This window comes from Lentzea cavernae (assembly GCF_014653695.1).
GTDB lineage: Bacteria > Actinomycetota > Actinomycetes > Mycobacteriales > Pseudonocardiaceae > Lentzea > Lentzea cavernae.
The window spans coordinates 171854-226989 of sequence record NZ_BNAR01000003.1; the positions used below are offsets into that span (position 1 = coordinate 171854).

General features: G+C 68.8%; 58 protein-coding genes, 1 tRNA gene and 1 pseudogene (2 of these 60 running past the window's edge). 38 read left to right on the forward strand and 22 right to left on the reverse strand.

From position 1 onward, the window contains the following. Positions 1-1539 carry the 3' portion of a P-loop NTPase fold protein gene (locus tag IE307_RS10840; protein ID WP_191297776.1) on the forward strand. The gene continues 522 nt to the left of window position 1, outside the view, so 1539 of the gene's 2061 nt are visible here — the last part of the coding sequence; the start codon falls outside the window, past its left edge; its stop codon occupies positions 1537-1539. Here IE307_RS10840 and IE307_RS10845 read toward each other — a convergent pair. After that, positions 1490-2908 carry a M20/M25/M40 family metallo-hydrolase gene (locus IE307_RS10845; RefSeq protein ID WP_191297777.1) on the reverse strand — a complete coding sequence of 473 codons (1419 nt, stop codon included), beginning with the start codon at positions 2906-2908 and terminating at the stop codon, positions 1490-1492. The genes IE307_RS10840 and IE307_RS10845 overlap by 50 nt on opposite strands. A 355-nt stretch (positions 2909-3263) precedes the next feature. On the opposite strand from IE307_RS10845, the gene pdhA reads away from it, so the two are divergent. The 3 genes from pdhA to IE307_RS10860 are packed head-to-tail and all read left to right on the forward strand — an operon-like array spanning position 3264 to position 6879. Next, on the forward strand, positions 3264-4460 hold the full coding sequence (pdhA, locus tag IE307_RS10850; RefSeq protein WP_191297778.1) for a pyruvate dehydrogenase (acetyl-transferring) E1 component subunit alpha: 1197 nt from the start codon (positions 3264-3266) through the stop codon (positions 4458-4460). Then, positions 4460-5482, forward strand: coding sequence for an alpha-ketoacid dehydrogenase subunit beta (locus IE307_RS10855; RefSeq protein ID WP_191297779.1), 1023 nt, complete (start codon positions 4460-4462; stop codon positions 5480-5482). The genes pdhA and IE307_RS10855 overlap by 1 nt, the downstream gene beginning before the upstream one ends. A 14-nt stretch (positions 5483-5496) precedes the next feature. Continuing rightward, the gene (locus tag IE307_RS10860; RefSeq protein ID WP_191297780.1) at positions 5497-6879 is read left to right on the forward strand and encodes a dihydrolipoamide acetyltransferase family protein; all 1383 of its coding nucleotides are present in this window, start codon (positions 5497-5499) and stop codon (positions 6877-6879) included. Between the two features lie 52 nt (positions 6880-6931). Here IE307_RS10860 and IE307_RS10865 read toward each other — a convergent pair whose 3' ends face one another. Further along, the gene (locus IE307_RS10865) at positions 6932-7549 is read right to left on the reverse strand and encodes a hypothetical protein (RefSeq protein WP_191297781.1); all 618 of its coding nucleotides are present in this window, start codon (positions 7547-7549) and stop codon (positions 6932-6934) included. Positions 7550-7799: 250 nt separating this feature from the next. Between IE307_RS10865 and IE307_RS10870 the strand changes: the two genes are divergently transcribed. Both IE307_RS10870 and IE307_RS10875 read left to right on the forward strand, forming a co-directional pair. Then, positions 7800-8687, forward strand: coding sequence for a helix-turn-helix domain-containing protein (locus IE307_RS10870; protein WP_444543458.1), 888 nt, complete (start codon positions 7800-7802; stop codon positions 8685-8687). A 64-nt stretch (positions 8688-8751) separates the two neighbouring features. Further along, on the forward strand, positions 8752-9078 hold the full coding sequence (locus IE307_RS10875; protein ID WP_191297783.1) for a hypothetical protein: 327 nt from the start codon (positions 8752-8754) through the stop codon (positions 9076-9078). A 3-nt stretch (positions 9079-9081) separates the two neighbouring features. Here the strand turns inward: IE307_RS10875 and IE307_RS10880 are convergent, their stop codons facing one another. The 3 genes from IE307_RS10880 to IE307_RS10890 all read right to left on the reverse strand — a co-directional run bounded on the left by IE307_RS10880 (position 9082) and on the right by IE307_RS10890 (position 11432). Further along, positions 9082-9465 (reverse strand): hypothetical protein, encoded by a 384-nt coding sequence (locus IE307_RS10880; RefSeq protein WP_191297784.1) that lies wholly within the window; start codon positions 9463-9465, stop codon positions 9082-9084. A gap of 112 nt (positions 9466-9577) precedes the next feature. Further along, positions 9578-10792 (reverse strand): acyl-CoA dehydrogenase family protein, encoded by a 1215-nt coding sequence (locus tag IE307_RS10885; protein WP_191297785.1) that lies wholly within the window; start codon positions 10790-10792, stop codon positions 9578-9580. 10 nt (positions 10793-10802) lie between these two features. Then, a complete protein-coding gene (locus tag IE307_RS10890) occupies positions 10803-11432 on the reverse strand; it encodes an SCP2 sterol-binding domain-containing protein (protein ID WP_191297786.1) in 630 nt (209 codons plus the stop codon). A 103-nt stretch (positions 11433-11535) separates the two neighbouring features. Between IE307_RS10890 and IE307_RS10895 the strand changes: the two genes are divergently transcribed. Continuing rightward, positions 11536-12171 carry a TetR/AcrR family transcriptional regulator gene (locus IE307_RS10895; RefSeq protein WP_191297787.1) on the forward strand — a complete coding sequence of 212 codons (636 nt, stop codon included), beginning with the start codon at positions 11536-11538 and terminating at the stop codon, positions 12169-12171. On the opposite strand, the gene IE307_RS10900 is transcribed toward IE307_RS10895, so the two are convergent. Both IE307_RS10900 and IE307_RS10905 read right to left on the reverse strand, forming a co-directional pair. Further along, on the reverse strand, positions 12160-12921 hold the full coding sequence (locus IE307_RS10900; RefSeq protein ID WP_191297788.1) for a MaoC family dehydratase: 762 nt from the start codon (positions 12919-12921) through the stop codon (positions 12160-12162). The genes IE307_RS10895 and IE307_RS10900 overlap by 12 nt on opposite strands. Next, positions 12921-14162, reverse strand: a complete 1242-nt coding sequence (locus IE307_RS10905; RefSeq protein ID WP_229904607.1) for a 3-oxoacyl-ACP reductase — start codon at positions 14160-14162, stop codon at positions 12921-12923. Before IE307_RS10905 ends, IE307_RS10900 begins: the two co-directional genes overlap by 1 nt. 47 nt (positions 14163-14209) lie before the next feature. Between IE307_RS10905 and IE307_RS10910 the strand changes: the two genes are divergently transcribed. Continuing rightward, entirely contained in the window at positions 14210-15415 is a 1206-nt protein-coding gene (locus tag IE307_RS10910; RefSeq protein WP_191297790.1) for an acetyl-CoA C-acetyltransferase, read from the forward strand. An 80-nt stretch (positions 15416-15495) separates the two neighbouring features. Next, entirely contained in the window at positions 15496-15756 is a 261-nt protein-coding gene (locus IE307_RS10915) for a hypothetical protein (protein ID WP_191297791.1), read from the forward strand. Between the two features lie 12 nt (positions 15757-15768). Here IE307_RS10915 and IE307_RS10920 read toward each other — a convergent pair whose 3' ends face one another. Together IE307_RS10920 and IE307_RS10925 are read right to left on the reverse strand one after the other, a co-directional pair. Then, positions 15769-15948, reverse strand: coding sequence for a hypothetical protein (locus tag IE307_RS10920; RefSeq protein WP_191297792.1), 180 nt, complete (start codon positions 15946-15948; stop codon positions 15769-15771). Beyond that, a complete protein-coding gene (locus IE307_RS10925; RefSeq protein WP_229904608.1) occupies positions 15948-16550 on the reverse strand; it encodes an SIMPL domain-containing protein in 603 nt (200 codons plus the stop codon). The genes IE307_RS10920 and IE307_RS10925 overlap by 1 nt, the downstream gene beginning before the upstream one ends. A gap of 166 nt (positions 16551-16716) precedes the next feature. On the opposite strand from IE307_RS10925, the gene IE307_RS10930 reads away from it, so the two are divergent. From IE307_RS10930 to IE307_RS10950, 5 genes are all read left to right on the forward strand, one after another. Further along, the gene (locus IE307_RS10930) at positions 16717-17910 is read left to right on the forward strand and encodes an ATP-binding protein (RefSeq protein ID WP_191297794.1); all 1194 of its coding nucleotides are present in this window, start codon (positions 16717-16719) and stop codon (positions 17908-17910) included. Between the two features lie 159 nt (positions 17911-18069). Then, entirely contained in the window at positions 18070-18216 is a 147-nt protein-coding gene (locus IE307_RS10935; RefSeq protein WP_169746017.1) for a hypothetical protein, read from the forward strand. Between the two features lie 228 nt (positions 18217-18444). Continuing rightward, entirely contained in the window at positions 18445-19296 is an 852-nt protein-coding gene (locus tag IE307_RS10940) for an NAD(P)-dependent oxidoreductase (protein ID WP_229904609.1), read from the forward strand. Positions 19297-19348: 52 nt separating this feature from the next. Continuing rightward, positions 19349-20716: a S28 family serine protease gene (locus IE307_RS10945; RefSeq protein WP_229904610.1), complete on the forward strand. Its 1368-nt coding sequence runs from the start codon at positions 19349-19351 to the stop codon at positions 20714-20716. A 14-nt stretch (positions 20717-20730) separates the two neighbouring features. After that, entirely contained in the window at positions 20731-21075 is a 345-nt protein-coding gene (locus IE307_RS10950) for an NYN domain-containing protein (RefSeq protein WP_191297796.1), read from the forward strand. Here IE307_RS10950 and IE307_RS10955 read toward each other — a convergent pair. Beyond that, on the reverse strand, positions 21065-21838 hold the full coding sequence (locus tag IE307_RS10955; protein WP_229904611.1) for an HAD family hydrolase: 774 nt from the start codon (positions 21836-21838) through the stop codon (positions 21065-21067). The two genes, IE307_RS10950 and IE307_RS10955, sit on opposite strands and share 11 nt — an antisense overlap. A 7-nt stretch (positions 21839-21845) precedes the next feature. Further along, complete coding sequence (locus IE307_RS10960) at positions 21846-22514, reverse strand: TetR/AcrR family transcriptional regulator (RefSeq protein ID WP_191297797.1); 669 nt, start codon at positions 22512-22514, stop codon at positions 21846-21848. A 97-nt stretch (positions 22515-22611) separates the two neighbouring features. Between IE307_RS10960 and IE307_RS10965 the strand changes: the two genes are divergently transcribed. Then, on the forward strand, positions 22612-23529 hold the full coding sequence (locus tag IE307_RS10965; protein ID WP_191297798.1) for an SDR family oxidoreductase: 918 nt from the start codon (positions 22612-22614) through the stop codon (positions 23527-23529). A gap of 26 nt (positions 23530-23555) precedes the next feature. Continuing rightward, positions 23556-24224, forward strand: coding sequence for a dienelactone hydrolase family protein (locus IE307_RS10970; protein WP_191297799.1), 669 nt, complete (start codon positions 23556-23558; stop codon positions 24222-24224). On the opposite strand, the gene IE307_RS10975 is transcribed toward IE307_RS10970, so the two are convergent. Continuing rightward, positions 24221-25237 carry an NAD(P)-binding domain-containing protein gene (locus IE307_RS10975; protein ID WP_229904612.1) on the reverse strand — a complete coding sequence of 339 codons (1017 nt, stop codon included), beginning with the start codon at positions 25235-25237 and terminating at the stop codon, positions 24221-24223. The two genes, IE307_RS10970 and IE307_RS10975, sit on opposite strands and share 4 nt — an antisense overlap. A gap of 152 nt (positions 25238-25389) precedes the next feature. Between IE307_RS10975 and IE307_RS10980 the strand changes: the two genes are divergently transcribed. The 3 genes from IE307_RS10980 to IE307_RS10990 are packed head-to-tail and all read left to right on the forward strand — an operon-like array spanning position 25390 to position 27263. Continuing rightward, entirely contained in the window at positions 25390-25905 is a 516-nt protein-coding gene (locus tag IE307_RS10980; protein ID WP_191297801.1) for a YdgH/BhsA/McbA family protein, read from the forward strand. A gap of 22 nt (positions 25906-25927) precedes the next feature. Then, complete coding sequence (locus IE307_RS10985; protein WP_191297802.1) at positions 25928-26821, forward strand: pentapeptide repeat-containing protein; 894 nt, start codon at positions 25928-25930, stop codon at positions 26819-26821. Positions 26822-26831: 10 nt separating this feature from the next. Beyond that, positions 26832-27263 (forward strand): DUF4259 domain-containing protein, encoded by a 432-nt coding sequence (locus IE307_RS10990; RefSeq protein WP_229904613.1) that lies wholly within the window; start codon positions 26832-26834, stop codon positions 27261-27263. Between the two features lie 11 nt (positions 27264-27274). On the opposite strand, the gene IE307_RS10995 is transcribed toward IE307_RS10990, so the two are convergent. Both IE307_RS10995 and IE307_RS11000 read right to left on the reverse strand, forming a co-directional pair. After that, on the reverse strand, positions 27275-27847 hold the full coding sequence (locus IE307_RS10995; RefSeq protein WP_191297804.1) for a PIN domain-containing protein: 573 nt from the start codon (positions 27845-27847) through the stop codon (positions 27275-27277). Positions 27848-27850: 3 nt separating this feature from the next. Continuing rightward, the gene (locus IE307_RS11000; RefSeq protein ID WP_191297805.1) at positions 27851-28342 is read right to left on the reverse strand and encodes a helix-turn-helix domain-containing protein; all 492 of its coding nucleotides are present in this window, start codon (positions 28340-28342) and stop codon (positions 27851-27853) included. Positions 28343-28388: 46 nt separating this feature from the next. Between IE307_RS11000 and IE307_RS11005 the strand changes: the two genes are divergently transcribed. The 4 genes from IE307_RS11005 (at position 28389) to IE307_RS11020 (ending at position 33491) form a co-directional block, all read left to right on the forward strand. Then, complete coding sequence (locus IE307_RS11005; RefSeq protein ID WP_191297806.1) at positions 28389-30248, forward strand: NHL domain-containing thioredoxin family protein; 1860 nt, start codon at positions 28389-28391, stop codon at positions 30246-30248. A 36-nt stretch (positions 30249-30284) separates the two neighbouring features. Continuing rightward, positions 30285-30578, forward strand: coding sequence for a GroES family chaperonin (locus tag IE307_RS11010; protein WP_084401587.1), 294 nt, complete (start codon positions 30285-30287; stop codon positions 30576-30578). A 77-nt stretch (positions 30579-30655) separates the two neighbouring features. Continuing rightward, positions 30656-32653, forward strand: a complete 1998-nt coding sequence (locus IE307_RS11015; RefSeq protein WP_229904614.1) for a VanW family protein — start codon at positions 30656-30658, stop codon at positions 32651-32653. A gap of 46 nt (positions 32654-32699) precedes the next feature. Further along, the gene (locus tag IE307_RS11020; RefSeq protein WP_229904615.1) at positions 32700-33491 is read left to right on the forward strand and encodes a DUF1206 domain-containing protein; all 792 of its coding nucleotides are present in this window, start codon (positions 32700-32702) and stop codon (positions 33489-33491) included. Here the strand turns inward: IE307_RS11020 and IE307_RS11025 are convergent. Further along, a complete protein-coding gene (locus IE307_RS11025) occupies positions 33481-33930 on the reverse strand; it encodes a hypothetical protein (RefSeq protein ID WP_191297807.1) in 450 nt (149 codons plus the stop codon). The genes IE307_RS11020 and IE307_RS11025 overlap by 11 nt on opposite strands. Positions 33931-34102: 172 nt before the next feature. Here IE307_RS11025 and IE307_RS11030 point away from each other — a divergent pair. Continuing rightward, positions 34103-35128: pseudogene (locus IE307_RS11030) on the forward strand (Cmx/CmrA family chloramphenicol efflux MFS transporter); the annotation flags it as partial. 72 nt (positions 35129-35200) lie between these two features. Here IE307_RS11030 and IE307_RS11035 read toward each other — a convergent pair. After that, positions 35201-37036, reverse strand: a complete 1836-nt coding sequence (locus tag IE307_RS11035) for an acyl-CoA dehydrogenase (protein ID WP_191297809.1) — start codon at positions 37034-37036, stop codon at positions 35201-35203. A 151-nt stretch (positions 37037-37187) separates the two neighbouring features. Continuing rightward, a complete protein-coding gene (locus tag IE307_RS11040) occupies positions 37188-38222 on the reverse strand; it encodes an FAD-dependent oxidoreductase (RefSeq protein ID WP_191297810.1) in 1035 nt (344 codons plus the stop codon). Positions 38223-38303: 81 nt separating this feature from the next. Here IE307_RS11040 and IE307_RS11045 point away from each other — a divergent pair, with 81 nt between their 5' ends. After that, a complete protein-coding gene (locus IE307_RS11045; protein ID WP_229904616.1) occupies positions 38304-38879 on the forward strand; it encodes a TetR/AcrR family transcriptional regulator in 576 nt (191 codons plus the stop codon). Here the strand turns inward: IE307_RS11045 and IE307_RS11050 are convergent. Continuing rightward, positions 38841-39479, reverse strand: coding sequence for a response regulator transcription factor (locus IE307_RS11050; protein WP_191297812.1), 639 nt, complete (start codon positions 39477-39479; stop codon positions 38841-38843). The two genes, IE307_RS11045 and IE307_RS11050, sit on opposite strands and share 39 nt — an antisense overlap. A 266-nt stretch (positions 39480-39745) precedes the next feature. On the opposite strand from IE307_RS11050, the gene IE307_RS11055 reads away from it, so the two are divergent. Continuing rightward, positions 39746-41254, forward strand: coding sequence for a sodium:solute symporter family protein (locus IE307_RS11055; RefSeq protein WP_191297813.1), 1509 nt, complete (start codon positions 39746-39748; stop codon positions 41252-41254). Here IE307_RS11055 and IE307_RS11060 read toward each other — a convergent pair. After that, positions 41214-41576 (reverse strand): hypothetical protein, encoded by a 363-nt coding sequence (locus tag IE307_RS11060; RefSeq protein ID WP_191297814.1) that lies wholly within the window; start codon positions 41574-41576, stop codon positions 41214-41216. The genes IE307_RS11055 and IE307_RS11060 overlap by 41 nt on opposite strands. Positions 41577-41693: 117 nt before the next feature. Between IE307_RS11060 and IE307_RS11065 the strand changes: the two genes are divergently transcribed. After that, positions 41694-42110, forward strand: coding sequence for a hypothetical protein (locus IE307_RS11065; protein ID WP_191297815.1), 417 nt, complete (start codon positions 41694-41696; stop codon positions 42108-42110). Positions 42111-42385: 275 nt separating this feature from the next. On the opposite strand, the gene IE307_RS11070 is transcribed toward IE307_RS11065, so the two are convergent. Then, positions 42386-42459 (reverse strand) — tRNA-Gly (locus tag IE307_RS11070). A 94-nt stretch (positions 42460-42553) separates the two neighbouring features. Between IE307_RS11070 and dcd the strand changes: the two genes are divergently transcribed. Beyond that, complete coding sequence (dcd, locus tag IE307_RS11075; protein WP_191297816.1) at positions 42554-43135, forward strand: dCTP deaminase; 582 nt, start codon at positions 42554-42556, stop codon at positions 43133-43135. Here the strand turns inward: dcd and IE307_RS11080 are convergent. Then, the gene (locus IE307_RS11080; protein WP_191297817.1) at positions 43132-44112 is read right to left on the reverse strand and encodes a cation diffusion facilitator family transporter; all 981 of its coding nucleotides are present in this window, start codon (positions 44110-44112) and stop codon (positions 43132-43134) included. The genes dcd and IE307_RS11080 overlap by 4 nt on opposite strands. A 232-nt stretch (positions 44113-44344) precedes the next feature. On the opposite strand from IE307_RS11080, the gene IE307_RS11085 reads away from it, so the two are divergent. The 3 genes from IE307_RS11085 (at position 44345) to IE307_RS11095 (ending at position 46742) form a co-directional block, all read left to right on the forward strand. Continuing rightward, positions 44345-44896 (forward strand): MarR family winged helix-turn-helix transcriptional regulator, encoded by a 552-nt coding sequence (locus tag IE307_RS11085; RefSeq protein WP_191297818.1) that lies wholly within the window; start codon positions 44345-44347, stop codon positions 44894-44896. A 158-nt stretch (positions 44897-45054) separates the two neighbouring features. Further along, positions 45055-46329: a hypothetical protein gene (locus IE307_RS11090; RefSeq protein ID WP_191297819.1), complete on the forward strand. Its 1275-nt coding sequence runs from the start codon at positions 45055-45057 to the stop codon at positions 46327-46329. A gap of 32 nt (positions 46330-46361) precedes the next feature. Further along, positions 46362-46742 carry a phage holin family protein gene (locus tag IE307_RS11095; RefSeq protein WP_191297820.1) on the forward strand — a complete coding sequence of 127 codons (381 nt, stop codon included), beginning with the start codon at positions 46362-46364 and terminating at the stop codon, positions 46740-46742. A gap of 58 nt (positions 46743-46800) precedes the next feature. Here IE307_RS11095 and IE307_RS11100 read toward each other — a convergent pair whose 3' ends face one another. Further along, positions 46801-49062 carry a (Fe-S)-binding protein gene (locus IE307_RS11100; protein ID WP_191297821.1) on the reverse strand — a complete coding sequence of 754 codons (2262 nt, stop codon included), beginning with the start codon at positions 49060-49062 and terminating at the stop codon, positions 46801-46803. Between the two features lie 145 nt (positions 49063-49207). Between IE307_RS11100 and IE307_RS11105 the strand changes: the two genes are divergently transcribed. From IE307_RS11105 to dnaJ, 7 genes are all read left to right on the forward strand, one after another. Then, positions 49208-49531: a DMT family transporter gene (locus IE307_RS11105; protein ID WP_191297822.1), complete on the forward strand. Its 324-nt coding sequence runs from the start codon at positions 49208-49210 to the stop codon at positions 49529-49531. Positions 49532-49539: 8 nt separating this feature from the next. After that, positions 49540-50115 carry a TetR/AcrR family transcriptional regulator gene (locus tag IE307_RS11110; RefSeq protein WP_191297823.1) on the forward strand — a complete coding sequence of 192 codons (576 nt, stop codon included), beginning with the start codon at positions 49540-49542 and terminating at the stop codon, positions 50113-50115. 4 nt (positions 50116-50119) lie between these two features. After that, complete coding sequence (locus IE307_RS11115) at positions 50120-50674, forward strand: hypothetical protein (protein WP_191297824.1); 555 nt, start codon at positions 50120-50122, stop codon at positions 50672-50674. A gap of 82 nt (positions 50675-50756) precedes the next feature. Further along, positions 50757-51599 (forward strand): DUF4097 family beta strand repeat-containing protein, encoded by an 843-nt coding sequence (locus tag IE307_RS11120; protein ID WP_191297825.1) that lies wholly within the window; start codon positions 50757-50759, stop codon positions 51597-51599. Positions 51600-51780: 181 nt separating this feature from the next. After that, a complete protein-coding gene (gene dnaK, locus IE307_RS11125; RefSeq protein WP_191297826.1) occupies positions 51781-53655 on the forward strand; it encodes a molecular chaperone DnaK in 1875 nt (624 codons plus the stop codon). Beyond that, the gene (gene grpE / locus IE307_RS11130; protein WP_191297827.1) at positions 53652-54281 is read left to right on the forward strand and encodes a nucleotide exchange factor GrpE; all 630 of its coding nucleotides are present in this window, start codon (positions 53652-53654) and stop codon (positions 54279-54281) included. The genes dnaK and grpE overlap by 4 nt, the downstream gene beginning before the upstream one ends. A 34-nt stretch (positions 54282-54315) precedes the next feature. Next, positions 54316-55136, forward strand: the 5' portion of a protein-coding gene (gene dnaJ, locus IE307_RS11135; protein ID WP_191297828.1) for a molecular chaperone DnaJ. 343 nt of this gene lie beyond the right edge of the window; the window shows 821 of its 1164 coding nt (coding positions 1-821); the start codon lies at positions 54316-54318; its stop codon lies off the right edge, out of view.

Here is a 55136-nt window from a genome sequence, read left to right on the forward strand (position 1 = left end):
CTCGTCTGGGGAGTGGGTCACCTGACCGAGGTCCTCAACGTCGTCCTGCCACCGGCGATGCTCGTCGGCAGGCTCGTCGCGGCGGACCAGGCGCTCGCGGAGTGGCGGTCGGCGATGCTCAACGACGGCGTGCTGCCCGCACTGCGAGCCGAGCTGGGCGGCACCCGCGTCGTGCCGGGCACCGCGCTGGCGTTCGGCGACGCGCGGAACCTGCACCGGGGCGGCTCGCTGATCAGCCACCAGCCGGTGCCGGCGGGCAGGGAGCTGGCCGAGCTGGTCGGCACGCTCGACGGCGGCAGCTTCGCGCTCGCCGGTCCGCGCGGTTCCGGCAAGACCAACCTGCTGAGGGCCTTCTGCCAGGGCGCCTACCGCGGGCAGGGCCAGGCCGCGGACCTGAGCGTGCTGGTCGCGGCACCGGTCGACTACGTCCCGCGGGAGTTCGTGCTGCACCTCTACGCGCGGGCCTGCCACGCGGTGCTCGCCCACCTCCGCGAGACCGAGCGCAAGGTCGTCCGGCGCCGCTGGTGGGTCCGGCACGACGACAGGCGCCGGCTGGCCAGGTCGGCGCAGCGCGGTCTCCGCGACATCGCCTACGTCCAGACCCTGACCGGTGAGACCAGCGGGAAGTTCGGCTTCCGGGGTGCGGAGCTCGCCCACAAGCGCGCGACCAGCCTGGCCGGCCGCCCGCCGACGTACCCCGAGGTGGTGGACGACTTCCGCACGTTCGTCCGCGACGTCGCCCGCACGCTGGACCCGGTGCGCGTGGTGATCGCCGTCGACGAGATCGACCGCATCGGCGCGGGCGAGCCGGCCCGCAGGTTCCTCAACGAGATCAAGGCCGTCTTCGACGTGCCCGGCTGCTACTACCTGGTGTCCGTGTCGACCGAGGCCCAGCACGACTTCGAGCTGGCGGGCATGGGGTTGCGCAGCGTCTTCGACAGCTCGTTCGACGAGGTCGTCCGCGTCGACTACCTGGACTTCCAGCTCGCCCGCGGCCTGATCAGCAGGTCGGTGGACGGCCTGCCGGAGGTGTTCGTGGCGCTCGCCTACGCGTTCTCCGGAGGCCTCGCCCGGCAGCTCACCCGCTCGGCCCGAGCGATCGTCCGGCAGCCGCGCGGGAGCCTGCTGGCGGACGTGGCCGAGAAGCTGGTCGCCGACGAACTGGACCGCGTCTGCAAGACGACGAGCGACGCGCTCACGGCGCTGGACGACCGCGACGGCGTGACGAAACTGCTGCGCGTACTCGCTGATCCCGACCCGGACCTGCACGTCCTGCGCGAACGCGTGCAGGCGTCCTACGCGAAGGAGCACACCGCGATCGGTGATCTCGCGGACAGGGCGGCGGCGCGGATCGCGTTCCTCGCCGTCGTCCGCGACCACTTCACCAACGACCTGACCGAGGTGCTCCCCGCGCAGGTCGACGCACTCGCGAGAGCGCGTCGCTACGCGGGGAGCAACCCGGCCACGGGCCTGGCCCTGCTCGAGGAGTTCAGCTCTGCTTCGCCTGCGCGTCCAGCACCAGGGCGATCGCCTCGGTGACCCGGGACGCGTGCGCGAGGTGCAACCACTCGTCGGGCACGTGCATGTTCGAGTCCGGCCCGATCACTCCCGTCACCACGAACTGCGCCTCCGGGTACGCCTCGTGCAGCAGCCCCATGAACGGGATCGAGCCGCCGAGCGACACCGTCCGCCACGGCGCGCCGAAGATCTCCTTGCCCGCCTCGTCGAGGACGGCGGAGAGCCAAGGGGCCAGCTCAGGGGCGTTCCAGCCGTCGGCCGACTCGACGCGGGAGAGCTCCACGGTCGCGTTGTAGGGCACGTCGGTGGTGAGCTTCTCGCGCACCGCCTCCAGCGCGGCCGAGGCGGAGGCCGTCGGCGGCAGGCGGAAGGACAGCACCAACGAGGTGAACGGGCGCAGCACGTTGCCCGCGTCGTCGGGCAGGGGCAGGCCCTCGGCGCCGGTGACGGACAGGGTCGGCCGCCAGCCGGAGTTCAGGGCGAGCTCGACCTCGTCGGACGACATCGGCTGCAGGTCGCCGACGCGCGGGACCGGGTCCCACAGCGCGCCCGGCGCGGCCTCGACGGCCTCGCGGACCTCGGCCAGCCGTCCGGCCGGGATCTCGACGTGCATCTCCGGCACGAGGATCTCGCCGGTCTCCGAGTCCTCGATCCGGTCCAGGAGCTGGCGGGCGATCCGGAACGACGACGGCACGATGCCCGACGCCATGCCCGAGTGCAGGCCGCCGTCGAGCACCCGCACGGTGGCCGTGACCTGCACCAGGCCGCGCAGCGACGTCGTCAGCCACATGCGGTCGTAGTCGGAGCCGCCCGAGTCCAGGCAGACGACGAGCGACACCTGGCCCAGGCGCTCGGAGAGGTGCTCCAGGTAAGCGGGCAGATCGGGCGAACCCGACTCCTCGCCGGTCTCCAGCAGCACGACGCACCGGGCGTGCGAACCGCCCGCCGCGCGCACGGCCTCGATCGCGGCGATTGCGGCATATCCGGAGTAACCGTCATCCGCCGCGCCACGGCCGTAGAGACGTCCGTCACGCAGGACAGGGGTCCACGGACCCAGTCCCTCGCCCCAGCCGCCCACCGGCGGCTGCTTGTCGAGATGGCCGTAGAGCAACACCGTGTCGTCGCCCGAGTTACCGGACGCGGGCACGTCCACCACCAGCAGCGGCGTGCGTCCCGCCAGTTGGACGACGTCGAGCCCGGCCCCCGGCAGGTTCCGCGAGGCGATCCACGCCTTCACGTGGTCGATCGCGGCCGCCAACTCTCCGTGTTCTTCCCACGCGGGGTCGAACGCGGGCGAGATCGCCGGCACGGCGACGAGCTGAGACAGGCTCGGGACGATGTCGTCGTCCCAGAGCGTCCTGACGGTGCTGGTCACAACTGAGCGGTCCACCTCTCGATCCTGTCACGACTCCGGCTCCGCTCGCGTCCGTAGCCTCTTGTGGACGGCCTCGAGCTAAGTTAACGATCGGTAACCGGGACAACGTTGTCCGATAATCGGACTACAACCGTCGGAGGACAAAAGGTCGAACTTCCGACAGTTGTCGCTGATCAGAACGTTGACTCGTGTGTTACGAAGTGGGACGGGTCTCACCAACTCGGGTGAGGCCGTGTCAGGATGTGGTCGTAAGCCACCGTCACCGTCGACGGCTGCCTCCGGCCCCACAGGGTTGGCGGCGACCGCCGACGTCGCCGCACGAGGTCGTCACGAGCGATCAGGCGGTCGGAGTAGACAGAGGAGAAGGCGCATGTCGTCCCCCGAGCAATGGACGCACCCTGAGCCGGACGCAGCGCCGGCCGCCACTGCCGCAAAACCGACAGCGGAACAGGTGATCGCAGGCTTGCGAGCGACTGACGAGGGCGGTGCCGACCTGGTGCAGCTCCTCACCCCCGAGGGTGAGCGGGTCAGCCACCCCGACTTCGACATCGACATCACGCCGGAGGAGCTGCGCGGTCTGTACCGCGACATGGTCCTGATCCGGCGGGTCGACCGCGAGGCGAACGCGTTGCAGCGCAAGGGCCAGCTCGGCATCTGGGTGCCGCTGCTCGGTCAGGAGGCGGCCCAGATCGGCGCCGGCCGCGCGATGCGCCAGACGGACATGGCCTTCCCGAGCTACCGCGAGCACGGCATCGCGTGGACGCGCGGGATCAACCCGACGGAGCTGCTCGGCATCTTCCGCGGCACCGACCAGGGCACGTGGGACCCGGTCGAGAAGCGCTTCCACCCGTACACGATCGTCATCGGCAACCAGGTCCTCAACGCGGCCGGGTACGCGATGGGCCAGAAGTTCGACGGCAAGGTCGGCGACGACGAGGGAGAAGCCACCATGTGCTTCTTCGGCGACGGCGCGACCAGCCAGGGTGACGTGCACGAGGGCTTCGTGTGGGCCGCGGTCTACGACGCGCCGCTCGTCTTCTTCTGCCAGAACAACCAGTGGGCCATCTCCGAGCCCACCGAACGCCAGTCGCGCCTGCCGCTCTACCAGCGCGCCCGCGGCTACGGCTTCCCCGGCATCCGCGTCGACGGCAACGACGTCCTCGCGACGCTCGCCGTCACGAAGTGGGCGCTGGACGAGTGCCGCCACGGCAACGGCCCGATCCTGATCGAGGCGTTCACCTACCGGATGGACGCGCACACCACCTCCGACGACCCGACGCGCTACCGGCTGTCGGACGAGCTCGAGATGTGGAAGCTCAAGGACCCGATCGAGCGCGTGAAGGTCTACCTGGTGCGCCAGCAGTGGGCCGACAGCGAGTTCTTCGACGGCGTCGAGGCCGACGCGGACAAGCTGGGCGAGGAGCTGCGGGAGTTCTGCACGAACATGCCCGACCCGCCCGCTGAACGGATCTTCAGCAACGTCTACGCCGAGGGGAACCCCAACCTCGAGGCTCAGCGCGACGAATTCCTCGACTACGTCTCGGGTTTTGCTGGAGGTGAGCACTGATGGCTGCTCCGACCATGGACCGTTCCACGGCGGCCGCCCCGGCGTCCCCGCAGACGCTCACGATCTCCAAGGCCCTGAACATGGGCTTGCGGGCGGCCATGGAGGCCAACCCCAAGGTCATCATGATGGGCGAGGACATCGGCAAGCTCGGCGGCGTCTTCCGCATCACCGACGGTCTGCAGAAGGACTTCGGTGAGCAGCGCGTGCTCGACACGCCGCTCGCGGAGTCCGGCATCATCGGCACCGCCGTCGGCCTCGCGATCCGCGGCTACCGCCCGGTGTGCGAGATCCAGTTCGACGGCTTCATCTTCCCGGGCTTCGACCAGATCGTGTCGCAGGTCGCGAAGCTGCACTACCGGACGCAGGGCAAGATCAAGATGCCCATCGTGATCCGCGTGCCCTTCGGCGGCGGCATCGGTGCGGTCGAGCACCACTCGGAGTCCCCGGAGTCGTACTTCGCGCACACCGCCGGCCTCAAGGTCGTCTCGTGCTCCAACCCGGCCGACGCGTACTGGATGATCCAGCAGGCGATCGACTGCGACGATCCGGTGCTGTTCTTCGAGCCCAAGCGCCGGTACTACGAGAAGGGCGAGGTCGACACCACGACCCAGCCCGGCAAGCTCTTCGAGTCGCGCGTGCTGCGTCAGGGCACCGACGCGACGCTGGTGGCGTACGGCCCGATGGTCCGCACGTCCCTCGACGCCGCCAACGCGGCCGCCGAGGACGGCACGTCGCTCGAGGTCATCGACCTGCGCACGCTGTCGCCGCTCGACCTGGCGCCCGTGTTCGAGTCGGTGCGCCGCACCGGCCGGCTCGTCGTCGTGTCCGAGGCGCCGTCCGAGTCCTCGATCGCCAGCGAGATTGCAGCCAAGGTCCAGCAGGAGTGCTTCTACTCCTTGCAGGCTCCGGTGCTGCGGGTGACCGGTTTCGACACCCCGTACCCGCCGTCGAAGCTCGAGGAGGAGTTCCTCCCCGACCTCGACCGGGTGCTGCACGCCGTCGACCGCTCTCTCGCCTGGTAAGGGGACAACCGGAAATGCCGCAGTACAAGCAATTCCCCCTGCCCGACACGGCAGAGGGGCTGACCGAGGCCGAGATCCTCACCTGGCACGTCAAGCCGGGTGACACCGTCACGGTCAACCAGATCATCGTCGAGATCGAGACGGCCAAGGCCGCCGTCGAGCTGCCGTGCCCGTGGGCAGGCGTCGTGACGGAACTGCTGGCCGAGCCCGGCCAGACCGTCGAGGTCGGCGTCCCGATCATCACGATCGACACCGACCCCGGCGGCGCGGCCGCACCCGCCGCTCCCGCTCCCGTTGCGGCAGAGGCGAACGGCACCTCGTCCGGCAAGATCGGCGAGGAGATGCCGGGCGGGCGCATCGCGACGCTCGTCGGCTACGGCCCGAAGTCCGGCACCGCGAAACGCCGCGCCCGCAAGGACTCCGGCGCACCCGCACCCGCCGCGGCCGTCGTGGCCCCGCCGGCTCCCGCGCCCGTTCCGGTCGCGGCGCCCGTGGTCCAGGCTCCGGCTCCGGTGGCTCCCGGCGGTTACGTGCCGCTGGCCAAGCCGCCGGTGCGCAAGCTCGCCAAGGACCTCGGCGTCGACCTGCACGCCCTGACGGGCTCCGGCCCCAACGGCGTGATCACCCGCGAGGACGTCGAAACCGCCGTCTCCACCCCGGCCGCTCCGGCGGCTGCGGTGTCCTCTGTGGACAACGGCACGCGCGAACGCCGGGTGCCCATCAAGGGCGTCCGCAAGGCGACCGCGCAGGCCATGGTCGACAGCGCGTTCACCGCCCCGCACGTCACCGAGTTCCTGACGGTCGACGTCACCCCGATGATGGAACTGCGCGCTCGCCTGAAGAACGCGCCGGAGTTCCGCGGCGTGAAGCTGACGCCACTGGCGTTCTGCGCCAAGGCGATCATCCTCGCGGCCCGTCGCACCCCGGACGTCAACGCCACCTGGGACGCAGCGGCCAACGAGATCGTCTACAAGGACTACGTCCACCTGGGCATCGCGGCGGCAACGCCACGAGGCCTCGTGGTCCCGAAGGTCCGAGACGCAGACCGCATGTCTCTCAAGGAACTCGCGGTCGCACTGGACGAACTCGCCACCGTCGCCCGCGACGGCAAGACGTCCCCCGCGGACATGATGAACGGCACCATCACGATCACCAACGTCGGCGTCTTCGGCGTCGACACCGGCACGCCGATCCTCAACCCCGGCGAGTCCGCGATCCTCGCCCTCGGCGCGATCCGCGACATGCCGTGGGTAGTGGACGGCGAGATCAAGATCCGCAAGATCTGCCAGCTCGCGCTCTCCTTCGACCACCGCGTGGTCGACGGGCAGCAGGGTTCGCAGTTCCTGGCCGACGTCGGCGCGCTGCTGGCCGAGCCGGGCATCGCGATGACGTACTGAGAACAGGTCGTGGGTGTTTCCGCCGGAAACACCCACGACCTCGCTCCACCGTCTAGTCGATCTTGCCCTCGACGGCCTCCATGCGCAGGCCCAGGCTCGCGATGCCGACGACGGTGGCCTGGCCGGCCGGCGCACACTGGTTGCCCAGCCAGCCGTAGCTCTGCATGTGGGCTTCCGCGCACGTGGTCCGGGTGCTGCTGCTGAACGAGAGCGCCTCCATCCGCAGGCCCAGGCCGACCGTGCCGATCTCCGTGTAGGTGTTGTCGTGGACGCACTTCGAAGGTTGCCAACCCTGGTTCTGAACGTGTGCCTGCACGCAGGTCACCCCACCTGTGCCCGATGGGGCGACCCGGAGCGCTTCGAGCCTGAGACCGTTGCCGGTGGTACCCGCGAAGGCCCAGTTGCCGTCGTCGTCGCACATCCAGGGCTGCCAGCCGATGTCCTGGACGTGGCCGCTGAAGCAGACAGACGGAGTGGCGCTTTCGACCACCTCGGGCGGCAGGTCCGCGATGACGCCAGCGATGATGCCGGCCTGCCGCACCGCTTCGTCCACGGTGGTCGCCGGGCCTGACGCCTCGGCGCTCGCGGCCCCGGCCCCGGCGCCGAGCAACGCGGCGACGAGCCCGATGCAGCTGATGACGGTTTTCGATGCATGCGAAACAGAACGCATTGATTCCCCCAGAACCAATCAGCAGGTCGGCGCACGTCGAACAGGACCTTCAGCGAAGGCCGTGAATCGATGATTGCCCCCCAGGCGATACCGACGCGATCCACGGTTCCACAGGTCGTGCGGCTCCGTCACTAGGGCGTTCGGTCCAACTGGGTCAGCCACCCGTTCGGTTAATCAGGTTGACCCTCCAGCAACTGGAGACTGCACAGTAGGTCCCGTGACGCGCTACCAGATCGGCGAGCTGGCCAGGATGACCGGACTCACCGTCCGCACCATCAGGTTCTACTCCGACTCGGGCCTCATCCCGCCCACGGACAGGACCACCGGCGGCTACCGCACCTACGACGCCGACGCCCTGGCGAGGCTGAAGCTCGTCCGCACCCTGAGAGACCTGGGCGTGGACCTGCCGACCGCCGGCAAGGTGCTGGCCCGCGAGGTGTCGATGACCGACGTGGCGCGTGCACACGCAGATGCGATCGACGCGCAGATGAAGACGTTGCGGCTCAGGCGGGCCGTACTGCGCGCCGTCGCCAAGGGAGGGGAGATGGAACTGATGAACGAGTTGGCACGCATGTCGGACGAGGAGCGCCAGCGCATCCTCGACGACTTCTTCGAGGAGGTGTTCGGGCCCTACGAGCTGGATCCGCAGTTCGAGCAGCACATGCGCTCCGTGCGCGTCGAGCTGCCGGACGACCCGTCGACCGAGCAGCTGGAGGCGTGGGTCGAGCTCGCGAAGCTCGTGCAGGACGAGGACTTCCGCGCCGCGGTCAAGCGGATGTCCCATCAGCACGAGGAACAGCGCCGCAGCGGCGCGGACATGGGCCCGCCCGGAGACGGGCAGATGGAGGCGTTCAACTTCGCCATCGCCCAGGCCCGCGAGGCCATCGACGCCGGGATCGCGCCGGAGTCCGAAGCGGCACAAGAGGTTGTGGCCCGCGTGAACGCCAACTGGGCGGAGGCGCTCAACCTGCCGAACGACGAGAGCCTCGTGGCGAAGCTGCGCGAGCTGTCCGACTTCGCGGACCCGCGTGCCGAGCGGTACTGGGTGCTGATCGCGAAGATCAACGGCTGGCCCGCCATGCCGGACCACTCACGTGAGCGCGCCTGGCTGCGCGAAGCCGGCCAGCCGTTCGGCTAGACCTCCACGCACGGGAACCAGCTGGGCGCCCAGCTCGTTCCTGTAGCAACGAAGGGGGTTCGTTATGTCTGCACTGTTCGAAATCCTGGGGAGCGTGTTCGGCGAAGCGTTCGGGCCGAGCGGAGAAGACCACACGCGCGGGGACGCGGACGTCTTCCTGGGCGGCGAGTGGCAGGAGGGCGAGCTGTACTTCGGACCCACCAGGCTCATCTGGGACGAGCGGATCATCTTCAGCGACGCCGAGGGCCGCGTCGAGCAGATCGTCGACCAAGACCCGCCGCACCCGAACTTCGTGGTGCTGCACTTCCGCCGCCCGCACGACACCGTGCTGCTGGCAGTGCACCGCCGCGAGCTGCCGCGAGTGCGCACGGTCCTGAGCCTGCCCCTTTAGCGGTTACATGTCGTTCCGGCGAAGCCCGGCGTACAGCAGCGTGCCGCCCGCGAACGAGAGGGCGAGCCCCGCCCACCCGCGCTGGTTCGCGACCGGGTCGTTCTGCAGCTGCTCGTTCAGCAACGGGATCGCGAAGAGCAAGGCACCACCGAAGAACGCGACCACTCCCACCGCGAACGCCCACACCGGCCGGGTCATCGTCTTGACGTCGATGGCGTTGCCGACCTTCAGCCGCGTGATCAGCATGAGCGCCACGGAGATCACCACCAGCACGATGTTCGCCGCCCTCGGCAGCGCCGGGCTGCCGATCAGGAGCCCGGTCAGGATGACGCCGGCGTTGATGAAGATCACCAGGAGCGAGGCCCACTGTAATTGAGACGGTCTCATGTTTTACGACCCTAGGACCACCAGGTCGTTCACCGGGCCATAACCGCTGAGGTTGATCCTTGTGCGAGTGGCCCGCCGGTTCAGGGGAACGGCGGGCCACATCAGCAAGGCGTCACTTGATCTGCATGCCCGAGATCATCCGCGACACCACGAGCCGCTGAATCTCCGACGTGCCTTCAAAAATGGTGAAGATCTTCGCGTCCCGGTGCATCCGCTCCACCGGGTGTTCACGGGTGTACCCGGCCCCACCCAGGATGTGGATCGCCCGCTCGGTCGCCCACACCGACACCTCGGACGCCTTGAGCTTCGACATCGACCCCTCGCCCGCGGTGAACGGAACGTTGTTGCGCCCCATCCACGCCGCGCGCCACACAAGCAGCCGGGACGCGTCGATCTCCATCCGCATGTTCGCGAGGTCGAACGCGATCGACTGGTTCTCGATGATCTTGCGCCCGAACGCCTCGCGGTCCTTCGCGTACTCCAGCGAGTAGTCGTAGGCGGCACGGGCGACACCGACGGCCATCGCGCCAACCGTCGGGCGCGTGGTCTCGAACGTCGCCATCGCGGCCTGGCCACCTGCGCGAAGACCCTCACGAGCGCGTGCGAGCCGAGCCTCCAGCCGTTCGCGACCGCCGAGCACGCAACGCCCAGGCACCCGCACGTCGTCCAGGAACACATCGGCCGTGTGTGACGCACGCATGCCGTGCTTCTTGATCTTCCCGGGGGACGACAAGCCCGGCGTGCCAGGGGGAATGATGAAACCGGCCTGGCCGCGTGAGCCCAGGGCGGGGTCCACGACGGCGGTGACGACGTGGACGTTGGCGATGCCGCCGTTGGTGGCCCACGCCTTCTGGCCGTTGAGCACCCACTCGTCAGTCGCCTCGTCGTAGCGGGCCCGCGTCCGGTAGCCCGCCACGTCGGAGCCCGCCTGGGGTTCGGAGGCGCAGAAGGCGGCGAGCTTGGGGTCCGACTCGTCGCCGAAGCACTCCGGTACCCACTCGGCCAGCTGTTCGGGCTCGCCGCCCGCGAAGATGCCGGCGACGGCCAATCCGGTGCCCATCAACGAAAGCGCGATGCCGGCGTCGCCCCAGAACAGCTCTTCCGTGGCGATCGGCAACGACAACCCGATGGGGTCGGCGAACCAGGTCGCGAGGGCTTCGAAGCCGTAGAGGCCGATCTTCGCCGCCTCCTGGATCACCGGCCACGGCGTTTCCTCGCGCTCGTCCCACTCGGAGGCCGCCGGCCTGATCACGTCGCGGGCGAAGCCGTGCACCCAGTCGCGCAGGTCCGTCTGGTCTTCGTTCAGCTCGAGCGAGAAGCCACCCACAAGAAGTCTCCTAAGCCTTCGGGATGTTGAACAGGCTCATGAACCCGGCCGCGAACCCCAGGTCGCCCTTGACCTTCAGCTTGCCCGTCATGAACAGCACGGGGGCGGAGGCGTTGCCGGTCGCGAGCTTGAGGAAGTCGGCGGGCGTCAGCGTCACGATGGCACGGGCCTCGCGCGTCACGCCCTTGTTGATCGTGCACTCGGCGTTCTCGATGATGGCCTCGTAGACGTCCTCGAGCACGTGGAAGTGCACGACGGCCTTCGTTGCGCCGGCGCGGTCCGCGCGGAAGTGGACCTCCATGCGCCGGAACACCTCGTCCAGCACGCGCACGCGCAGCGCGGGGTCGGCCACGACGGCCTCGATCTGGTCCTTCGAGGCGCGGGAGATGATGCGGGCGAAGTTGGACGGGTCCATCTTCGACAGGTCGAGGTCCGCGCCGCCGTCCGCCAGCGCGCCCAACGCCCTGAGCAGTGCCGCGAAGTCGTCCTTGCCCAGCTTCTTCGGGTCGATGCCGCGGGCGATGACGTCGATGTCGACGTCCTTCAGCGCGGGGTCGTCCGGAGAGATCTGCTCCAGCGTGCTGATCAGCTCGGCCGGGGAGAGCTTCGCGATCGCCTCGGTGGTGAGGTCGAGCGTCATGGTGGGACACCTCCTGGTACCTACTCGCGAGTAAGACTACTGATGAGTAGATAGAGCGGCAAGCCGATCGGATAATCTTGCGGATCCGAACTGAGGGGTAGAGATGCGCACAGAAGGTCGAGCCAAGCGCTTGCCACGCGCGGTGCGTGAGCGCCAGATCATGGACGCCGCCGTCGACGTGTTCTCTCGGCTCGGCTTCCACTCGGCCTCGATGGACGAGATCTCCGAGGTCGCGGGCATCTCGAAGCCGATGCTCTACGCCTACCTCGGCTCGAAGGAAGAGCTGTTCGCGACGTGCATCCGGCGCGAGGCCACCCGCATGATGGAGGCGATCGCCACGGGCGTCGAGCCCGACCAGGAACCCGACGTGCAGCTGTGGAGCGGTCTGCGGGCGTTCTTCGGGTTCGTCGGCGAGAACCGGGCGAGCTGGATGGTCCTGCACCGGCAGGCGTCGAACCAGGGCGGGCCGTTCGCGGTGGAGCTCATGGACATGCGCGCCCGCGCGGTGTCGCTGGTCGCGGCGCTGCTCACCCAGTCGACGAAGGCGCCGGCGACCAAGCTCGAGGCCGAGTCGCTGGCCGCCGCACTGGTCGGGGCTGGCGAGTCGCTCGCGGACTGGTGGCTCGACCACCCCGAGGAACCCGCCGGCGTCGTCGCGGCCCGTCTCATGAACCTCGTGTGGATGGGCTTCGGCGACCTGGTCGACGGCAACGTGTGGCATCCACCGTCACGTCGCTGAGCCCAGCAGGTGGGGTCCCTTGCCCCACACGGCGAACTCCCAGCCATCAGCGGTCTCACCGGCGGAGAACTCGACGCGACCGGGGATCAGCAGCGGCTTCTTGAACCGGACGTCGACCGTCACGGCCTCGGGAAGACGCCCCTCCAGCGCCGCCAGGCAGCGCGCCTTCGTCCACATCCCGTGCGCGATCGCGCGCGGGAAGCCGAACAGCTTGGCGCTCAACGGGTGCAGGTGGATCGGGTTCCGGTCGCCGGACGCCGCGCCGTAGCGCCGCCCGATGTCCGCCGGCACCCGCCACACCGCCGAACCGGCCGGTCGTGGCAGCTCCTCACCGGAGCCCGGAGACCCGCCGGAGCGCCGCAGGTAGGTCGACACCCCTTCCCAGGCACCGGAAACCGACGTCACCACGTCGACCTGGGTGCCCTGCGGGTGCGGCCGGAGGTCGCGCGCGGACACCGTGATCTCGAGCGGCTCGTCCCACGTCAGCGGGCGCGACTGCGTGATCCGGTTCGCGACGTGCACGAGACCCGGCAGCGGGAAGGGGAACCCGGCGCCGGACATGAGCCTCATCTGCAGCGGGAAGCCCAGCACGTGCGGGTAGGTCAACGGCAGCGCGTCGCGCAGCCCGAAGCCGCACACGTCGTTGTAGGCCGCCAGGTGCTTCAACGAGACCTCGACGGCGACCGAAACCGGTGGGGCGGCAAGCGTGTCCCCGCGCCGGAACGACGTGAGGGCGGCGCGCAGCAACATCAGGCCCCCAGCAGCATCTGGCCGCACACCCGCACGACGTTGCCGTTCACGCCACCGGAACCCGGCGACGCGAACCACGCCACGGTCTCCGCGACGTCGACCGGCAACCCGCCCTGCGACAGGCTGTTCATCCGCCGCCCGACCTCGCGCGTCGCGAACGGCACCGCGGCGGTCATCTTCGTCTCGATGAAACCGGGCGCCACGGCGTTGAACGTGGACCCGCGCGCGGCCAGCACCGGAGCCAGGGTGTTCACCATCCCGATCACGCCCGCCTTCGACGTGGCGTAGTTGGTCTGGCCGACGTTGCCCGCGATCCCGGCGATGGACGACACCCCGACGATCCGCCCGCCGCCGCGCAGCACGCCGCCGTGGATCAGCGCGTCGTTGATCCGCTCCTGGCAGGCGAGGTTGACCTCCAGCACCGAGTCCCACTGAGAGGAGTCCATGCGCGCCAACGTCTTGTCGCGCGTGATGCCCGCGTTGTGCACGACGACGTCGACGCCGCCGTGCCGTTCCAGCAGGTAGGAGGTCAGCCGTGCGGGATCGCCGGTGATGTCGAGCTGCAACGCCGAACCGCTGATGGAGTTCGCGACCTTAGAGAGCTCGTCACCCGCTGCGGGCACGTCGAGGCAGACGACATGGGCGCCGTCGCGGGCGAGAGTGGTCGCGATGGCTTCGCCGATGCCCCGCGAGGCACCCGTGACCAGCGCGACCTTGCCCTGCAACGTGCCGGCGGGAGAGTTTCCGGAGACGTGGACGACCTGTCCGGACACGTACGCGGACTGTCCCGACAGGAGGAACCGCAGCGTCGACTCGACCCCGTCCTCGGCGCCTTCCGCGACGTACACGAGGTTCGCCGTGCCACCGCGGCGCAGCTCCTTGCCGACCGACCGCACGAAGCCCTCGAGCGCCCGTTGCGCGATGGAATCCGGCGACCGCCCGATGACGACCACCCGTCCGCACGGCCCGAGCTGCGTGATCGCCGGGTGGAAGAACTCGTGCAGCTGCCGCAGATCGCCGACCGCGGAGATCTCAGAGGCGTCGAACACGAGCGCGCCGTAGGGGGCGGGCCCTGTTTCCAGCTGCTTCAGGAAGGGCAGCCGGGTGGCGCCGCCGATCAACACCGGCGTGGCCGGTGCGGCGTCGCGGCGCAGTGGGTGGGGGTTCGGCAGGCCGAGCCTGCGCACGAGCTGGCGACCGAGCCCGGACGTCGCGAACTTCTGGTACCTGTCCACGAGCAACAACCTACTCGCTAGTAAGTCTACCCGCTAGTAGGTAGTATGGGGGCATGCGAGTAGCGATCATCGGCGGCAACCGCATCCCGTTCGCCCGCTCGAACGGCCCGTATGCCACCGCGTCGAACCAGGACATGTTCACGGCGGTGCTCGACGGCCTGGTCAGCCGCTTCGGCCTGCAGGGCGAACGCCTCGGCGAGGTGGTCGGAGGCGCCGTGCTCAAGCACTCGCGCGACTTCAACCTCGTCCGCGAGTCGGTGCTGGGCAGCAGGCTCAGCCCGGAAACGCCCGCGTACGACCTCCAGCAGGCGTGCGGCACCGGTCTGCAGGCCATCATCGCCGTCGCCAACAAGATCGCGCTCGGCCAGATCGAGTCCGGCATCGCGGGCGGTGTCGACACCACCAGCGACGCCCCGATCGGCGTGAACGAGAACTTCCGCAAGCTCCTGCTGGAGTTCAACCGCACGCGCAAGATCAGCCTGCTGACCAAGCTGCGCCCCGGTCACGTCGTCCCGCACCTCCCGCGCAACGGCGAACCGCGCACCGGCAAGTCGATGGGCGAGCACGCGGCCATCACGGCCGCCGAGTACGGCATCACGCGCGAGGACCAGGACGAGCTCACCGCGCGCAGCCACCGCAACCTCGCCCGCGCCTACGACGAGGGCTTCTTCGACGACCTCGTCACCCCGTACCTCGGCCTGACCCGCGACCAGAACCTCCGCCCGGACAGCAGCCCCGAGAAGCTCGCCAAGCTCAAGCCCGTCTTCGGCGACACGATGACCGCCGGCAACTCGACGCCACTCTCCGACGGCGCCTCCGCGGTCCTGCTCGCCACCGAGGAGTGGGCCGCCGCGCGGAACCTCCCGGTCCTCGCCCACCTGACGTTCGCCGAGACCGCCGCCGTCGACTACGTGCACGGCGACGAGGGCCTGCTCATGGCTCCCGTGCACGCCGCACCGCGCATGCTCGACAAGGCGGGCCTCACGCTGCAGGACTTCGACTTCTACGAGGTGCACGAGGCGTTCGCGTCCCAGGTCCTCGCCACCCTGAAGGCCTGGGAGAAGGAGCTCGGCGAGATCGACAGGGCGAAGCTGAACGTCAACGGCTCGTCGCTGGCGGCAGGCCACCCGTTCGCCGCCACCGGCGCCCGCATCGTCGCGACCCTGGCGAAGCTGTTGCACCAGAGGGGAAGCGGACGCGGGTTCGTGTCCATCTGCGCGGCCGGCGGCCAGGGGATCACTGCGATTCTGGAACGGTGACGCACTAAGTCTTGCCGAAGTCGAGGGTCTCTCATGCACACTCAGTGGACCGCAGCGCGGCGGTTCTGGGGGTGGGGCACATGCACGACCTGCAAGTCGATCCCGAGAGAGACCCGGTGCTGGCAAGGGCGCTCACCGGCACCATCAGGGACGAATGGCGACCGGCCGCCGACGCCATGAGGTCGGCGCGCGAGTGGGAACGCCGCGCCTACATCACGCTGACGCTGGCCGCAGCCGCCCGGCGGCGCGTCGAGTGGCTCAGGCGCTGGCTCACGGCACGTCCGGGCGACCGCGATGCCGTCGCGGTGCACAACGCGATGGAGTCGCTCAACGGCGACTAGCGATCGACGCCGTCACGTGCCGGGATGCGACGACGACGAGTTGTCGTACGTGCCGTTCGGCTTGGCGCTATAGGTGTACCGCCCCTCCAGGCGTCCCCGCCGCGCCCGCCGCCCGAGCAGCACCAGGGCCGTGAAGACCACCAGGAACAGCAGCACCACTCCACTGATGCCGAGAACCAGCGCCGTTTGCATCAGTCGAGCAACGACCACGCGGCGGTGCACGACGCCGACACGGTGATCTGCTGCGCCTTCAGGTTCAGCTGGTCGACCATCCCGGCGGGCCCGGCCATCTCGAACGACGCGGCGCCGCTCATCATCCGCGGCTGGTAGTGCGCGCCACCCTCGGTGTCACCGATGCGCAGCAACGGCCCGAGCCGCCGCCCCAGTGCGGAGGCGTACCCCTCGGCGCGTCGCAACGCATCAGCCACGGCCTCGCGCTGAGCCTCGCGGATGGCCTCGGTGTCGTCGACGAGCGTCCACGACGGGCCGTTGATCCAGGACGGTTCGGCCTGGACGAGTTCGCCGAGCAGCGCGTCGAGGCGGTCCAGGTCCTTCACCCAGATCACGTACTGCTGCGACGCGCGGCTGCCGACCCGCTGGTTGTTGTCCCAGTTGTCGTGCGCGGACAGCTGGCGCGAGCGCACCTCGAACTCCTCGAGCAGGGGCTCGATCGCGGAGATGCGCTGGTTGAGCGTGCTCACCGCCTCTGAGCGTTCGGCGCCGAGAGCCTCGAACGTCACGTCCACCTGGGCGCGGTCAGCGGTCCGCTCGACCTCGCCAGTCCCCTTCGTCACGACTTCAGCCATATCGGCCAGCCAACCGGCATGCCGGTCCATCCGCAACTATTCGGCTCTATTGCTCCATCACTAGACAGACCAATACAGCGGCATCCGGCCGCACTTCGAGGTCGGTCTGCGCGTCTCTAGGGACCCCGCTAGAAACGCGGATACGGTGCGAACCATGGACCCGGTGCGCAACCCGTTCGCTCCCGGTGCTGGCCAGCGGCCTCCTGAGCTCGCCGGCCGGGACAAAGAGGTCGGTGCGTTCGAGGTGGTGCTCGAGCGCGTGGCCCGCGGCCGTCCCGAACGCAGCCTCGTGCTGACGGGGCTGCGGGGCGTCGGCAAGACGGTGCTGCTCGGCGAGCTGCGGTCGATGGCCGTCAAGCGCGGCTGGGGCGCGGGCAAGGTCGAGGCGAGGCCCGACGCCGACCTCAGAAGGCCTTTGAGCGCCGCGCTGCACCGGGCGATCCGCGACCTCGCGGTCCGGCACCGCGCACCGGACCGGGTCGAGGCGATCCTCGGCATCCTGAAGGCGTTCGCCCTGAGAGCCGCCCCGGACGGCGCCAAGCTGCGCGACCGCTGGCAGCCCGGCATCGACGTGCCCGCCGCGTCGGGCCGCGCGGACTCCGGTGACATCGAGATCGACCTGGTGGAGCTGTTCACCGACGTCGCCGAGCTCGCGCAGGACGTCGGCACCGGGGTCGCGCTGCTCATCGACGAGATGCAGGACCTCAAGCCCGACGACATCAGCGCGTTGTGCGCGGCGTGCCACGAGCTCTCGCAGATCGGCGCACCGCTGGTGGTCGTCGGCGCGGGCCTGCCGCACCTGCCCGCGGTGCTGAGCGCCAGCAAGTCGTACTCGGAGCGCCTCTTCCGCTACGTCCGCATCGACCGGCTCAGCCGGGAGGACGCCGACCGCGCCGTGCTGGCCCCGGTCGAACGCGAGGACGCGGGCATCACCGACGAGGCGCTCGACGCGCTCTTCGACGCGTCCGGTGGCTACCCGTACTTCATCCAGGCCTACGGCAAGGCCGCCTGGGACGCCGCACCGGCCGATCCGATCACCGCGCTGGACGTCTCCGTGGCCGCTCCGGAGGCCGACGCGGAGCTGGCCGTGGGCTTCTTCGGCTCCCGATACGAGCGTGCGACGCCCGCTGAACGCGAGTATCTCCGGTCGATGGCCGAGTTGACCGACGGAAAGGATGCGGGCGTCAACACCGCCCAGGTGGCCGACCACCTGGGCCGCAAGCCCTCGTCGCTGTCGCCCGCACGGGACTCGCTCATCAAGAAAGGCCTGGTCTACAGCGCGGAGCGGGGACAGATCGCCTTCACCGTTCCCCACTTCGGGCGATTCCTGCTCGGCCGGGAGGAGTGACGGCGGCTACCCGTCGTTGTCCGGCCGTCCACGTTGTCAGCCGATGATTCATCGGCATGTGCCCCACCTCACCGGATAATCACGTGCGTTTACGCCTGGAGAGGTGCATACTTAAGTCACCAGCCCAACAGGACCTCACAGAGGGAAGTGCAGACCGAGATGAACTTCGCAGCGAAGCTCCGCGCCCGCCGTGCCGAGGCGCGCAACCGGAAGGCCGTGGCTCGCGCGATCGACATGGCGACCACCCCGTCCATGCGTCACGAGCTGATGGCCATCGCCCAGGCTCAGGTCACCACCCTCCGCTGATCTGAAGACCCGGCACTCGCGCGGCGCCCCGTCGCGAGTGCCTCCCCATCGGGAACCCCTGGAGCACCTCCCGCGCTCCAGGGGTTTCATTCTGTTAAACGTGATCCACGCCACAGTATGATGGCGTTGTAACAGCGCACGTCGGTCTTCCGATGTCACTGTTGACCTCGCGGTGCTGTCGGACCCCCGACCTGGCAGCACCGCGAGGTTTCTTGTTTGCTGGGGACCATGAAGATCGCCGTGCTCGGCACCGGCCTCATGGGTGCCCCCATCGCAGCCAACCTCGCCGCCGCCGGCCACGACGTCCGCGTCTGGAACCGCACGCGTGCCAAGGCCGAACCGCTCGCCGCGAAGGGCGCCACCGTCGCGGACACGCCCGCGGACGCCGTCGAGGGCGTCGAGGTCCTGCTGACGGTGCTCAACGACGGCCCCGCGGTCACCGCCGCCGTCGAGGCCGCCACGCCGTCGTTGCCGCACGACGCCGTGTGGATCCAGGCGTCCACGGTCGGCGTCGACGCGACCGAGGACCACATCGCGCTCGCCCGCTCACTCGGGCTCGAGTTCGTCGACGCCCCCGTGCTCGGCAGCACCAAGCCTGCGGCGGAGGGCAAACTCGTCGTGCTCGCGTCCGGTGCCGACGAGCTGCGCGACCGCGTGCAACCCGTGTTCGACGTGATCGGCGCCCGCACGATGTGGGTCGGCGAGGCCGGTGCGTCGTCGAAGCTGAAGCTGGTCGCGAACAGCTGGGTGCTCGCGCTGACCGCGGCCGTCGGTGAGGCGGTGGCGCTGGCGGAGTCGTCCGGGCTCGACCCGAAGCTGTTCCTGGAGGCCGTGTCCGGCGGCGCGATGGACTGCGCCTACCTGCAGACCAAGGGCAACGCGATCATCGAGCGGTCCTTCCCGCCCGCCTTCACCGTGCAGAACGCCCTGAAGGACGCGTCCCTGGTCAACGAAGCAGGGGTCCGTGCCAACGTGCGGCTCGACGTGGCGCAGGCGTCCGCCGCGAGGCTCAACCGCGCCGTCACCTCGGGGCACGGCGACGAGGACATGGCCGCGTCCTACTACGCCAGCTACGAATAAGCCCGACGATCGGCCGGTCCGGCGGGGCGTGCGGGCTCAATAGTTTGACCAGGTGAACAGACTCGTACGCTCCCTGCTGGCGTTCGGCCTGGCATCGGCGCAGGTCGCCGCCACCGCCGCAGTGGTGTCCGCCGCCCCCGACATCAAAGACCGCATCGCCGCCGTCCCCGGTGTGCGGATCATCAGCGAGGGGACGTCCGGCACCGCGCGGACGTTCGTCCTCGGCATCCAGCAGCCCGCCGACCACCGCAAACCGCGCGGGCTGAAGTTCGAGCAGCGCTTCTCGTTGCTGCACAAGGCTGAGTCGAAGCCGATGGTGTTGCACACCAGCGGCTACAACCTGTCCGGCCCGAGCCCGTCCGAGCCCGCGAGGCTCGTCGACGGCAACCAGATCAGCGTCGAGCAGCGGTTCTTCGCGCCCTCGCGGCCCACCCCGGCCGACTGGGACGACCTGAACATCTGGCAGGCGGCCAACGACCACCACAAGATCGTCGTCGCGTTCAAGAAGATCTACGGCGCGAAGTGGCTCTCGACGGGTGCCAGCAAGGGCGGCATGACGTCGATCTACCACCGCCGCTTCTTCCCGCGTGACGTCGACGCGACCATCGCCTACGTGGCGCCGAACGACGTGGTGAACGACCGCGACGTCTACGGCGAGTTCATCCGCAAGGTCGGCAACGACCCGACGTGCAACCGACGGCTCGAGGGCGTGCAACGGCAGATCCTGCAGCAGCGCGACGAGTTCGTGGCGCGGCTCGAAGCCAAGGGTTACACGTACAAGCAGTTCGGCAGCGCGCACAAGGCGCTGGAGATCCTGGTGCTGGACACGCCGTTCACCTTCTGGCAGTACGGGACCCAGGAGCAGTGCGCGATCGTGCCCGGTGCCGGTGCTTCGGTGGACGACCTCTGGAAGTTCATCGAAGCCACTGTGGGCTGGGACTTCTACACCGACGCGGGCGTGGCGCCCTACACGGCGTACTACTACCAGGCGGGCACGCAGCTCGGCTGGCCCGCGGCGGACGAGTCGGCCATGCGCGACCTGTTGCGCTACCCAGGATCATCGGTGCCGCGTTCCATGGTGTCGCCGGACATCAAGTTCCCGCGCTTCGACCGGTCCGCGATGCGCGACATCGACTCGTGGGTGCGTTTCCAGGGTTCGCGGCTGCTGTTCGTGAACGGTCAGAACGACCCATGGAGCGCGGAACCGTTCCGCCTCGGGTGGGGCACGCGCGACTCGCTGTCGTACACGGTTCCCGCCGGCAACCACGGTGCGAACATCGCGAAACTGCCCGAGGCGGAACGCGCTGCCGCGACGGCCGCCGTCCTGCGCTGGGCCGGCGTCTCGTCCGCTCCCGTTGGGGCACTTGCCGTGGACGAGGGTCCGGACTCGCTGGACGCGCTGCGAGCCCGCCGGGGCTGAGGCACGCTGGAGGCGTGAAGCCGTTGCTCGTGGTCGACGCAGCCAACGTCGTGGGATCGGTCCCCGACGGGTGGTGGCGCGACAGAGCGGGCGCGGCCGAACGCCTCCGCGACGCCCTGCGCGGCCGCGACGAGGAGGTCGTGCTCGTCGTGGAAGGCAAGGCGCGCAACGTTTCCTCCATCGACGACGTCCGTGTCGTCGCCGCTCCAGGAGAGGGCGACGACACGATCGTCGAGGTGGTGCGCACCGAGGGCGCCGGACGCCAGGTGACGGTCGTGACCGCCGACCGCGAGCTGCGGCAGCGGGTGACGGCACTGGGAGCCGAGGTGGCCGGACCCACCTCGGTGCCTAGATCCTGAAGAGGCTTTCGAGCACCTGAGCGACCCCGTCCTCGGTGTTCGGCGGCGCGTGGTTGGTGCAGGCCTGCTTCACGAGCGGGTGCGCGTTGCCCATCGCGTACGCCGTGCCGGCCCACCCGAGCACCGACAGGTCGTTCGGCATGTCCCCGAACGCGACGACCTCGTGCTTGCCGATTCCCCTCGTGTTGCACAGGGATTCGAGCGTGGCGGCCTTCGAGACGCCCGGCGGGCTGATCTCCAGCAACCCGAGCCCGCCCGAGTGCGTCACGGAGACGTGCTGCCCGACGGCCTCGCGCGCGATCTCCATCATGTGGTCGACCTCGGCGTCCGGCGCCCAGGCCAGCATCTGCACGACCTGCTGAGCCTCCTCGAAGACGTGCTCGAGCAGCTCCAGCGTCCTGTGTGGATTCTTCGGCCCGAACCCCTGGAAACCGGGCTCCGACAACACCTCCAACCCGGTCTCGACCGCGATGCCGACGTTCGGGATCACCTCGGCCAGCGCCTCCGACACCTTCCGCACCACGTCGAGCGGCACCGTCTGCGCGTGCGTGACCTCGCGGTTCGTGAGGTCGTAGATCATCGCGCCGTTGGAGCAGATCGCCGTGCCGGTCAGTTCGAGGTTCTGCACGAACCGCGGCGGCCGCGCCGTGACGACCACCACGTCGGCGTCGACGGCGTGGAGCGTGGCGCGGGTGCGATCGCTCAGCACCCCGCCCGGTTGCAGCAGCGTGCCGTCGAGGTCGGTCGCGATCAACCTGATCATCGACCGATTATCGGGGCTGCCGCTCGCGGGTGAGAAGACCTGCGGCGACCACTTCGGTGGTGCGGCGCACGACGTCGGTGAAGTCGACGCACATCACCGCCAGGGCCGGATCGGCGGCGTAGGCGTCGAGGACCGCCTGCGGGGGACGGCTGCCCGGCCAGGCGGCGACCGCCGTCAGCATGACGGTCTGCATGAGGGTGGCGGCGTCCTCGTCGCCCAGTTCGGGCAGGTGTCGCCCGGTGAACCGGACGAGCGTCCCCAGGTACCCGAGGACGGCGCGCTTGTGCTGCAGCGCGGTGTCGGCGGAGATGTTGCGCTCCAGCACCGTGGACTGGGCGCTGATCAGGTCGCACAGCACCGGGCGACGTGTCAGCGAGGTCGCGAGGAGATCTGCCAGCCGGTCGCCGCGTTCCGGGGCGGTGCCGGCGCCGGGCGTCGCGGACTCCAGTTCGGAGATCCAGTCGGCGATCTCCGCCTCCAGCAGCGCCAGCAGCACCGCCTCCCGCGACTCGAAGTAGCGCAGGACGTTGGCCTTCGCGAGGCAGACCCGGCGGCTGAGCGCGGTGAGGGTCAGTCCGGCGACCGGCACCTCGGTGAGCATCGCGGCCGCGGCGTCGAGGATCTGCCGCCGGCGCTCGTTGCGCTGCTCGTCGGTGCGCGCCCGCTGGAAGGTCATGTCGCACACATTACAGACCATCGGTACTTTACTAAGATACCGACGGTCCGTTATGTTGGTGACATAAGAGACCGGCAGTACTTAATGAGGGGTCGCCATGTACGAGGTTCCTGACCAGCGCGGAAAGCGCATCGTCGTCACCGGCGCGAACAGCGGCACCGGCAAGGAGGCGGCCAAGCGCCTGGCGGGAGCCGGGGCCGAGGTCGTCCTCGCGGTGCGCACCGCGGCCAAGGGCGAGCAGGCGAAGGCGGAGATCCTCGCCGCCCATCCCGGTGCCGCGCTGGAGGTCCGGCGGCTCGACCTCGCCGACCAGGCTTCCGTGAGCGCGTTCGCCGAGGAGCTGATCGCCGAGGGCAGGCCGCTGGACGTGCTGGTGAACAACGCCGGCGTGATGAACGTGCCCGCGCGGACCGAGACCGTCGACGGCTTCGAGCTCCAGTTGGCCAGCAACTTCCTCGGCCCGTTCGCGCTGACCGTCCGGTTGCTGCCGTTGTTGCTGGCGGCTCCCGCGCCCAGGGTCGTCACGATGAGCAGCGGTGCCGCGTACCGCGGGAAGATCGACTTCGACGACCTGCAGTCCCGCCGCAAGTACAGCCCCACGCTGGTCTACGCCCACTCCAAGCTGGCCGACCTGCTGATGATGGTGCACCTGGCGGACCTCGCCGAGGAGCACGGCTGGCCGTTGCTCTCGGTCGGCGCGCACCCCGGCTACACCCGCACCAACCTGATGACCTCGGGTCCGCACCTCAACGGCGGCAAGCCCGGTCTCCTCGAGTCGGTGGGCTACAAGGTGATCCCGTCGCAGGGCGTGGAGCAGGGCACCGAACCCCTCCTGCACGCGGCGGCCGATCCTGGCGCGTCCCAGGGCGCCTACTACGGGCCGCGCTGGGGGCTCGTCGGTCCGACCAGGCCCTCCTCGATGCCGCGGTCCGGGCGGGACAAGGCCGTGGCCGCTCGCCTGTGGGCCGAGGCGGAGCGCCTCACCGGGACGTCGGTGGAGGTCGTCGGCGGGTGATCGCGGTCCTCGGGCAGGATCGGGGCATGACCCATCGAGTTGACGACATGCCGTTGCCGGTCTGGCTCCCGGAGTCCGGAACCGGGCCCGGCATCGTGCTGATCCAGGAGATCTTCGGTCTGGACGGCTACCTGCGGGGCATCGCGGAGAAGCTCGCCGCGCTCGGCTACGTCGTGGCCGTGCCCGAGCTGTTCCACCGCTTCCAGCCGGGCTGGGTGGGTGAGCACGACGAGGCCGGCATCGCGAAGTCGATGAAGGTCGTCGGCAACCTCGACTTCCCACTCGCCGTGCGGGACGTCGTCGCGTCGGTGCAGTACCTGCGCGGTCTGCCCGAGGTCACGGGCGGCGTCGGTGTGCTCGGCTTCTGCCTCGGCGGCACGCTGGCCTACTCGGCCGCCGTCGCCTCCGACCCGGACACCGCCGTGTCGTTCTACGGCTCGGGCGTGCCGGAGCAGATCGGCACGCTGGACCAGGTGTCCTGCCCGGTCCTGTTCCACTTCGGCACCGAGGACTCGTTCATCACCGGCTACCAGGCGGTCGTGGACGCGGTGGAGGAGCACGAGAACGCCGAGATCCACCTGGAGCCCGCGGGCCACGCGTTCCTCAACCACCTCGGCCCCTGGTACGACCAGGCCGCCGCCGACCGCGCGTGGGACCTCACCACGCAGTTCCTCAAGCGAACCCTGCCTGCTTAGGCGATGCACGGCACCGCGAGCTGCTCCGAGAAGAACCTCTCGAGCGGCTTGCGGTGCAACCGGCGTTCGACGGCGATCAGTTCGTTGCGCCGGTAGTGCCTCACCTGGGTGCTCGTGACGACGAACCCGTTGCGTTCGGTCGTGGGCATCTCGTCGTAGAGCAGCGCGTGCTGTCCTTGTGTCACAACGACGTCCGCCAGCCCGTCCGGGATGTCGCCGGCGCGCGTCGCGATCGTCGCCGCCAGCGCGTCCGGCCGGTTGCGCAGCCTGCGGTGCGGCCACGGCACCCCGTGGTGCTCGGCCTCGAGCGACCGGTGCAACGCCCTGGCGGCGTGCCGGATCGCCTTGATCGAGTCGCCGGCGAGCACGTGCACGCCGGGCGCGTCCAGCGCGGTGTCCCTGCGGAACCCGGTGCACGCGATGACGTCGTCGTACCGCAGTTCGCCGGTGCCGTCGATCGTCGCGACGAACTCGTCTCCGTCCTTGACGATCCGCTGCACCGTCCGCCCGACGATGTGCGTGAGCCGCGTCGTGGACGCGAGGTTGTCCGCCGTCTCGAACGCGCTGTGCCCGCGCCCGACGATCAGCACCCGCCTCCCCGCGTACGCCGTCGGATCGGTGCTGGCGGTCGCGTACGTCTCGGCGTGCTCGATCCCCGGAATGCCGGGCACGTGAGGCTTTTTGCCCGTGGCGACGATGACGTGCCGTGCGTCGTAGCGGCTCAGATCGGTGACCGGGGTGTTGTAGCGGATGTTCAACGGCCGCGCGAAGTCCTCCAGATAACGCACCAGGTCGTCCGCGTCGGGGAAGGACCGCTTGCTGTAGCGCGCGAACGGCACACCGTCGAACAGCGAGTTGTCGTCCGTGGACAGGACGCGGTGCCGGGGAAACGTCCGCAGGAAACCCGCCGGCTCCGGTCCCGCCTCGACGATCAGGTAGTCGCGGCCCGCACGGTGTAGAAAGCGCCCCATCTGCAAGCCCGCCGGACCTGCACCGATCACCAGGTACTCCACCATCACGCACCTCCCGGGGTCCTTTACGCCGTTCACGGCGAAAAGGTTCAGACGGGCGGTCTGCCTCCATCATGAACGCTCCCGGCCAGTTCCGGGCGACCGTCCCGCTCTGCGGACGCGCCGGAGGAGCACCGCGCGGTTACGCTGGGTCCATGAGGCTCATCGCGGTGTCGGCACTGACGCTGCTGCTGGCCGCCTGCACCTCCCAGGCCGCGCCCATGCCCACCCCGTCCCCCGACCCGGCGGAGACCACCACCGCGCCCCCGACCCCGCCGGTGCAGGACCCGTTCGACGTCGACGCGAACGACAAGCGCGTCCGCGAGTGGAAGAACTCCCCGGACGAGATGGGGTTCGTCTACCGCGTGCAGCCCATGGACTTCACGCTGAAGCCGCGCAACACCGGCAGCACACCGCAGTCCGACGCCCGGCTCCGGTTCGTCGTCGAGGACATGGACGGCGAGGGCGACCTGACCGTCGGCGGCGACGGCTGGACGTGCGAGGGCGACCGCGACATCGCGTGCACCACCACCGGCGTGACCGAGCCCGGCGGCACGTGGGCCCCGCTCACGCTGACCATGCGGCACACCAAGGGCGGCCAGACCCGCGTAGTCGTGCACTGGGGAGACGTCACCCCCAGCGTGATCTTCCGTTACGACACCAGCACCTGACCCACGCCACTACGCTCGCGCCGTGGCTGACCGCGAACTCGGGTCGATCCGGACGCACATCACCGCGGTGGTGCTGACCGGCCTGACGGTCTTCGCCGTGGCCGCAGGCCTCCTCTGGCTGGCACTGGGCCTCCCCACCGCGCTGAACACCAGGGTCGACATCATCAAGATCGCCCTGTCGGTCGTCGCCGGAGTCGGCGGCGTGGTCGCACTGGTCGTCGCCTACCGCAAACAACGCATCAGCGAGTCCGCCGAGAAGCGCGAACACGCCAAGGTGCTCAACGAGCGCTTCGCCACCGCCTGCAACCAAATCGGCCACGACAAACCAACGGTCCGATTAGCGGGCCTCTACGCGATGGCATCCCTCGCCGACGAGTGGACCGAACAACGCCAGACGTGCATCGACGTCCTGTGCGCGTACCTCCGCATCCCGTACGAGCCCTCGCTCGACTCCGAGTGGGAGCACGACGAGGAGACCGAGGTGCGCCTCTCGGTCACCAGCCTGATCACCGCACACCTCCGCGACGGCGCCCCGGTGAGCTGGCAGGGCCACGACTTCCACCTGACCAGGGCAGTGCTGCGCGCCGCGGACTTCGCCGGCGTCCACGTCACCGGCGGCAACCTCGTGCTCAGCCTGGCGCGCTTCCCCGGCGGCTGGGTGTCGTTCGACGGCATGCAGGTGAGCGGCGGCGAGGTGTGGTTCGGCGGCGCCACCTTCTCCGGCGCACGGGTCACGTTCCACGACGCGCGCTTCACCGGCGGCCGCGTGAAGTTCGAGGGCGCGGGGTTCAACGCCGGCGAGGTGTCGTTCCGCGGTGCCCGGTTCGCGGGCGGCGAGGTGGACCTCTCGGAGGCGGTCCTCACGGTGGCACCGGTGTTCGACGAGGGCGAGAAGCCGGGCCTGAAGCTGCCCTGACCGCCTGAAAATGTCAGAGGCACCTGCCAAGATCACCGCCATGGGCACCTGGGACGTCGGACACTTCGACAACGACACCGCCGCGGACTTCTCCGGCAGACTCGACGACGCGGCGGAAGCCGAGCGCGAGACCGTCATCCGTACCGCGCTGACCAGCACGATCGAGTCAGACGAGTACCTCGACAGCTACGAGGCCTGCCACGCCGTGGCCTCGGCCGCGCTGATCGCCGCCCAGCTCCCGGGCGGCACGCCGGTCACCACGGCGTACGGTCCGAAGGAGCCGCTGCCGGTCTTCTCCGACGACCTGAAGGCGCTCGCCGCGCAGGCGCTGGACCGGGTGGTGGCGCCGGAGTCGGAGCTCGCGGAGTTGTGGGACGAGACCGAGTACGGGCCGCAGTGGCGGCAGAGCGTGGCCGACCTGAAGGCCGTCCTTCTCACCTGAACTCCGGTGGGTCAGCTTCTCCAGGTGTCGGGCGAATGGGCACTGCGGAACGCCTCGGCGAATCCGGCGCAGCGGTGGCCGTCGTTGGCCAGGACGTCGAGCAGGTCGTCAACGGAACGCGGTGCCCGTCGATAGCGGGACACCTGGCGGCGAAGTGCCGCGATCACCAGTTCGGGCGCGAGTTCGAGCTGGTCGAGCAGGAATTCGTCCTGGTGCAGCACTTCGATGCCGAAGCGACTGACAGCCGCGTCGGGGAAGTCCTTCAGGTTCTCGGTGACCAGCAGCTCGGCGCCACCCCAGACGGCTGCCGCGAGAACGTGCCGGTCCTTGGGGTCGTTCTCCATGGCGTTGACCAAGTGCTGGTAGCCGGTCACCTCGGCGTCCGGGAAGTGGCGCTGCATCTGACCGAGCCGATGAGCGACCTGGCGTTCCGACGCGCCGCGCTTGCGCAGGTTCCGGTCGAGCTCGACCAGCACGTCACCTGACCACATCGGGCGGTAGACGCCGGATTCGCTGACTGTCAGCAGCGTGTCGCACAGGTAGGGCTTGAGAAGGACGCACGTGTCGATGAAGACGGGAAGCACTGATCACCTGAGGTCGTCGTTCGCCGGCAACCGCTCGAACGGCGTGTCCAACGGAAGGTCGTAAAGCCCGCTGTCCTCACCGTCGCGGACCATCTCGTCCAGTCCTGCGCCGCGCGCCCTGCGGGAACGGTCCTGATAGGCCAGGAGGTCTGCCAGCCGGACTCGCCGATGCCTGTTGGGCTGCTCGTACGGGATCTCGCCCGCTTCGAGCAGACGCACCAGCGTGGGCCGGGAGACTCCCAGCAGATGTGCGGCTTCGCTGGTGGTGAGGATCGTGTGTTGAGGTGCGACGGTGATCGCCAAGCCCCGCGACATCGCGAACACGACGTCCCGAAGCACGTCGAAGATCTCCGGGGGAAGTGGGAGATGCGTGCCGTCGGGTGCGACGAGCGCGGCGGTTTCGGAGCCCGAACGCGTCAGCGCGGCGACCCACGGGGACAAGCTCTCCGGCCGGGCAGGGGGCAGCACCGTCCGTTCGTTCGCGCCTGCCGTCATGCGTTCATGCTAGCCCAAAACGAACAAAACGAAAGCCGTCCACATCATGGACGCCGGAACACCCCAACCGTCCACGGTGTTGGATACGGCCGTGAGCACCCCCAAGCGCCGTGCCCGCGTCCGTGCCCCCGAGCTGGTAGGACGTGGCTGGCTGAACACCGGCGACGCCACGATCACCCTCAAGGACCTTCGCGGCAAGATCGTGCTGCTCGACTTCTGGACGTTCTGCTGCATCAACTGCCTGCACGTCCTCGACGAGCTGCGGCCCCTCGAGAAGGAGTTCGAGGACGTCCTGGTCACGATCGGCGTGCACTCGCCGAAGTTCGTGCACGAGGCCGACCCGGAGGCGCTCGAGGCCGCCGTCGAGCGCTACGAGGTGCACCACCCGGTGCTGGACGACCCGGAGCTCACCACCTGGCAGAACTACGCCGTGAAGGCGTGGCCGACGCTGAACCTCGTCGACCCCGAGGGGTACGTCATGCACGTCGCCGCCGGTGAGGGGCACGTCGAGGCGCTGCGGAGCGTCATCAAGGAGCTGATCGAGGAGCACGACGAGAAGGGCACGCTGCATCGCGGCACCGGGCCGTACCAGGCGCCGGAACCGGCGAGCACCACGCTGCGCTTCCCCGCCAAGGCCATCGTCACGCCGCAGAACACGATCCTCGTCAGCGACTCCGCCCACCACAGCATCGTGGAGCTCGAAGCGGACGGCGAGACCGTCATCCGCCGCATCGGCACCGGTGAGCGCGGCCGCCAGGACGGCAAGACGCCCACCTTCTCCGAACCCGCGGGTCTCACGCTCGTCCCGGGCACCACCCAGGTCGTCGTCGCGGACACGGTCAACCACCTGCTCCGGGGCCTCGACCTCGAGACGGGTGAGGTCACGACTCTCGCGGGCACCGGGGAGCAGTGGCGTGACGGCGAGACCGACGGGCCGGCCGACAAGATCGAGCTGACGAGCCCGTGGGACGTGGCCTGGTGGAACGGTGGCGTCGCCATCGCCATGGCCGGCAACCACACGCTGAGCTTCTTCGACCCCGCGAACAACACCGTCGCGAGGCTGGCAGGCACGACCGTCGAGGGCATCAACGACGGGCCTGCGGACCAGGCGTTCTTCGCGCAGACGTCCGGGCTCGCGGCGGACGGCGACCGGCTGTGGATGGTCGACTCCGAGACGAGTGCGTTGCGCTACCTGGAGAACGGCGAGGTGCACACGGTCGTCGGCAAGGGGTTGTTCGCGTTCGGTCACAAGGACGGCGACGCGGACGAGGCCCTGCTGCAGCACCCGTTGGGCGTCACGGTCCTGGACGACCACTCGGTCGTCATCAGCGACACCTACAACAACGCGGTCCGGCGCTTCGACCCCGAGACGAACTCGCTGACCACGATCGCCACCGACATCGCCGAGCCATCGGACGCGCTCATCGTCCAGAACGAACTCGTCGTGGTCGCCAGCGCGGCGCACCGGCTCGAGCGGTTCTCGGCCTCTGCCACCAAGATCGACGGTGCGGCGCACGAGGTGAAGCGGCCCTCCACCGACATCGCGTCGGGGTCCTTCGAACTCGCTGTCGTCTTCACCCCGCCCAAAGGCACCAAACTGGACGAAAGGTACGGCCCCTCAACGCGTTTGGAGATCACCAGCTCACCCCCGGAGCTGATTCTCGAGGGCGCGGGCGTCACCACGGAACTGGTACGCGCGTTGCGGATCAACGATCAGGTCACGAACGGCGTGCTGCACGTCGTCGCGCAGGCCGCGAGTTGTAGTGACGATCCGGCCGAGGAACACCCCGTCTGCCGCCTGACCAGGCAGGACTGGGGAGTGCCCGTTCGAGTGGTTGCCGATGCACCCACCAGGCTCCCGTTGCTCATGGGCGGCATGGACGAAGAGGGTCAGCAGGGCACGTAGACTCTGCTGGTGCCTGATGTCAAGCTCGAGATCCAGATGCTGTACGACCGCGTCATGGTCCGCATCTCGCCCGAGGACGGCGAGCGGCGTTCCAGCGGAGGCATCGTGATCCCCGCTACGGCCCAGATGGCGAAGCGGTTGGCGTGGGGTGACGTGTTCGGAGTCGGTACCAGCGTGCGCCACGTGAAGGTCGGCGACCGGGTGATGTTCAACCCGGAAGATCAGCTTGAGGTCGAGGTGCACGGCACCACGTATCTCGTGATGAGGGAACGCGATCTGCACGCGGTTGCGACTGAGCTCACCGAGCACGGTACTGGTCTGTACCTATGAGCCGCCGGTTCGTGATCTGCGCCTGATAGCTACACACACATACGCCACCTCAGGAGAAACAGGCAACGGGGAGAGCTGTGCCGTACGACGCTGACAAGACGAGAGCGATGCCTCCGGTGGGTCCCGGCGGCACGTCCTCGGAGCAGACGACCAAGATCGCTCCTGTGCAGGTGGACGCCTCGACCGAGGCGTGGCCGTCCGAGGAGCCGGACTCGAACGAGCCGACCGTCAACGTGGCCGTGCCCGGTGTCGGCTTCCCCTCGGGCGACGCCGCCACCGAGTACATGAAGCCGGTGCCGCCGCCCGAGCCGCAGCCCCAGGCGCAGGACTCCGGTGTCTACGGGCCGGTGATGATCGAGCCGGGCGAGGACGAGGCGCAGCCGAAGTTCAACAGGAAGAAGGCGTTGATCGTGGCCGCGGCCGTGGTCGGCGCCTTCGGTCTGCTCTACGGCCTCGACATCCTCGTCTCGAGCGGCAACGTGCCGCGCGGCGTGACGGTGGCGGGCGTCGACGTCGGCGGCATGAGCCACGGCGAGGCCGAGAAGAAGCTGCGCGACGAGATCGGTCCGCGGCTGGGCAAGCCCGTCGCGCTCAAGGCGGGCGACGTCACCTCCGAGCTCGACCCGAAGGCAGCGGGTCTGGAGCTCGACTGGAACGGCACGATCGACCGTGCCGGCAGCCAGCCGCTCAGCCCGTTCACGCGCGTCACCTCGTTCTTCACCAGCCGCGAGGTCGGTGTCGCGACGAAGGCGGACGACGCGAAGGTCTCCGGCGCGCTCGAGGCCCTGCGCCCCAAGCTCGACCACGAGCCGATCGAGGGCACCATCAAGTTCGAGGGCGCCAACCCCGTCGCCGTCGAACCGCACGACGGTCAGAAGCTCAAGACCGAGGACGCCGTCAGCACCGTCGTCGCGAACTGGGCGTCCGGGAGCCCGGTCGAGGTCCCGATGGACTTCACCCCGGTCAAGACGACCAAGGAGGGCGTCGAGAAGGCGCTCAACGAGTTCGTGAAGACCGCGGTGTCCGGCCCCGTCGTCATCAAGGGCGAGGGCAAGGACGCGACGCTCACGGCGGAGCAGATCGGCACCACGCTGACGTTCGTGCCCGGTGAGGGTGGCGCGCTGGACGTCAAGGCGAACAAGGACAAGCTCGCCGAGATCCTGACGCCGCAGCTCAAGGACACGATCAAGCAGGGCAAGGACGCCGAGATCGTCTTCGAGGGCGGCAAGCCCACGGTCAAGCCGTCGGTGGACGGCCTCGACCTCGACTGGGACAAGAACCTCACGCCCTACTTCGACACGTTGAAGAAGACGGACGCGCGCGAGGTCAAGTTCGAGTACAAGCACACGCCCGCGAAGGTCACGACCGAGCAGGCGAACAAGATGGGCATCAAGGAGGTCATCGGCGAGTTCTCGACCGGTGGCTTCGCCCCCGCCTCGGGCGTCAACATCCGGGTCGTGGCCGAGAAGGTCAACGGCGCGATCGTGAAGCCCAAGGAGACGTTCAGCCTCAACAAGTACACGGGTCCCCGCGGCACCGCGCAGGGCTACGTCGAGGCGGGCATCATCGAGAACGGCATCCCCGGCATGGCGGTCGGCGGTGGCATCTCGCAGTTCGCGACCACGCTCTACAACGCGTACTACTACGCGGGCATGAAGGACGCGGGCCACCGGGAGCACAGCTACTGGATCACGCGGTACCCGAAGGGCCGCGAGGCCACCGTGTTCATGGACAACGCGGGCAACAGCCTGATCGACATCTCGTTCACGAACCCGGACGACACGGGCGTCGCCATCCAGACGATCTGGACCGGCTCGTCGATCACGATCAAGCTGTGGGGCACCAAGAACTACGACGTCACCGGCTCCACGAGCGGCGATTTCAACCCCACCCAGCCGCAGGAGAAGAAGGTCAACAAGGCGGGGTGCAGCCCGAGCAACGGCGCCCCCGGCTTCTCGGTGACGGACACCCGCACGATCACGGACCGCCGCAACGGCCAGGCCCGCAACGAGTCGCGCACGGTCAAGTACGACCCGCAGTTCAAGATCATCTGTGAGCCGCCGCCCGGCGGCTGAGGAAATTCCGGATTCACAGTGGCCACGCGCGGGTATTCACCCGTTCGTGGCCACTGTTGCGCATGAGGCGAGAAGACACCCCGTCGTCCAGACGCTGGGGCGCGCGGGGATGGTGTTGTACGGGGTCGTGCACGTCCTGGTGGCGTGGCTCGCGATCCAGGTCGCGTTCGGTGACTCCGAACAGGCCGACTCGAAGGGCGCGGTGAGCGACATCGCTCAGGGCGGCCCGTGGTTGCTCTGGGTGCTCGGCATCGGGCTCGTGTTCTTCGCGTTGTGGCAGCTCCTGCTCGCCTTCGTGGGGTACACCTACATCGGCAAGAAGCGGAAGCGGATCTCCAAGCGCATCGGGTCCGCCGCCCGCGCCATCACGGCGACCGGTATCGCCCTGGCGGCCTTCAAGTACGCGACGGGCTCCGGCAGCGGCGGTGACCAGAACCAGCAGCAGCAGGAGCTCACGGCGCAGGTGCTCTCCTGGCCCGGCGGCCAGTTCATCGTCGGTGCGATCGCCATCGGAATACTGGCCATCGCGGGCGTCATCATCTACAAGGGCATCAAGAAGTCCTTCGAGAAGGACCTCGACATGGGCAAGGCCCCGAAGTGGATCGAGCCCGTCGGCAGGATCGGCTGGATCGGCAAGGGTTCCGCGTACGGCGTGATCGGGGTCCTGGTCGGACTCGCCGCCATCAACGCCGACCCGCAGCAGTCCGGCGGCATGGACAAGGCGCTCAAGACGTTGGCAGCACAGCCTTACGGCATGTTCCTGCTGTCCGCAGTGGCGATCGGCATCGCCGCGTTCGGCGTGTACTGCTTCGCAGCGGCACGCGCTCTCAAGGAGTAGTGCCGCCGGCGGCCGCGAGCCTGTGCTGATGCCGGGCCGCGGCCGCCTGCGCCTCCACCGCCATCAACGACAGGACCTGGCCCGGCGCCACGTAGAAGACGTTGGGGCTGCTGGTGTCCGGCCCCCAGCCGGGGCTTCCGCGCAGCAGCAGGAGATCGCCGGGACCGGGGCTCATCCCCTCGAACCACGAGTCCTGCTCGACCCCGGTCCGCTCCCACGCGATCGCCGCCTTGGTGCCGCGCTTCGCCCGTTGGTACACCTGCGCGACCCTGGCCAGTTCGGCCTCCGGCGACGCCTCGCGCAGCTCGTCCATGTGCTGCCGGTACCCGAACCACAGCTCGTCCTGACGAGCCTTCCGGTTCTTCAGCCGTCGCAGGACGATCGTCGCGAGAGCCGCAGAACCGGCGATCGCGCACGCCATCAGCAGGTACAGGAACACCGGCCAATCTTTGATTCCGAACGAGCGGCTGTCAACTGACAACGAAATCAAGCTGCGTCACGTGACCTGGTCGCGCTAGCGTGCCGGTCATGTCGAGTCCTGAGGCATCCAGGGTCGGGTCTGCGGTCTAGCCGTCAGCCCCGAAAACCCCTCATGCCTCCGGAGCTCCTCCGTGCCTTTTTCGCTGTACCTGCTCGCTCTGGCCGTGTTCGCCATGGGCACCTCCGAGTTCATGCTCGCCGGGCTGCTGCCGTCCATCGCGGCCGAGTTCGGCGTACCGGTGGGCACCGCCGGTCTGCTCACCTCCGCGTTCGCCGCGGGCATGGCCGTCGGCGCGCCGCTGATGGCGGTGCTCGCCCGCTCCTGGTCTCCGCGCCGGAGCCTGTTCGCGTTCGTCGTCGTCTTCCTCGCCGCCCACGTCGTCGGTGCTGCTGCTCCGGATTTCGACGTGCTGCTGGCTTCCAGGGTTGTTGCCGCCCTCGCCAACGCCGGATTTCTCGCCGTGGCACTGACAACGGCCGCTGCGCTCGTACCTCCGCAACGGCCTGGACGGGCGCTCGCCGTGCTGTTGTCCGGCACCACGGTGGCGACCGTGGCCGGTGTGCCGGGAGGGTCGTTGCTCGGCACCGCGTTCGGTTGGCGCGCAACGTTCCTCGCGGTCGCCGTTCTTTGCGTGCCGGCGGCGATCGGTGTCCTCAAGGGGATTCCGGCTCAGCGGGAGCGTGTCGACCCACCCGCGTTGCGCCCGGAGCTCGCCGAACTCACGAAGCCCCGGCTGGTTCTGGTCATCGCGCTCGCCGTGCTCGTGAACGCGGTGACGTTCGGCCACTTCACGTTCCTCGCGCCGGTGGTGACGGGGACCGGTCTGAGCGAGTGGTGGGTGCCGGTCGCGCTGGTGCTGTTCGGCGCCGGGGCGTTCGCCGGTGTCACCGTCGGCGGGAGGCTGGCCGACTCGTCACCGCGCCCGGTGGTGGTGTTCGGCGGACCGCTGGTCGTCGCGGGCTGGATGAGCCTCGACGTGCTGGGCACCGAGCTGATCACGTTGCTGGCACTGGTGTTCGTGCTCGGCGCTCTGTCGTTCGCGGTCGGGAGCACGGTGATCGCGCGCGTCCTGCACCACGCGGCGGGCGCGCCCACGATGGCCGGTTCCTATGCGACCGCGGCGTTCAACGTCGGCGCCGCGATCGGTCCGATGGTGTTCTGACGCAACGAAAAACGGGCCCGTGCACCTCGGGCAGGAGGTGCACGGACCCGTCGTTCCTGAGGCGTTCTAGAAAACGCTCTCGTCGATGTCCATCAGCGCGTTGTCCGTGGACTCCGCGATCTTGCGGCGTGCGGTGAGCTCCGGCAGCACGGTCTTCGCGAAGAACGACGCCACCGCGATCTTGCCCTCGTAGAACGCCTTGTCCTTGGCCGACGGCGTGCCGCCGAGCTTCGCCAGGGCGACCTCGGCCTGGCGAAGCAGCAGCCAGCCGACGAGCACGTCACCCGCGGTCATCAGCAGGCGGACCGAGTTCTGGCCGACCTTGTAGAGGTTGCGCACGTCCTCCTGCGAGGTGGTCAGGAAGCCGACCAGCGCGCCGAGCATGCCCTGCAGGTCTTCCAGACCCTGCTTGAGCAGCGCCCGCTCCTCCTTGAGGCGACCGTTGCCGCCCTCGTTGTCGAGGAAGGACTGGATCTCGCCGTTGATGAACGCGAGCGCCTGGCCCTTGTCGCGGATGATCTTCCGGAAGAAGAAGTCCAGCGACTGGATGGCCGTGGTGCCCTCGTACAGCGAGTCGATCTTCGCGTCGCGGATGTACTGCTCGATCGGGTACTCCTGCAGGAAGCCCGAACCGCCCAGCGTCTGCAGCGACTGCGCCAGCTGCTCGTACGCGCGCTCCGAGCCGACGCCCTTGACGATCGGCAGCAGCAGGTCGTTGACCTTGGCCGCCAGCTTCGCGTCCTCGCCGCCGAGCATCACCTTGTCCTGCTGCGTCGCGGTGTACAGGTACACGGCGCGCAGGCCCTCGGCGTACGCCTTCTGCAGCATCAGGCTGCGGCGGACGTCCGGGTGGTTGGTGATGGTGACGCGGGGCGCGGTCTTGTCCGTCATGCGCGTCAGGTCGGCGCTCTGCACGCGCTCCTTGGCGTAGGACAGCGCGTTGAGGTAACCGGTCGACAGCGTCGCGATGGCCTTGGTGCCGACCATCATGCGGGCGTACTCGATGACGTCGAACATCTGCGCGATGCCGTCGTGCACCTCGCCGAGCAGCCAGCCCTTGGCGGGCACGCCGTGCTGGCCGAACGTCAGCTCGCACGTGGTGGACGCCTTGAGGCCCATCTTGTGCTCGACGTTGGTGACGAAGGCGCCGTTGCGCTCGCCCAGGTCGCCGGACTCCGGGTCGAAGTGGAACTTCGGCACCAGGAACAGCGACAGGCCCTTGGTGCCGGGCCGCGCCTCGATGCCTTCGCCCTCGGGACGCGCGAGCACCATGTGCATGATGTTCTCGGTCAGGTCCTGGTCGGCGGACGTGATGAAGCGCTTCACGCCCTCGATGTGCCAGGAACCGTCCTCCTGCTTGAAGGCCTTGGTGCGGCCGGCGCCGACGTCGGAACCGGCGTCCGGCTCGGTCAGCACCATCGTGGCGCCCCAGCCGCGCTCGATCATGAGGTTGGCCCAGTGCTTGTCGCGGTCGGTGCCGTTGTTGTAGACGACCGTCGCGAAGCTCGGACCCGCCAGGTACATGTAGACGGCCGGGTTCGCGCCGAGCAGCAGCTCGGAAGCGGCCCACGTGACCGACGGCGGCGTGCCGAAGCCACCCAGCTCGTTCGGCAGGAACAGGCGGTACCACTCGCCGTCCCACACCGCCTGGTACGACTTCTTCAACGACTCCGGCAGCGTGGCCGAGTGCGTCGCCGGGTCGAACACCGGCGGGTTGCGGTCGGCGTCGACGAAGGAGTCGCCGAGGACACCCTCCGCGAGGTTCTTGACCTCGGCCAGCACGCTGCGCGCGGTGTCCTCGTCGGACTGCTCGAACGGCCCCGTGCCGAGGTGGTCCTGCACGTTGAAGACCTCGAACAGGTTGAACTCGAGGTCCCGGACGTTGCTCTTGTAGTGGCCCATCTCGTCAGCTCACTCCTCAGGGTCGCGGCGCCTCCGCCTACTGACCGGTAACAACAGAGTATTACTCGACAGTAACCCCGGCAAGGCCGACCACCCACTGGTGGCGAACCAGACAGTCCTCCGAGTGACCTGAATCGGGCATGAGGGCCGGTCAGACGCGCGCCGGGCGCTCGCCGACCATCTCCAGGAGTGCGGGATTCGTCTGCTCCGCGCAGCTGACCGACCGCGGCAACATGACCGATTCGTAGGCCCGCACCCCGTCTCGGACACCGTGCTCGGCGATCGCGAGCGCCAGATCGGCGGCGTCCTGCATGGCGAGGTTCGCCCCGACGCCCAGAGGCGGCTGCAGGTGGGCCGCGTCGCCGAGCAGCGTCACGCCGGGCGTGTGCTCCCACGTGTGGGGGACGGGCAACGAGTACAGCGGCCGGTGGACCAGTTCGCCGGCGAGGAACGCCTGCAGCGACGGGTGCCAGTCCGCGTAGAGGTCCAGCAGTTCGGCGTTGGAAGGCCTCCAATCCTCACGCGCGCGCAAGCACGCGTACGCGCGGACGTGGTCGCCGCTGTTGCGCTGCGCCCAGAGCATCAGGCCCTCGGCGTCCGCGACCATCGTGCCCCCGCCGGTGAGCCCGAGCAGCGCCTTCTCGTCGTCGTGGCGGGTCTCGACGAACATCACCCCGGTGTAGAGCGGAGTGGCGGGCGAGACGGCGGCGCGGACCCGCGACCAGGCCCCGTCCGCGCCGATGACCAGGTCGAACGCGGAGGTGGAGCCGTCGGGGAAGGTGACCTCGCCCGGCTTGGCCGACTCGACGCCGAGGCCCCACGCGACGGTGCCGGGGGCCAGTGAGCCGAGGAGGAGCCCGCGCAGCTGACCGCGGTCGATCTCCGGTCTGAAGTCGCCCTCGGCGGGCTGGTGCTCGACCAGTTCGGCGGTGGCGTGGTCGAGCTTGCGCTGCTCCTGACCCTCGAACCGGGCGAGCGCGCGCCACTGCTCGAACAGCCCGGCGGCGCGGACCGCCTCCTGGCCGCTGTCGGCGTGCAGATCGATGGTGCCGCCCTGCTGACGGGCCTCCGGCGAGCTCTCGCGCTCGAAGACGGTGACGTCGTCGAAGCCGTGCAGTTGCAGGACGCGAGCGCAGGTCAGGCCGCCGATGCCGGCTCCCGCGATGGCGATGCGTGGTGAGGTCATGCCTCCATGAAAGCGCATCGACTACAAAAGTGCAACCACTCAACTTTTGAACTCGCTCCACTCGTGCGGTACGATCAGGAGGTGACCGAGCCCGGCCGTCGTGAGCGCAAGAAGCTGCAGACCCGTCAGTCGATCTCCGACGCGGCGACGCGGCTGTTCCTGGAGCGCGGTTTCGACGACGTGGGCGTGAAGGAGATCGCCGACACGGCGGACGTGTCGGTGACGACGTTGTTCAAGCACTTCCCGAGCAAGGAGGCACTGCTCTTCGACGAGGACGGGGAGCAGGAGGCGGCGCTGGTCGCGGTCGTGCGCAACCGCGACGGCAGGTCGATCCCGATGGCGCTGCGCGACCACTTCGTGCGGGCGGCACGCGGGCACGCGGCGGACCCGCGGTTCGAGGTGTTCCAGCGGCTGGTCCTGGAGACGCCGGCGCTGCGCGAATACGGGCACCGGATGTGGACGCGCCACCAGGGCGCTCTGGCGCGCGCCATCGCCGAGGAGACCGGCGCGCCGGCCGACGACGTGAGGTGCGCGGCGCTGGCCCGGTTCGCGCTGGACGCCAGGGACGTGATCTTCGACCACGCCGACCGCGAGAAGGCGGCCGACGAGGTGTTCGGGTTACTCGAACGCGGCTGGGCGGCCGATCAGCAGTCCTGACCGGTAGGCGAGCGACACCGCGTGCGTCCGATCGCGCGCGCTGAGCTTGCGCAGGATTCCCTTCACGTGGGTGCGCACGGTCTCCACGGACAGGACCAGTTCGTCGGCGACCTGCCGGTTCTCCAGGCCCTCCGCGATCAGCGTGAGCACCTCGTACTCGCGCTTGGTCAGCGTGGGCCGGTCGGCCGACCTCAGGTCGGGGTGCACGAAGCCGCGTGAACGGCAGGTTTCGGCTATCACCCGCACGATCTGCTCCGGCTGGGCGCTGCGCGGCACGACACCGCGGACACCCGCGTCGAGCGCGGCCGTGACGTAGTGGGCGTGCGAGTGCCCGTCGCGGGCCAGCCCGACGACGAGCAGGGCGGGGTCGCGCTCGACCAGCAGGCGGGCCAGGTGGCCGACCGGGTCGAGCACGGAGTCGATGAGCAGCACGTCCGGGCGCAGTCGTTCGTGCAGGCGAACGGCAGCGTTCAGGTCGCCGGTCGAACCGAGCCAGCGCAGGCCGGGAGTCCTTCTGACCAGGGCGGACAGGCCTTCGCGGTAGAGCGGCACGGGATCGATCAGAGCGACGCCGGGAGCAGGCCGGCTTGGCGGGAGCATCAGCACCTCCGTTCGTGCTTCCGAAGAGGTGACGCCGTTCCCCCGTCCGCGTGACGCGGAACAGGTGAGGGCCTGACAATGCGCCAAGACTGTTCATGTGTATGAACAAGGGTCACGAATGTGATTCAAGACCGGCGAAACTCTTCCGCCACGGGGCAACAGTCTCGTAAGACCTACGTCACATATCCCGTGCGGATGTGCCAGGTTCCGCCGCCATGAGGCCTGGTGCTCTCGCGGGCACACGTGTGTGCACGCAAGGAGGTTTCATGGGCACCCTCGATTGGGTCGTGGTTGTCGGCTATTTCTTCGTGATGGTCGGGATCGGACTCTGGTCGCGCGGGCGGGTCCACAACATCGCCGACTTCTTCACGGCAGGCGGCAAGATGCCGTGGTGGTTGTCCGGCATCTCGCACCACATGTCGGGCTACAGCGCGGTCATGTTCGTCGCGTTCGCCTCGGAGGCCTACCGGCTCGGACTCACCGTCTACGTGTGGTGGTCGCTGACGATCGGCATCGGCGTCGGCATCGGTGCGTTCCTGTTCGCGCCGCGGTGGAACCGGTTGCGCGCGAAGCACGACGTCAAGTCACCGCTCGAGTACCTGGCCAAGCGCTACAACGTGCCCACGCAGCAGGTCATGGCCTATGCCGGCGCGCTGCTCAAGGTCGTTGACATCGCCGCGAAGTGGGCGGCCGTCTCGATCCTGCTCCGCGGCTTCGCGGGCGTCCCGATCACCTGGGGCATCATCATCATCGGCCTGGTCACGATGGTGTACTCCGTGCTCGGCGGCCTGTGGGCCGACGCGCTCACCGACTTCGGCCAGTTCATCATCCAGGCCGCCGCGGGCTTCGCGATGCTGTTCGCCGTCGCGAGCACCCTCGGCTGGGACTTCCCCATCACGATCTGGGACAAGCTCCCGGAGAGCCACAGCGACCCGCTGGCGGGCCCGTACACGTCGACGTTCCTCATGGCGCTGTTCCTGATCAAGACGCTGGAGTACAACGGCGGCATGTGGAACCTGGCGCAGCGCTACATGGCCGCGCCGTCCGGCTTCGCGGCCAAGCGCTCCGCACTGCTCTCGTCCGCGCTGTGGCTGGTGTGGCCGCTCGTCCTGTTCTTCCCGATGTGGGCGGCGCCGCTGATCGTGCCGGGCCTCGAGGGCGCCCAGGCGGAAAACGCTTACATCGAGATGGGCAAGCAGATGCTGCCCGCGGGCATGATCGGCCTGGTTCTGGCGGGCTTCTTCTCGCACACCATGGCCATGGTGTCGTCCGACGCGAACGTCATCGCCGCCGTCATCAACCGCGACATGCTGCCCCACCTGTGGAAGAAGGTGAAGACCTTCTCCGCGGACAACCAGCTGAAGCTGGCCCGCATCACGACGTTCTCCTTCATCGGCATAAGCATGATCATCGCCATCGCCTCGGGAGGCCAGGGCTTCGTGCTCAAGGTGGTCGTCGACCTGGTCGCCGCCACGATGGGCCCGATCGCGATCCCGCTGATGCTCGGCCTGCTCCCGTGGTTCCGCAAGATCGGCTCCACGGCGGCGATCGCCTCGGTCGTCGGCGGCCTCGGCATGTGGGCGTTCCTCTACATCGAGCAGCTGAACAAGGCCGCCTGGGTCACCAAGGGCGTGCTCGTCTCGTGGCCCCTGCTGCTCTCGCTGGTGCTCTACCTGGCGATCGGCTTCCTGAAGAAGGAGCCCTCCACCGAGCGCGACGTCCTGCTGGACTCGCTCAACTCCGACGAGCCGGAACCGGAGAAGGTGAAGGCGTAAGCCTTTCGTTCCGCATGATCCTCGCGGCGGCGCACCCGAACAGGGTCGCCGCCGCGAGCCACACGTAGGGCATCGGCGTGCCGGTGTAGGTCTGGGCCGTGCCCGCCAGCACCACCGTCGCACCCGCGACCAGACCGGTCGTGTGCACCACCGGGAACTCGCTCTTCAACACCGTCACCACCGCGACGGGCACGAGCAGGAACCCGTAGGCCAGCACCCGCGTCAGCAGGTTCGCGTGATCGGCGATCTCGTACCGGAGAGCCGGCAGGGCGAGCACCGCCAGCACCACGCCCACCGCGAGCCCGATCAGAAGGCTCTTCACGCTTTGTCCTTGCCAGGAACGCGTCATGCGCTCAAGGACGCGTGTGTGGCGCATCGGTTGCCGTGGCGTGCGTCATCGTCACGAGACTCTTTCGCATCACCCATGCACAGTGGATGCATGGGTAAGTGGTCTCCCGCAGACGACGCGGAACTCGCCACCGGCTGGCGACTCTGGCTGGAGCTCAGCGACCGCGTGTGGCCGGACCCCTCCTGGGACGGCACACCGGCCGACGCCATCCGCCAGGTGCGCGCGCTGCTGTCCGTGTGCGAGGAGATCCGCCTCTCCTACCTCGACGAGACCTCACGCCCCTCCGTCGCCCTGCTGCAACTCCTGCAGTCCATGTCCTTCGTCGCCTCGTTCGCCGTCGACCTCTGGCACGACGACACACACCCGTTGGACGTGGAACGCGCCGAACTCCTACACGGCGACCTGGCCTCGTTCGCCGACCACGTGGCCGGCGTGCGCGCGGCACTCGCCCGCGGCGGCGGCTGGGCGGAGCTGGACCGCCGCCCGTGGGGCCTACCGGTCGACTGACCCCCAGCGATGGTCGTTGGCATGACTGACTACGCGATGTCAGACAACCAACTAAAGCGCGATTTTTTTTGAGGCAAGTTCACTGGAAACGTCAAGGCAGTCGTCGACGAGTGGGACGAGCCGGCCAAATGTGAACAGCCCAGCAAGTCGCAACTCCACAACGAGGAGGGGCATGCTTGCCGGCATTCCACGAGTGTCGTCGACCGCGCAAGCCGGCTCAAGAACCGTTCGGGTAGCGGAACGAAAAAGGCCCTCCGCGTGGAGGGCCTTCGTCGTGGAGCGGGTGACGGGAATCGAACCCGCCTCTACAGCTTGGGAAGCTGTCGTTCTACCAATGAACTACACCCGCAGGATCAAGCTCGTCGCCGATCATACACAGACCGGCAACGTGACGTCTCACGGTGCTGGGTGGCCAACGACGCCGACTCCGTTAGCCTGTCCGGGTGCTGCTGAGTGACCAGGATCTGCGCAAAGAGGTCGAGTCCGGCCGTCTCGCCCTCGACCCCTTCGACGTGGAGATGCTCCAGCCGTCGAGCATCGACGTCCGGCTGGACCGGTTCTTCCGGGTCTTCAACAACACGAAGTACACCCACATCGATCCCGCGCAGCAGCAGGACGACCTGACGAGCCTCATCGAGACGCCGGCGGACGAGCAGTTCGTGCTGCACCCCGGTGAGTTCGTGCTCGGGTCGACCTTCGAGATGGTGACGTTGCCGGACGACCTGGCCGGGCGGCTGGAGGGCAAGTCCAGTCTTGGGCGGCTCGGGCTGCTCACGCACTCCACGGCGGGGTTCATCGACCCCGGCTTCTCCGGGCACATCACGCTGGAGTTGTCGAACGTCGCGAACCTGCCCATCACGTTGCACCCCGGCATGAAGATCGGGCAGTTGTGCCTGTTCAAGCTGTCGAGCCCGGCGGAGCACCCCTACGGTTCGTCGCAGGCCGGCAGCCGGTACCAGGGGCAGCGCGGGCCGACGCCCAGCCGCGCGTACCTGAACTTCCACCGCACGGACACGCGCCGCTAGCTCAGGTCGCCGTAGCGCTCCAGCACCCGGCGGCGCAGTTCCGGGTCTGTGCGGGGGACGGGTTCGAGGAAGATCTCGTCCAGGTCGGTGAACTCCGCGTGCAGTTCCGCGGAGATGCGCACGCAGGCGTCTTCCAGTTGGTGTGCGGTGAGGGCGTCGTCGAAGTCGAGGCGGGCGCACAGCAGCACGCGGTCGGTGCCGATGAGCATCGTCAGCACGTCCACCACGGCGTCGACCTCGGGCAGTTCGCCGAGGCGGCGCCAGATGGCCTTCACCATCACGGGGTCCGCCTGCCGGCCGATCAACAGACCGCGGTTGGTGCGGGCCAGGACGTACGCGACCGACGCCAGCAGCAGGCCGATCGCCAGTGACGCGAGGCCGTCCCACACCGACGAGCCGGTCAGCTGGTGCAGGCCGAGGCCCGCGAACGCCAGGAGCAGGCCGATCAGGGCGGCCGAGTCCTCCAGGAACACGGTCTTGACGGTCGGGTCGTCGGAGACGCGCAGGAAGTCCCAGAACCCGCGGCCGTGCTTGGCGGACTCGGAGCGGACCTGGCGGAACGCCTGCGTCCACGAGATCGACTCGAGGACGAACGCCAGGCCCAGCACGATGTAGCCGACCAGCGGGCGGGTCTGCTCCTCCGGGTGGCCGAAGACGGTGCGGAAGCCTTCGTAGAACGCGAACATCGCGCCCGAGGCGAAGATCGAGACCGCGGCCAGCAGCGACCAGAAGTAGCGCTCCTTGCCGTAGCCGAACGGGTGGCGGCGGTCGGCGGGGCGGTCCGAGCGGCGCAGGGCGGTGAGCAGGAGCGCCTCGGTGAACGTGTCGGCGACCGAGTGCGCGGCCTCCGAGAGGATTGCCGCCGAACCGGTCAAAACGCCCGCAACGGCTTTCATGATGGCAATCGCCAGGTTCACCAGCAGGGCCAGCACGACGGTGAGAGTGCTTTCGCCGGAGGCCTGCGGCTTTTCGCTCATGGCTGATCAGCGTAGGCGTCCGGGCGCACCCACACCCGTTGTGAAAGGGGTGCGTCGGCGTTACTGCATTCGAGTGACATTCGGCGGTCAGAGCAACATCCACGAGGGCTGGGGTGTCTTAAGGCTGGGATCTGCACCGGGGGGACGCTGATCACCAGGGGGTAAGACGGAATGGCCCGCGTCCGGGAGAGACGCGGGCCGTTCTGCATGAGGGCGCAACTACCATCGTGAGATGGGCGAGCGTGGTGCGGACGACACCGACACCGAGGTCGAGTCGTGGAGGGCCGTGGTCCCGGCGATCGATCCGGTGGTCGAGGGCGTGGTCGACCGGGTGCACCAGATCAGCAAGTACCTCGACTTCCTCGCCACGGAGATCGCCGCGCCGCACGGGCTCAACCGCGCCGACTACGAGATCCTCGCCCGGCTCTTCTGGATCGGGCCGCCGCACCGGCTCACGCCCAAGCAGCTCGCGAACGGCACGCTGAGCCCGGCCACGACGATCACGAGCCGCCTCGACCGGCTCGAGAAGGCGGGGCTCGTGGTCCGCGAACTCGACCCGAGCGACCGCCGGTCGTTGCCCGCGACGCTGACCGACGCCGGTCGCGAGATCTTCCTGCGGATCGTCGCGGGCCAGGCGGAACGGGAGCGCGACCTCTTCACCGCGCTGCCCGGCGCCGACCTGGAGACCCTGCGCGACCTGTTGCGCCAGGTCATGGAGGTGCTGTCGGGCGAACTGGGGCCCGCGCACCGTCGCACCCGGCTCGCGCTCGACAGCAAGGAGTAATTGCTACGAACTCGTACTATCCGATATCGTGCTATCTGGCGCGAGAGGGAGGGGTGCGAGATGGGTGGTTATCCGCTGTCCGAGTGACCGGGATCACGCAACGCTGACCCCCGGCGATTCGATGTCCTAATTGGAGCAATCGAACGCTGGGGGAATCAGTGAAGAAGTTCTGCGCCGTCGCGATGACGGCTGCCCTCGTCCTGCCCGTCGTGGCCACGTCCGCCGCGGCACAGGACGAGACGATCACCGTCGAGGGCCTGTTCTTCCTCGACCGCAACGGCGACAACGTCTTCAACGAGGGCGAGAACGTCCGCGCCAACGGCAAGGGCGTCGCCGTCCGCGTCCAGGGCAGCACCGAGCTGGTCGGCACGTTCCCGACCGGTCCGGACGGCAGGTACAAGGCCGTCCTGCCGAAGGGGCCGAAGTACACGATCACCAACATCGACATGACCGACTACACGACCACGAAGGTGGGTCACGGCGCGTCGGAGTCCACGTCGGGCGTCGACTTCCCGTTGCGCGGCGAGTTCCTCAGCGGCTTCTCCTTCGTCGACACCAACGGTGACGGCGTGAAGCAGGCCGACGAGAAGGTCCACAGCGGCAAGGTGAAGGTGACCGGCCAGGTCCAGACCGGCGCTCAGTTCAGCGGCGAGGCGCAGGCGGGCCCGGACGGCGCCTACCGGCTCGACCTCCCGCTGGGCGCCCTGACGCTGACCGCGCCGAACCTCGCGAAGGACGGGCTCGCGCTCGCGAAGCCGAGGCAGGACCAGGACGTCGACTGGGTCACCGGCACGCGCGCCCTCGGTGCGGCCGCAGGACAGCGCGACATCCGGGTGGACGTGCGCTACGTCGAGGCCAAGGCCGACATCGCGCTCGAGTCCGCGATCTCGCCGGTCAAGGACAGCTACACCCTCGGCGAGCAGGTCGACGTGAAGCTGACGGTCTCCAACAAGGGCAACGTGCCGGTCGCACCGACGCTCGTCCTGGGGTCCTTCGCCGCGAAGCTGGTGTCGCACAGCGACAACGTGACCGTGCAGCCGGGCACCGAGGACGTCTTCACCGTCAAGGAGAAGATCCTCCCGGGGCAGCAGCTGGATGTCGTGCTCAAGATCGAGCTGGACGACCTGGAGTACCGGGAGGTGCACGCGATGGCGCGCTTCGGCTTCGACGGTCTCCCGGACACGAACCGCAAGAACAACGTCGCGGTCCTGCCGATCAAGGTCGTGGCGAAGGGCACCACCGTGCCGACGACGTCGACCACGTCGGCCACCGCCGCTCCGACGACCACGACCACGCCGGCCGTGGCCAAGGCGGGAAACCAGTCCGGCCTCGCCTCGACGGGTGCGTCCGTGTTCGGGTTCCTGGGCCTCGGTTCGCTGCTGCTCGCGGCCGGTGCCGCGGCGTTCTTCATGGCGCGCCGCCGCCGGTCCTGACCACATAGGACCCGCCACGGCTAGGCTGCGGCATGGGCATCTTGGTGCATGTGCTGCTGACTGCCGTGGCGGTCTGGGTGTCGACCGCCCTCCCCGGCATCGACCTGGGCGAGGGCTCGACCGGCTCGAGGATCCTCACGCTGATCGGCGTCGCGGTGATCTTCGGCCTGGTCAACGCGATCGTGAAGCCGGTCGTGAAGTTCTTCGGCTGCCTGTTCTACCTGCTCACGCTCGGCCTGATCGGGCTCCTGGTGAACGCGCTGCTGTTCATGCTCACCGGCTGGCTGGCCGAGCAGTTCGACCTGCCGTTCCGCGTCGACGGCTTCTGGCCCGCGTTCTGGGGTGCGATCATCGTCGCCCTGACCGGCTGGGTGTTGAACGTGGTCTACGACAAGATCACCGACAACGACTGACGAAGCAACGAAAAGGCCCTCGGTCCACAACGGACCGAGGGCCTTTCGCTTGCTGTGACTAGGCCTTCGCCTTGTCCTCGTCCGGCAACGGCGTGCCGGTCGGGACCTCGTCGGTCGGCGTGTCCGCCTTCTCGGCGCCGCGCTTCACGGACTCCAGCAGCATCTGCGCCACGTCCACGACCTCGACGTGCGCACCGGCCTGGCCGTCGGACTGACGCGCGGTCACGCCGTCGGTCAGCATCACGCGGCAGAACGGGCAGCCGGTCGCGATCTTCGACGGCGCGGTGGACAGCGCCTCGTCCACGCGGTCGACGTTGATGCGCTTGCCGATCCGCTCCTCCATCCACATGCGGGCGCCACCGGCACCACAGCACATGGAGCGCTCTTCGTGGCGCGGCATCTCGCGCAGCTTCGCGCCCGACGCCCCGATGAGTTCACGCGGTGCTTCGTAGATCTTGTTGTGACGGCCCAGGTAGCACGGGTCGTGGTACGTGACGTCCTCGGTGACCGGCGCGACCGGCACCAGGCGGCGTTCGCGCACCAGCTTGTTGAGCAGCTGCGTGTGGTGCACGACCTCGTACGTGCCACCGACCTGCGGGTACTCGTTCGCGAGCGTGTTGAAGCAGTGCGCACACGTCACGACGATCTTGCGCTGACCGGCGGGCCGGTCCTCGAACACCGAGTTGAGCACCTCGACGTTCTGCTGCGCGAGCATCTGGAACAGGAACTCGTTGCCGGCGCGGCGGGCCGGGTCACCGGTGCAGGTCTCCTCCGGGCCGAGCACCGTGTACTTCACGTCCGCGGTGTGCAGCAGCTCGGCGACGGCGCGCGTGGTCTTCTTCGCGCGGTCCTCGAACGCGCCGGCGCAGCCGACCCAGAACAGGTACTCCGCGTCGCCCAGGTCGCCGTCGAACACCGGCACCTCGAACTCGAGGCCCTCGGTCCACGCCAGGCGGTCCTTGGAGTTCTGGCCCCACGGGTTGCCCTTGTTCTCCAGGTTCTTGAACATGCCGCCGAGCTCGGTCGGGAAGTTCGACTCGATCAGCACCTGGTAGCGGCGCATGTCGACGATGTGGTCGACGTGCTCGATGTCCACCGGGCACTGCTCGACGCACGCGCCGCAGGTCGTGCAGGACCACAGCACCTCGGGGTCGATGACGCCCAGCTCGTCGGGACCGCCGACCAGCGGGCGCTCCGACTCGGCCATCGCCAGCACGTCGATCGACTCGAGGCGCTTCTTGTAGTCCTCGTACTTGTCCTCGGTCAGGCCGACCTCGTCGCCCGCCATGTCGCGCGAGCCGCCGGCCAGCAGGTACGGCGCCTTGGCGTAGGCGTGGTCGCGCAGCTGCGTGATGACGAGCTTGGGGGACAACGGCTTGGCGGTGTTCCAGGCGGGGCACTGCGACTGGCAGCGGCCGCACTCGGTGCAGGTGGAGAAGTCGAGCCAGCCCTTCCAGCTGAAGTCCTCGACCTTGCCGACGCCGAACACGTCCTTGTCCGGGTCGGCCTCCTCCAGGTCCAGCACCTTGCCGCCGGACATCATCGGCTTCAGCGCGCCCAGGGCGACGCCACCGTCGTCCTCGCGCTTGAAGTAGATGTTGAAGAACGCCGAGAACCGGTGCCAGGCGACACCCATCGTGAGGTTGCGGCCGACCACGACCAGCCAGATCATGCCGCTCAGCAGCTTGACCAGCGCCATCACCGACACCCAGATGGGCGTGGACGGCAGGATCTGCGCGAGCGGCTGGGTCACGAACGACGTCCACAGCGGCGCGGACTCGAGGCCGCTCGACTGCTTGAACGCCTTGACCATCAGGATGCCGACGCCCTCGATGACGACGACGGCCTCGACGAAGTACGCGGACTTGAAGTCCGACCCCTGGAACCGGGAGACCCGGTCGGCGCGGCGCGGGTGGTTGCGCTGGCGGATGACCGCCAGGGCCACACCACCGACGACGGTGCCGAGGCCCAGCAGCTCGACCAGCAGCAGCCAGACCGACCACGTGCCGATGATCGGCCAGTGGAAGTGCGGGTCGAACACCTCGCCGTACGCCTCGAACAGCACCGCGGAGCCGATGAGGAAGCCCCACATCACCATCCAGTGCCACGGGGCGACCGAGCGGAACTTCGCCATTCTGGTGTGCGCGACGAACTCGACGATCATCGTCTTCATGCGCGGCACGAACGGCCCGAAGCGGGTGCCGTCCGGCTGGCCGAGCCGGATGATCTTGATTTGCTTCATCACGCCGGCGACGAACACGCCCCAGGCGACGACGCTCACCGCCACGGCGACGAGTCCGAGAACCAGCTGGAGGGTCATGGCGGGAGTCTAGGCCACGTTACTGATCAGTAACCACTTGGACGTGGCCGGTGTCTCTCCACGTACCGGTCAAGTAGCCAGAAGTTGATCAAAAACTTATGGAACACTTGTTCAAGTAGTGGGCTCGAACCTCCGGAGGGTCGCCGTGTTGTACCTCTACCTCGCCGCGGCGATCGTGGCCGAGATCGCCGCCACCGTGTCGTTGAAGCTGTCCGAGGGCTTCAGCCGGCTGTGGCCGTCCGTGATCGTCGTCGTCGGATACGCCATCGCCTTCACCGCACTTTCGCGCGCGTTGAAGTTGGGTATGCCCGTGGGCGTCGCCTACGCCGTATGGTCTGCCATCGGTGTCGCTGCCGTCGCGATCATCGGCTGGAAGTTCCTCGGCGAAACCCTCAACCCCACGATGGTCGTCGGACTGGTCCTGATCATCGGAGGCGTGGTGACGCTCGAACTCGGGAGGACGCACTGACCGCGGTAGTGGAGCACCAGAAGGTCGACGGCCGCAAAGCGCGCGGCGAGAAGAAGCGGCGCGCCATCGTCGAGGCCACCCTGCGCGTGATCGAACGCGACGGCGTCGCCGGTGTGACGCACCGCAGCGTCGCCCGTGAGGCCGACGTGCCGACAACGGCACCCACCTACTACTTCGCGACGCTCGACGACCTGTTGATCGCCACGCTGCTGTGGTCGGCCGAAGAGCTGTGCAACGACATGCTGAAGGTCGTCGCGAGCGGCTCCGCGCGGGAGATCGCGCGGTGCCTGGCGGAGGCGGTCGACGAGAACCGCGGCCGCACGCTCGCCGAGTACGAGCTGTACCTGCTGGCGGGCCGCCGTCCCGAGCTGAAGCCCGCCGCGCGCCGGTGGCTCGACCTGGCCGTGGAGCTGGCGGACCCGGCGGACCCCGTCGGCTTCAGGGCGTTCCTCGCGGCCGTCGACGGGCTGCTGCTCCAGGGACTGATCGCCGACGTTGCTCCGAACGAGGCGGAACTGGAGCCAATCGTGTCCTTCTTGATCCGCGGCCGCGACGATTTCACGGCCGTCCCGCGGGAAGAATGAGGCCATGAAGTTCGCGCGAGAGGTGTCCGGCATCAGCCACGGGGTGAGCCTGGGGCTGCTCGCCGCGCTCTACGTGCGCGACTCGCTGGCGTTGTCGGTCGACGTCGAGCCGCACGTGCCGGGCCTGGACCCGTCCCTGCCGGTGCAGGTGCCGCTGGGCACCGACCGCGCCGCGGTGACCGCCGAGTGGCCGGGCTGGTGGGCCGACGCGCTCGACGCGTGCTCGCGCGGAGCCGACCCCGCGACGCCCGAGGACGCCGAGGCCCTGCTGACCCGGCCGGCCAGCCGAGCCGCCGTGCTCGCGCTGAAGCCGGGCATCGAGCAGCTGCACCGGGTGCAGAGCCCCGCCGCGCTGCCGATCGGCGACGTGCTGGGCGGCATCGAGTCGCGCATCGGCCGGTGGGCGCAGAGCGTGGAGCTGCACATCGCCGAGGTGCCGGTCGACGGCCTGCTGTGGGAACGCATCGCGCCCGCGCACGTGCTGGCGTCCACGCGCTTCCTGAACGACCCGCGGCGCACGGCCCCGGCGTTGCGCGCGGTGCTCGAAGACCTCGCCTGAGGGCCGGGTAGGGACAGCCCCACCCCGCCTTCGGGGGCTTGCAGCCGTGTAGCCGGGCCGCGCCACCTCTAGCTTTGTCCTCATGATGAGGACGGCGCTGGTGGCGTTGGTGGTGGGGGCGGTGGTCACGGTGTCGACCGGCTGTGGCATCCGCATCATGAAGTACGAGTTCTCCGACGACCACGTCGTCGCGGAGAAGTACACGTCTGTGCGGGTGCGCAGCGACGACGACTCGGGGGACGTGACGATCCGGTACCAGGAGGGGCTGGCCGAGACGAAGATCCACCGCATCGTCGAGCACGCGAAGGACAACAAGCCGTCGGGGGTCGCGCACCGCGTCGAAGGGGACACGCTGGTGCTGGACGGTTGCGGCCGGAACTGCGAGATCGACTACGTGGTCCTGGTGCCGAGTGCGGCCATCTCCGTCGTGGGGGACGTCGGGTCGGGCGACGCGATCTTCGAGGGACTGGCGTCGATCGACTTCAAGACCGGCTCCGGCAAGGTCATCACCCGGGACATCGCGGGGGACGTCAAGGTGAAGGCGGGCTCCGGTGACCTCGAGGCGCGCAGGGTGGGCGGCACCCTGACGTCGGACCTCGGCTCCGGCGACATCGAACTGGACGCGGTGAAGGGCAAGGTGCTCGCCCACACGGCGTCGGGCAACATCAACGGCACGGCGCTGGGCAGCGAGGTCATCGCGGACGCGGGCTCCGGCCGGATCGACCTGAGGCTGACGGACGCGAAGCCGGTGCGGGCCAACAGCGGTTCCGGTGACGTCACCGTCCGCATGCCGGGAGGTCCGTACAAGGTCACCGGCATGTCGGGCAGCGGCGACCGCAGGATCCACGTCGCGACCGACCCGAACGCGCAGAACGAGCTCAACCTCTCCACCGGTTCCGGTGACGTCGAGGTGTTCGCCATCTGAAGCAGGGGGATGTGTCGAGGGCCACTCCACAAGGGGTGGCCCTCGTCGCGTTGTGAGGGAACAAGCAGACTTTCCCGGCCGTTAGGAGAGTCAGAAAGCTTGAGTCGGGTAGGCTCAAGGTTGAGCGGGATGGCAAACTTGAGCCAGCAACGCTCAACAAGTACTAGCGAAGGGATCTCCAATGGCGCGTGCAGTCGGCATCGACCTTGGGACGACCAACTCGGTCGTCGCTGTCCTCGAAGGCGGTGAGCCGACGGTCATCGCCAACTCGGAGGGCTCGAGGACCACCCCGTCCATCGTCGCGTTCGCCAAGAACGGCGAGGTCCTCGTGGGTCAGCCCGCGAAGAACCAGGCCGTCACCAACGTCGACCGCACCATCCGGTCGGTCAAGCGCCACGTCGGCACCACCTGGCAGACCGACGAGGTCGACGGCAAGAAGTACACCTCGCAGGAGATCAGCGCGCGCGTGCTGATGAAGCTCAAGCGCGACGCCGAGGCGTACCTGGGCGAAGAGATCACCGACGCGGTCATCACCGTTCCGGCCTACTTCGAGGACGCGCAGCGCCAGGCCACCAAGGAGGCCGGCCAGATCGCGGGCCTCAACGTGCTCCGCATCGTCAACGAGCCGACCTCCGCCGCTCTGGCGTACGGCCTCGACAAGGGCGAGAAGGAGCAGACCATCCTGGTCTTCGACCTCGGTGGCGGCACGTTCGACGTCTCGCTGCTCGAGCTCGGCGACGGCGTGGTCGAGGTCCGTGCGACCTCCGGTGACAACCACCTCGGTGGCGACGACTGGGACCAGCGCGTCGTCGACTGGCTGGTCGAGCGCTTCAAGCAGGCCAACGGCATCGACCTGACCAAGGACAAGATGGCGCTGCAGCGGATCCGCGAGGCCGCTGAGAAGGCGAAGATCGAGCTGTCCAGCTCGTCGCAGGCGTCGATCAACCTGCCGTACATCACGGTCGACGGTGACAAGAACCCGCTGTTCCTCGACGAGACGCTGTCGCGCGCCGAGTTCCAGCGCATCACCAACGACCTGCTCGAGCGCACCCGCGCGCCGTTCAACAACGTGATCAAGGACGCCGGCGTCTCCGTCGGCGACATCGACCACGTCGTGCTCGTCGGTGGCTCGACCCGCATGCCCGCCGTCGCGGAGCTCGTCAAGGAGCTGACCGGCGGCCGTGAGCCCAACAAGGGCGTGAACCCGGACGAGGTCGTCGCCGTCGGCGCCGCCCTGCAGGCCGGTGTCCTCAAGGGCGAGGTCAAGGACGTCCTGCTGCTCGACGTCACCCCGCTGTCCCTCGGCATCGAGACCAAGGGCGGCATCATGACCAAGCTGATCGAGCGCAACACCACGATCCCGACGAAGCGCTCCGAGACCTTCACGACCGCGGACGACAACCAGCCGTCCGTGCAGATCCAGGTCTTCCAGGGCGAGCGCGAGATCGCGGCGCACAACAAGAAGCTCGGCATGTTCGAGCTGACCGGCCTGCCGCCCGCCCCCCGTGGCGTGCCGCAGATCGAGGTCACCTTCGACATCGACGCGAACGGCATCGTCCACGTGTCGGCGAAGGACCTGGGCACCGGCAAGGAGCAGTCGATGACGATCACCGGTGGCTCCGCGCTGCCGAAGGACGACATCGACCGCATGGTGAAGGACGCCGAGGCCCACGCGGAGGAGGACAAGCGCCGCCGCGAGGAGGCCGAGGTCCGCAACCAGGCCGAGACGCTCGTCTACCAGACGGAGAAGGTCGTCAAGGAGAACGACGACAAGCTCCCGGCCGAGATCAAGGACAAGGTCAACGCCGCGATCGCCGAGGCGACCGAGGCTCTCAAGGGCACCGACATCGCCGCCATCAAGGCCGCGGTCGAGAAGCTCGCGACCGAGTCCCAGGCCATCGGCCAGGCGATCTACGCCAACGCTCCGGGTGCCGCCGGCGCCGAGGCCCCTGGTGCTGACGCGCCGGGTGCCGCCGGTGCGGGTGCCGGTGCCGGTGCGAAGAAGGACGACGACGTCGTCGACGCCGAGATCGTGGACGAGGACGAGAAGAAGTGACCGAACCGAGGCATGCCGCCCCTGACGAGGAGCAGCCTCAGGTCGTCGTGAACGACCGGCGCCGGATCGACCCCGAAACGGGCGACGTCCGGCCGCCGGCCCACGCGGCACCCGAGGAAGGCGCTCCGGTCTCCGAAGAGCCCCTGGTCGCCGAGGTCGTGGACGAGGTGGCCGCCGAGCTGAAGACCCAGCTCGACGAGCGCACCGCCGACCTGCAGCGGCTCACCGCCGAGTACGCGAACTACCGCAAGCGGGTGGAACGCGACCGGGAAGCGGTGATCACCAACGCGAAGGCGTCCGTCGCCTCCGAGCTGCTCTCGGTGCTGGACGACATCGAGCGGGCCGCCGCCCACGGCGACCTGACCGGTGCGTTCAAGGCCGTGGCGGACAAGCTCGTGTCCTCGTTGCAGAAGAGCGGCCTCGAGCCGTTCGCGCACGAGGGCGAGGCGTTCGACCCGTCGGTGCACGAGGCCGTGCAGCACAGCACGTCCCCGGACGTCGAAGGCCCGACCGTCACCGCCGTTCTGCGCCGTGGTTACACGTTCGGCGAGAAGCTCGTCCGGCCCGCGCTCGTCGCGGTGACCGACCACGAGCCCGCCGCCGCAACGCCGTCCGAGGAAGCCTGAGTTCTATTCCTCTAGGGGAAGGAGGAGCCGTCCGGTGAGTCAGAGGGACTGGATCGAGAAGGACTTCTACCGCGAGCTGGGCGTCTCCTCCGAGGCGTCCGCGGACGAGATCAAGAAGTCGTACCGCAAGCTCGCCCGCGAGCTGCACCCCGACGCAAATCCCGGTGACGCCAAGGCCGAGGCCCGCTTCAAGGCGGTCTCCGAGGCCTACGGCGTCCTGTCGGACGCGGCCAAGCGCAAGCAGTACGACGAGGCCCGCCGCCTGTTCGCGGGAGGCGGGGGTTTCCCCGGCTCCGGTGGCTTCGGCGCCGGCGGCTTCGACGTCAACGACCTGTTCGGCCGTGCCGCGCAGAACACCGGTGGCGGCGGCCTGGGCGACCTGCTCGGCGGCCTGTTCAACCGGCGCGGCGGCGCGTCACCCGGCTCGGCCACGCGCCCGCGCCGCGGTGAGGACGTCGAGACCGACGTCCGCATCGACTTCACCGAGGCGGTGAAGGGGGCGACGGTGCCGTTGCGCCTGTCCTCTCCCGCCGCCTGCACGACCTGCAACGGTTCCGGTGCCAAGCCGGGCACCACGCCGCACCAGTGCGCGACGTGTTCGGGTTCCGGCCTGGTCACGCGCTCACAGGGCGCGTTCGCGTTCAGCGAGCCGTGCCGCGACTGCCGCGGCACCGGCAAGATCATCGACGACCCGTGCCCCGAGTGCGGTGGCGACGGCGTCAGCACCCGCACCCGCACGCTGACCGTGCGGATCCCGTCGGGAGTCGACGACGGCCAGCGGATACGCCTTGCGGGACAAGGCGAACCGGGGCGCAACGGTGGCCCGAACGGTGATCTGTTCGTGCGCGTGCACGT

Coding starts and splice junctions, on each gene's coding strand:
- IE307_RS11035 (WP_191297809.1), bottom strand. CDS start 37,036: ATGGGCCACTACAAGAGCAACGTCCGGGACCTCGAGTTCAACCTGTTC.
- dnaK (WP_191297826.1), top strand. CDS start 51,781: ATGGCGCGTGCAGTCGGCATCGACCTTGGGACGACCAACTCGGTCGTC.
- IE307_RS11085 (WP_191297818.1), top strand. CDS start 44,345: ATGGGCGAGCGTGGTGCGGACGACACCGACACCGAGGTCGAGTCGTGG.
- IE307_RS11055 (WP_191297813.1), top strand. CDS start 39,746: ATGGGCACCCTCGATTGGGTCGTGGTTGTCGGCTATTTCTTCGTGATG.
- IE307_RS10930 (WP_191297794.1), top strand. CDS start 16,717: ATGGACCCGGTGCGCAACCCGTTCGCTCCCGGTGCTGGCCAGCGGCCT.
- IE307_RS11100 (WP_191297821.1), bottom strand. CDS start 49,062: ATGACCCTCCAGCTGGTTCTCGGACTCGTCGCCGTGGCGGTGAGCGTC.
- IE307_RS10900 (WP_191297788.1), bottom strand. CDS start 12,921: ATGTTGCTGCGCGCCGCCCTCACGTCGTTCCGGCGCGGGGACACGCTT.
- IE307_RS10870 (WP_444543458.1), top strand. CDS start 7,800: ATGACCGGACTCACCGTCCGCACCATCAGGTTCTACTCCGACTCGGGC.
- IE307_RS10860 (WP_191297780.1), top strand. CDS start 5,497: ATGCCGCAGTACAAGCAATTCCCCCTGCCCGACACGGCAGAGGGGCTG.
- IE307_RS10915 (WP_191297791.1), top strand. CDS start 15,496: ATGCACGACCTGCAAGTCGATCCCGAGAGAGACCCGGTGCTGGCAAGG.
- IE307_RS10920 (WP_191297792.1), bottom strand. CDS start 15,948: ATGCAAACGGCGCTGGTTCTCGGCATCAGTGGAGTGGTGCTGCTGTTC.
- IE307_RS10965 (WP_191297798.1), top strand. CDS start 22,612: ATGTACGAGGTTCCTGACCAGCGCGGAAAGCGCATCGTCGTCACCGGC.
- IE307_RS11115 (WP_191297824.1), top strand. CDS start 50,120: ATGAAGTTCGCGCGAGAGGTGTCCGGCATCAGCCACGGGGTGAGCCTG.
- IE307_RS11065 (WP_191297815.1), top strand. CDS start 41,694: ATGGGTAAGTGGTCTCCCGCAGACGACGCGGAACTCGCCACCGGCTGG.
- IE307_RS11005 (WP_191297806.1), top strand. CDS start 28,389: ATGGACGCCGGAACACCCCAACCGTCCACGGTGTTGGATACGGCCGTG.
- IE307_RS10970 (WP_191297799.1), top strand. CDS start 23,556: ATGACCCATCGAGTTGACGACATGCCGTTGCCGGTCTGGCTCCCGGAG.
- IE307_RS11040 (WP_191297810.1), bottom strand. CDS start 38,222: ATGACCTCACCACGCATCGCCATCGCGGGAGCCGGCATCGGCGGCCTG.
- IE307_RS10895 (WP_191297787.1), top strand. CDS start 11,536: ATGCGCACAGAAGGTCGAGCCAAGCGCTTGCCACGCGCGGTGCGTGAG.
- pdhA (WP_191297778.1), top strand. CDS start 3,264: ATGTCGTCCCCCGAGCAATGGACGCACCCTGAGCCGGACGCAGCGCCG.
- IE307_RS10990 (WP_229904613.1), top strand. CDS start 26,832: ATGTCAGAGGCACCTGCCAAGATCACCGCCATGGGCACCTGGGACGTC.
- IE307_RS11095 (WP_191297820.1), top strand. CDS start 46,362: ATGGGCATCTTGGTGCATGTGCTGCTGACTGCCGTGGCGGTCTGGGTG.
- IE307_RS10890 (WP_191297786.1), bottom strand. CDS start 11,432: ATGACGCTCGACCTCACCACCGAGGCGATCGCGAAGCTCTCCCCGGCC.
- IE307_RS10980 (WP_191297801.1), top strand. CDS start 25,390: ATGAGGCTCATCGCGGTGTCGGCACTGACGCTGCTGCTGGCCGCCTGC.
- IE307_RS10875 (WP_191297783.1), top strand. CDS start 8,752: ATGTCTGCACTGTTCGAAATCCTGGGGAGCGTGTTCGGCGAAGCGTTC.
- IE307_RS10960 (WP_191297797.1), bottom strand. CDS start 22,514: ATGACCTTCCAGCGGGCGCGCACCGACGAGCAGCGCAACGAGCGCCGG.
- IE307_RS11010 (WP_084401587.1), top strand. CDS start 30,285: ATGCTGTACGACCGCGTCATGGTCCGCATCTCGCCCGAGGACGGCGAG.
- IE307_RS11000 (WP_191297805.1), bottom strand. CDS start 28,342: ATGACGGCAGGCGCGAACGAACGGACGGTGCTGCCCCCTGCCCGGCCG.
- IE307_RS10910 (WP_191297790.1), top strand. CDS start 14,210: ATGCGAGTAGCGATCATCGGCGGCAACCGCATCCCGTTCGCCCGCTCG.
- IE307_RS11050 (WP_191297812.1), bottom strand. CDS start 39,479: ATGCTCCCGCCAAGCCGGCCTGCTCCCGGCGTCGCTCTGATCGATCCC.
- IE307_RS10935 (WP_169746017.1), top strand. CDS start 18,070: ATGAACTTCGCAGCGAAGCTCCGCGCCCGCCGTGCCGAGGCGCGCAAC.
- IE307_RS10955 (WP_229904611.1), bottom strand. CDS start 21,838: ATGATCAGGTTGATCGCGACCGACCTCGACGGCACGCTGCTGCAACCG.
- IE307_RS11080 (WP_191297817.1), bottom strand. CDS start 44,112: ATGAGCGAAAAGCCGCAGGCCTCCGGCGAAAGCACTCTCACCGTCGTG.
- IE307_RS11120 (WP_191297825.1), top strand. CDS start 50,757: ATGATGAGGACGGCGCTGGTGGCGTTGGTGGTGGGGGCGGTGGTCACG.
- IE307_RS10855 (WP_191297779.1), top strand. CDS start 4,460: ATGGCTGCTCCGACCATGGACCGTTCCACGGCGGCCGCCCCGGCGTCC.
- IE307_RS10880 (WP_191297784.1), bottom strand. CDS start 9,465: ATGAGACCGTCTCAATTACAGTGGGCCTCGCTCCTGGTGATCTTCATC.
- IE307_RS10865 (WP_191297781.1), bottom strand. CDS start 7,549: ATGCGTTCTGTTTCGCATGCATCGAAAACCGTCATCAGCTGCATCGGG.
- IE307_RS10940 (WP_229904609.1), top strand. CDS start 18,445: ATGAAGATCGCCGTGCTCGGCACCGGCCTCATGGGTGCCCCCATCGCA.